General features: G+C 73.9%; 52 protein-coding genes, 1 tRNA gene and 2 pseudogenes (1 of these 55 running past the window's edge). 34 read left to right on the plus strand and 21 right to left on the minus strand.

What is annotated here, in order from left to right; genetic code table 11:
• From ACH5A8_RS22685 to ACH5A8_RS22705, 5 genes are all read left to right on the plus strand, one after another.
• Window positions 1-309 (plus strand): flavodoxin-dependent (E)-4-hydroxy-3-methylbut-2-enyl-diphosphate synthase (locus ACH5A8_RS22685; RefSeq protein ID WP_399004652.1); only part of this gene is annotated, 309 nt, incomplete at its 5' end.
• A gap of 30 nt (window positions 310-339) precedes the next feature.
• Entirely contained in the window at window positions 340-2286 is a 1947-nt protein-coding gene (dxs, locus tag ACH5A8_RS22690) for a 1-deoxy-D-xylulose-5-phosphate synthase (RefSeq protein ID WP_399004654.1), read from the plus strand.
• Entirely contained in the window at window positions 2283-3665 is a 1383-nt protein-coding gene (locus ACH5A8_RS22695) for an aspartate aminotransferase family protein (RefSeq protein ID WP_399004656.1), read from the plus strand. The genes dxs and ACH5A8_RS22695 overlap by 4 nt, the downstream gene beginning before the upstream one ends.
• A 116-nt stretch (window positions 3666-3781) precedes the next feature.
• Entirely contained in the window at window positions 3782-4405 is a 624-nt protein-coding gene (locus ACH5A8_RS22700) for a helix-turn-helix domain-containing protein (protein ID WP_399004658.1), read from the plus strand.
• Window positions 4402-4521, plus strand: a complete 120-nt coding sequence (locus tag ACH5A8_RS22705) for a DUF6126 family protein (RefSeq protein WP_037755618.1) — start codon at window positions 4402-4404, stop codon at window positions 4519-4521. The genes ACH5A8_RS22700 and ACH5A8_RS22705 overlap by 4 nt, the downstream gene beginning before the upstream one ends.
• Window positions 4522-4567: 46 nt before the next feature.
• Here the strand turns inward: ACH5A8_RS22705 and ACH5A8_RS22710 are convergent, their stop codons facing one another.
• Window positions 4568-5365 (minus strand): tyrosine-protein phosphatase, encoded by a 798-nt coding sequence (locus ACH5A8_RS22710; protein WP_399004661.1) that lies wholly within the window; start codon window positions 5363-5365, stop codon window positions 4568-4570.
• A 270-nt stretch (window positions 5366-5635) separates the two neighbouring features.
• Here ACH5A8_RS22710 and ACH5A8_RS22715 point away from each other — a divergent pair, with 270 nt between their 5' ends.
• Window positions 5636-6421, plus strand: a complete 786-nt coding sequence (locus tag ACH5A8_RS22715; protein ID WP_399005291.1) for an SGNH/GDSL hydrolase family protein — start codon at window positions 5636-5638, stop codon at window positions 6419-6421.
• Between the two features lie 293 nt (window positions 6422-6714).
• On the opposite strand, the gene ACH5A8_RS22720 is transcribed toward ACH5A8_RS22715, so the two are convergent.
• Window positions 6715-7332 (minus strand): TetR family transcriptional regulator C-terminal domain-containing protein, encoded by a 618-nt coding sequence (locus tag ACH5A8_RS22720; protein WP_399004663.1) that lies wholly within the window; start codon window positions 7330-7332, stop codon window positions 6715-6717.
• Window positions 7333-7504: 172 nt separating this feature from the next.
• Here ACH5A8_RS22720 and ACH5A8_RS22725 point away from each other — a divergent pair, with 172 nt between their 5' ends.
• Entirely contained in the window at window positions 7505-8740 is a 1236-nt protein-coding gene (locus tag ACH5A8_RS22725) for an MBL fold metallo-hydrolase (protein WP_399004665.1), read from the plus strand.
• A 313-nt stretch (window positions 8741-9053) separates the two neighbouring features.
• On the opposite strand, the gene ACH5A8_RS22730 is transcribed toward ACH5A8_RS22725, so the two are convergent.
• The 3 genes from ACH5A8_RS22730 to ACH5A8_RS22740 form a co-directional block, all read right to left on the minus strand.
• Window positions 9054-9800 (minus strand): D-Ala-D-Ala carboxypeptidase family metallohydrolase, encoded by a 747-nt coding sequence (locus ACH5A8_RS22730; protein ID WP_399004667.1) that lies wholly within the window; start codon window positions 9798-9800, stop codon window positions 9054-9056.
• 154 nt (window positions 9801-9954) lie between these two features.
• Window positions 9955-10623 carry an NAD(P)-dependent oxidoreductase gene (locus ACH5A8_RS22735; RefSeq protein WP_399005293.1) on the minus strand — a complete coding sequence of 223 codons (669 nt, stop codon included), beginning with the start codon at window positions 10621-10623 and terminating at the stop codon, window positions 9955-9957.
• 5 nt (window positions 10624-10628) lie between these two features.
• Window positions 10629-11705: an EamA family transporter gene (locus ACH5A8_RS22740; RefSeq protein ID WP_399004669.1), complete on the minus strand. Its 1077-nt coding sequence runs from the start codon at window positions 11703-11705 to the stop codon at window positions 10629-10631.
• 78 nt (window positions 11706-11783) lie between these two features.
• Here ACH5A8_RS22740 and ACH5A8_RS22745 point away from each other — a divergent pair, with 78 nt between their 5' ends.
• Window positions 11784-12674 (plus strand): LysR family transcriptional regulator, encoded by an 891-nt coding sequence (locus ACH5A8_RS22745; RefSeq protein ID WP_399005295.1) that lies wholly within the window; start codon window positions 11784-11786, stop codon window positions 12672-12674.
• Window positions 12675-12779: 105 nt separating this feature from the next.
• Here ACH5A8_RS22745 and ACH5A8_RS22750 read toward each other — a convergent pair whose 3' ends face one another.
• The 3 genes from ACH5A8_RS22750 to ACH5A8_RS22760 form a co-directional block, all read right to left on the minus strand.
• Complete coding sequence (locus ACH5A8_RS22750) at window positions 12780-14306, minus strand: glycosyl hydrolase family 18 protein (RefSeq protein ID WP_399004671.1); 1527 nt, start codon at window positions 14304-14306, stop codon at window positions 12780-12782.
• A 223-nt stretch (window positions 14307-14529) separates the two neighbouring features.
• Entirely contained in the window at window positions 14530-15552 is a 1023-nt protein-coding gene (locus ACH5A8_RS22755; protein ID WP_399004672.1) for an acetamidase/formamidase family protein, read from the minus strand.
• Between the two features lie 147 nt (window positions 15553-15699).
• The gene (locus ACH5A8_RS22760) at window positions 15700-17253 is read right to left on the minus strand and encodes an APC family permease (RefSeq protein WP_399004674.1); all 1554 of its coding nucleotides are present in this window, start codon (window positions 17251-17253) and stop codon (window positions 15700-15702) included.
• A 317-nt stretch (window positions 17254-17570) separates the two neighbouring features.
• Between ACH5A8_RS22760 and ACH5A8_RS22765 the strand changes: the two genes are divergently transcribed.
• The 10 genes from ACH5A8_RS22765 to ACH5A8_RS22810 all read left to right on the plus strand — a co-directional run bounded on the left by ACH5A8_RS22765 (window position 17571) and on the right by ACH5A8_RS22810 (window position 27889).
• The gene (locus ACH5A8_RS22765) at window positions 17571-19871 is read left to right on the plus strand and encodes an ATP-binding protein (protein ID WP_399004676.1); all 2301 of its coding nucleotides are present in this window, start codon (window positions 17571-17573) and stop codon (window positions 19869-19871) included.
• Between the two features lie 86 nt (window positions 19872-19957).
• Window positions 19958-20392, plus strand: coding sequence for a roadblock/LC7 domain-containing protein (locus ACH5A8_RS22770; protein WP_399004678.1), 435 nt, complete (start codon window positions 19958-19960; stop codon window positions 20390-20392).
• Window positions 20389-20766, plus strand: a complete 378-nt coding sequence (locus tag ACH5A8_RS22775) for a DUF742 domain-containing protein (protein ID WP_399004680.1) — start codon at window positions 20389-20391, stop codon at window positions 20764-20766. Before ACH5A8_RS22770 ends, ACH5A8_RS22775 begins: the two co-directional genes overlap by 4 nt.
• Window positions 20744-21379, plus strand: coding sequence for a GTP-binding protein (locus ACH5A8_RS22780; protein WP_399004682.1), 636 nt, complete (start codon window positions 20744-20746; stop codon window positions 21377-21379). Before ACH5A8_RS22775 ends, ACH5A8_RS22780 begins: the two co-directional genes overlap by 23 nt.
• 115 nt (window positions 21380-21494) lie before the next feature.
• On the plus strand, window positions 21495-22109 hold the full coding sequence (locus tag ACH5A8_RS22785) for a GAF domain-containing protein (protein WP_399004684.1): 615 nt from the start codon (window positions 21495-21497) through the stop codon (window positions 22107-22109).
• A 238-nt stretch (window positions 22110-22347) separates the two neighbouring features.
• The gene (gene tdh, locus ACH5A8_RS22790) at window positions 22348-23376 is read left to right on the plus strand and encodes an L-threonine 3-dehydrogenase (RefSeq protein ID WP_399004686.1); all 1029 of its coding nucleotides are present in this window, start codon (window positions 22348-22350) and stop codon (window positions 23374-23376) included.
• Between the two features lie 37 nt (window positions 23377-23413).
• A complete protein-coding gene (locus tag ACH5A8_RS22795) occupies window positions 23414-24613 on the plus strand; it encodes a glycine C-acetyltransferase (RefSeq protein ID WP_399004688.1) in 1200 nt (399 codons plus the stop codon).
• A gap of 43 nt (window positions 24614-24656) precedes the next feature.
• Window positions 24657-25568: a LysR family transcriptional regulator gene (locus ACH5A8_RS22800; protein ID WP_399004690.1), complete on the plus strand. Its 912-nt coding sequence runs from the start codon at window positions 24657-24659 to the stop codon at window positions 25566-25568.
• Between the two features lie 128 nt (window positions 25569-25696).
• Window positions 25697-26056 carry an MmcQ/YjbR family DNA-binding protein gene (locus tag ACH5A8_RS22805; RefSeq protein ID WP_399004692.1) on the plus strand — a complete coding sequence of 120 codons (360 nt, stop codon included), beginning with the start codon at window positions 25697-25699 and terminating at the stop codon, window positions 26054-26056.
• A gap of 489 nt (window positions 26057-26545) precedes the next feature.
• Window positions 26546-27889 (plus strand): MFS transporter, encoded by a 1344-nt coding sequence (locus ACH5A8_RS22810; RefSeq protein ID WP_399004694.1) that lies wholly within the window; start codon window positions 26546-26548, stop codon window positions 27887-27889.
• Window positions 27890-28078: 189 nt separating this feature from the next.
• Here the strand turns inward: ACH5A8_RS22810 and ACH5A8_RS22815 are convergent, their stop codons facing one another.
• Together ACH5A8_RS22815 and ACH5A8_RS22820 are read right to left on the minus strand one after the other, a co-directional pair.
• Complete coding sequence (locus ACH5A8_RS22815; RefSeq protein WP_399004696.1) at window positions 28079-28990, minus strand: transketolase family protein; 912 nt, start codon at window positions 28988-28990, stop codon at window positions 28079-28081.
• Window positions 28991-29038: 48 nt separating this feature from the next.
• Window positions 29039-29746 carry a transketolase gene (locus ACH5A8_RS22820; protein WP_399004698.1) on the minus strand — a complete coding sequence of 236 codons (708 nt, stop codon included), beginning with the start codon at window positions 29744-29746 and terminating at the stop codon, window positions 29039-29041.
• A gap of 147 nt (window positions 29747-29893) precedes the next feature.
• On the opposite strand from ACH5A8_RS22820, the gene ACH5A8_RS22825 reads away from it, so the two are divergent.
• A tRNA-Pro gene (locus ACH5A8_RS22825) sits at window positions 29894-29967 on the plus strand.
• A 348-nt stretch (window positions 29968-30315) separates the two neighbouring features.
• Window positions 30316-30880: pseudogene (locus tag ACH5A8_RS22830) on the plus strand (response regulator); the annotation flags it as partial.
• A gap of 88 nt (window positions 30881-30968) precedes the next feature.
• Here the strand turns inward: ACH5A8_RS22830 and ACH5A8_RS22835 are convergent.
• Window positions 30969-32411 (minus strand): purine-cytosine permease family protein, encoded by a 1443-nt coding sequence (locus ACH5A8_RS22835; protein ID WP_399004700.1) that lies wholly within the window; start codon window positions 32409-32411, stop codon window positions 30969-30971.
• Window positions 32412-32472: 61 nt separating this feature from the next.
• Here ACH5A8_RS22835 and ACH5A8_RS22840 point away from each other — a divergent pair, with 61 nt between their 5' ends.
• The 7 genes and pseudogenes from ACH5A8_RS22840 to ACH5A8_RS22870 all read left to right on the plus strand — a co-directional run bounded on the left by ACH5A8_RS22840 (window position 32473) and on the right by ACH5A8_RS22870 (window position 40620).
• Complete coding sequence (locus ACH5A8_RS22840) at window positions 32473-33114, plus strand: TetR/AcrR family transcriptional regulator (RefSeq protein ID WP_399004702.1); 642 nt, start codon at window positions 32473-32475, stop codon at window positions 33112-33114.
• 384 nt (window positions 33115-33498) lie between these two features.
• Window positions 33499-35118, plus strand: a complete 1620-nt coding sequence (locus ACH5A8_RS22845) for an amidohydrolase (RefSeq protein WP_399004704.1) — start codon at window positions 33499-33501, stop codon at window positions 35116-35118.
• A gap of 75 nt (window positions 35119-35193) precedes the next feature.
• Complete coding sequence (locus tag ACH5A8_RS22850; RefSeq protein ID WP_399004706.1) at window positions 35194-36015, plus strand: FadR/GntR family transcriptional regulator; 822 nt, start codon at window positions 35194-35196, stop codon at window positions 36013-36015.
• A gap of 275 nt (window positions 36016-36290) precedes the next feature.
• Window positions 36291-37250 carry a dihydrodipicolinate synthase family protein gene (locus ACH5A8_RS22855; RefSeq protein WP_399004708.1) on the plus strand — a complete coding sequence of 320 codons (960 nt, stop codon included), beginning with the start codon at window positions 36291-36293 and terminating at the stop codon, window positions 37248-37250.
• A pseudogene (locus ACH5A8_RS22860) lies at window positions 37247-38158 on the plus strand (ROK family protein); the annotation flags it as partial. The gene ACH5A8_RS22855 and the pseudogene ACH5A8_RS22860, both read left to right, overlap by 4 nt.
• Before the next feature lie 257 nt (window positions 38159-38415).
• On the plus strand, window positions 38416-39093 hold the full coding sequence (locus tag ACH5A8_RS22865) for an N-acetylmannosamine-6-phosphate 2-epimerase (RefSeq protein ID WP_399004710.1): 678 nt from the start codon (window positions 38416-38418) through the stop codon (window positions 39091-39093).
• A gap of 60 nt (window positions 39094-39153) precedes the next feature.
• Complete coding sequence (locus tag ACH5A8_RS22870) at window positions 39154-40620, plus strand: sialate:H+ symport family MFS transporter (RefSeq protein ID WP_399004712.1); 1467 nt, start codon at window positions 39154-39156, stop codon at window positions 40618-40620.
• 49 nt (window positions 40621-40669) lie between these two features.
• Here the strand turns inward: ACH5A8_RS22870 and ACH5A8_RS22875 are convergent, their stop codons facing one another.
• From ACH5A8_RS22875 to ACH5A8_RS22885, 3 genes are read right to left on the minus strand one after another with little or no spacing between them, the layout of a single operon-like run.
• Window positions 40670-41197 (minus strand): NUDIX hydrolase family protein, encoded by a 528-nt coding sequence (locus tag ACH5A8_RS22875; protein ID WP_399005297.1) that lies wholly within the window; start codon window positions 41195-41197, stop codon window positions 40670-40672.
• Between the two features lie 24 nt (window positions 41198-41221).
• Entirely contained in the window at window positions 41222-42421 is a 1200-nt protein-coding gene (locus ACH5A8_RS22880; protein WP_399004714.1) for an amidohydrolase family protein, read from the minus strand.
• Window positions 42421-43824: a glutamine synthetase gene (locus ACH5A8_RS22885; RefSeq protein WP_399004716.1), complete on the minus strand. Its 1404-nt coding sequence runs from the start codon at window positions 43822-43824 to the stop codon at window positions 42421-42423. Before ACH5A8_RS22885 ends, ACH5A8_RS22880 begins: the two co-directional genes overlap by 1 nt.
• A gap of 300 nt (window positions 43825-44124) precedes the next feature.
• Between ACH5A8_RS22885 and ACH5A8_RS22890 the strand changes: the two genes are divergently transcribed.
• Window positions 44125-45072, plus strand: a complete 948-nt coding sequence (locus ACH5A8_RS22890; protein WP_399004718.1) for a Cof-type HAD-IIB family hydrolase — start codon at window positions 44125-44127, stop codon at window positions 45070-45072.
• A 35-nt stretch (window positions 45073-45107) separates the two neighbouring features.
• Here ACH5A8_RS22890 and ACH5A8_RS22895 read toward each other — a convergent pair whose 3' ends face one another.
• The 5 genes from ACH5A8_RS22895 to ACH5A8_RS22915 all read right to left on the minus strand — a co-directional run bounded on the left by ACH5A8_RS22895 (window position 45108) and on the right by ACH5A8_RS22915 (window position 47807).
• On the minus strand, window positions 45108-45794 hold the full coding sequence (locus ACH5A8_RS22895; RefSeq protein WP_399004720.1) for an endonuclease: 687 nt from the start codon (window positions 45792-45794) through the stop codon (window positions 45108-45110).
• Entirely contained in the window at window positions 45791-46138 is a 348-nt protein-coding gene (locus ACH5A8_RS22900) for a DUF3140 domain-containing protein (protein WP_399004722.1), read from the minus strand. Before ACH5A8_RS22900 ends, ACH5A8_RS22895 begins: the two co-directional genes overlap by 4 nt.
• 58 nt (window positions 46139-46196) lie before the next feature.
• Window positions 46197-46679 (minus strand): Dps family protein, encoded by a 483-nt coding sequence (locus ACH5A8_RS22905; RefSeq protein WP_399004724.1) that lies wholly within the window; start codon window positions 46677-46679, stop codon window positions 46197-46199.
• A complete protein-coding gene (locus ACH5A8_RS22910; protein WP_399004726.1) occupies window positions 46676-46933 on the minus strand; it encodes a WhiB family transcriptional regulator in 258 nt (85 codons plus the stop codon). The genes ACH5A8_RS22905 and ACH5A8_RS22910 overlap by 4 nt, the downstream gene beginning before the upstream one ends.
• A gap of 61 nt (window positions 46934-46994) precedes the next feature.
• The gene (locus tag ACH5A8_RS22915) at window positions 46995-47807 is read right to left on the minus strand and encodes a lysophospholipase (RefSeq protein ID WP_399004728.1); all 813 of its coding nucleotides are present in this window, start codon (window positions 47805-47807) and stop codon (window positions 46995-46997) included.
• A 135-nt stretch (window positions 47808-47942) separates the two neighbouring features.
• On the opposite strand from ACH5A8_RS22915, the gene ACH5A8_RS22920 reads away from it, so the two are divergent.
• The 3 genes from ACH5A8_RS22920 (at window position 47943) to ACH5A8_RS22930 (ending at window position 51689) form a co-directional block, all read left to right on the plus strand.
• A complete protein-coding gene (locus tag ACH5A8_RS22920; RefSeq protein ID WP_399004730.1) occupies window positions 47943-49130 on the plus strand; it encodes a thiolase family protein in 1188 nt (395 codons plus the stop codon).
• Between the two features lie 91 nt (window positions 49131-49221).
• Window positions 49222-50730, plus strand: coding sequence for a long-chain fatty acid--CoA ligase (locus tag ACH5A8_RS22925; protein ID WP_399004732.1), 1509 nt, complete (start codon window positions 49222-49224; stop codon window positions 50728-50730).
• A 185-nt stretch (window positions 50731-50915) separates the two neighbouring features.
• Complete coding sequence (locus tag ACH5A8_RS22930) at window positions 50916-51689, plus strand: sulfite exporter TauE/SafE family protein (protein WP_399004734.1); 774 nt, start codon at window positions 50916-50918, stop codon at window positions 51687-51689.
• An 84-nt stretch (window positions 51690-51773) separates the two neighbouring features.
• On the opposite strand, the gene ACH5A8_RS22935 is transcribed toward ACH5A8_RS22930, so the two are convergent.
• Window positions 51774-51998: a hypothetical protein gene (locus ACH5A8_RS22935; RefSeq protein WP_399004736.1), complete on the minus strand. Its 225-nt coding sequence runs from the start codon at window positions 51996-51998 to the stop codon at window positions 51774-51776.
• A 305-nt stretch (window positions 51999-52303) separates the two neighbouring features.
• Here ACH5A8_RS22935 and ACH5A8_RS22940 point away from each other — a divergent pair, with 305 nt between their 5' ends.
• Together ACH5A8_RS22940 and ACH5A8_RS22945 are read left to right on the plus strand one after the other, a co-directional pair.
• Entirely contained in the window at window positions 52304-53446 is a 1143-nt protein-coding gene (locus ACH5A8_RS22940; protein WP_399004738.1) for a protein kinase, read from the plus strand.
• 66 nt (window positions 53447-53512) lie between these two features.
• On the plus strand, window positions 53513-53971 hold the full coding sequence (locus tag ACH5A8_RS22945; RefSeq protein WP_399004740.1) for an RpiB/LacA/LacB family sugar-phosphate isomerase: 459 nt from the start codon (window positions 53513-53515) through the stop codon (window positions 53969-53971).
• 150 nt (window positions 53972-54121) lie between these two features.
• Here the strand turns inward: ACH5A8_RS22945 and ACH5A8_RS22950 are convergent, their stop codons facing one another.
• Window positions 54122-55189 (minus strand): galactosyldiacylglycerol synthase, encoded by a 1068-nt coding sequence (locus tag ACH5A8_RS22950; protein WP_399005299.1) that lies wholly within the window; start codon window positions 55187-55189, stop codon window positions 54122-54124.
• Between the two features lie 290 nt (window positions 55190-55479).
• Between ACH5A8_RS22950 and ACH5A8_RS22955 the strand changes: the two genes are divergently transcribed.
• Window positions 55480-55604 carry the 5' end (the start) of an SDR family NAD(P)-dependent oxidoreductase gene (locus ACH5A8_RS22955; RefSeq protein WP_399004742.1) on the plus strand. Its footprint extends 724 nt past the window's final position, so the window shows 125 of its 849 coding nt (coding positions 1-125); its start codon is at window positions 55480-55482; its stop codon lies beyond the right edge, outside the window.

A 55604-nucleotide genomic window follows, 5' to 3' on the forward strand; every position in this document is an offset into this window, starting at 1 on the left:
GATGTGTACAAGCTGGCGGAGGAGGTCACGGCGGGTCTGACGGGCATGGAGGTGCCGTTGCGGGTCGCGGTGATGGGCTGTGTGGTGAACGGTCCGGGTGAGGCCCGTGAGGCGGACCTGGGTGTGGCGTCGGGCAACGGCAAGGGGCAGATCTTCGTGAAGGGCGAGGTCATCAAGACCGTGCCGGAGTCGAAGATCGTTCAGACCCTGATCGAGGAGGCCATGAAGCTCGCCGAGCAGATGGAGGAGGACAGCGGCGTCACGGCAGACGCCTCCGCCACCGGAACACCGACGGTGACGGTGAGTTGACGTACGGAACGGACCGAGAGGGGGACCGGCGTGAGCATTCTGGAGAGGATCCGGGGACCACGCGACCTGAAGGCGCTGTCCGAGGCGGAACTCGGCGAACTGAGCGACGAGATACGTGACTTCCTGATCCATGCGGTCGCCAGGACCGGTGGTCACCTCGGTCCCAACCTGGGGGTGGTGGAACTCACCGTCGCCCTGCACCGGGTCTTCGACTCGCCCACCGACCGGATCCTGTGGGACACCGGTCACCAGAGCTATGTGCACAAACTGCTGACCGGGCGCCAGGACTTCTCCAAGCTGCGCGGCAAGGGCGGGCTGTCCGGCTACCCCTCGCGCGAGGAGTCCGAGCACGACGTCATCGAGAACAGCCACGCCTCCACCGCGCTCGGCTGGGCCGACGGCCTCGCCAAGGCGCGCGACGTACGCGGGGAGAGCGGACACGTCGTCGCCGTCATCGGCGACGGCGCGCTGACCGGCGGCATGGCCTGGGAGGCCCTGAACAACATCGCGGCCGCCCGCGACCGGCCCCTGATCATCGTCGTCAACGACAACGAGCGCTCCTACGCGCCCACCATCGGCGGCCTCGCCAACCACCTGGCCACCCTGCGCACCACCGACGGCTACGAGAAGTTCCTCGCCTGGGGCAAGGAGGTGCTCCAGCGCACCCCCGTCGTCGGCGGCACCCTCTACGAGTCGCTGCACGGCGCGAAGAAGGGCTTCAAGGACGCCTTCGCACCCCAGGGCATGTTCGAGGACCTGGGACTGAAGTACCTCGGCCCGATCGACGGGCACGACCCGCGCGCCCTGGAGTCCGCGCTGCGCCGCGCCAAACGCTTCCACGGCCCCGTCCTCGTCCACTGCCTCACCGAGAAGGGCCGCGGCTACGAACCGGCTCTCGCGAACGAGGAGGACCACTTCCACACCGTCGGCGCGATGGACCCGCTCACCTGCGCCCCGCTCACCCCCTCCGGGGGACCGTCCTGGACCTCCGTGTTCGGCGACGAGATCGTGCGCATCGGCGAGGAGCGCGAGGACGTCGTGGCGATCACGGCCGCCATGCTGCACCCGGTGGGCCTGGCGAAGTTCGCCGAGCGCTTCCCGGACCGGGTGTGGGACGTCGGCATCGCCGAGCAGCACGCGGCCGTCTCCGCGGCGGGCCTCGCCACCGGCGGCCTGCACCCGGTCGTCGCCGTCTACGCCACCTTCCTCAACCGCGCCTTCGACCAGCTGCTCATGGACGTCGCCCTGCACAGGTGCGGCGTCACCTTCGTCCTGGACCGGGCCGGCGTCACCGGCGTCGACGGCGCCTCCCACAACGGCATGTGGGACATGTCCGTCCTCCAGGTCGTCCCCGGCCTCCGGATCGCCGCGCCGCGCGACGCCGCCCAACTGCGCGCCCAGCTGCGCGAGGCGGTCGCCGTGGACGACGCGCCCACCCTCGTGCGCTTCCCCAAGGAGTCCGTCGGACCGGAGATCCCGGCCGTCGGCCGGGTGGGCGGCATGGACGTCCTGCACCGGGCGGAGCGGCCCGAGGTGCTGCTCGTCGCCGTCGGCGTGATGGCGCCGGTGTGCCTCCAGGCCGCCGAACTGCTCGGGGCGCGCGGCATCGGCTGCACGGTCGTCGACCCGCGCTGGGTCAAACCCGTCGACCCGGCGCTGCCCGGCCTCGCCGCCGAACACCGGCTGGTGGCCGTCGTGGAGGACAACAGCCGGGCGGCCGGTGTGGGCGCAGCGGTCTCCGTGGCCCTCGGCGACGCCGACGTGGACGTGCCCGTGAGGCACTTCGGCATCCCGGAACAGTTCCTCGCCCATGCCAAGCGCGGCGAGGTGCTCGCCGACATCGGCCTCACGCCGGTCGAGATCGCCGGCCGGATCGGCGCGAGCCCGGCCGTGCGGAAGCGGACCGGGGACGTACCGGCCCAGCGACCCGCCGGCGCCGCCGGGACCCCCATGCCAGTCAAGGAGACAACTGAATGACCACGGAGTTCGACCTCGGCGCTCTGCTGGCCGAGCGTGGAGCCGAGCGCTACGAGCTGCACACCAGGCACCTCAACCACCAGCTGCCGCGCATGCTGCACACCATCGGCTTCGACAAGGTGTACGAGCGGGCCGAGGGCGCGTACTTCTGGGACGCGGACGGCAACGACTACCTGGACATGCTCGCCGGGTTCGGGGTGATGGGCCTGGGCCGCCACCACCCGGTCGTCCGCAAGGCCCTGCACGACGTGCTGGACGCCCGGCTCGCCGACCTGACCCGCTTCGACTGCCAGCCGCTGCCCGGCCTGCTGGCGGAGCGGCTGCTCGCCCACAGCCCGCACCTGGACCGGGTCTTCTTCGGCAACAGCGGCACCGAGGCGGTGGAGACCGCGCTGAAGTTCGCCCGCCGCGCCACCGGGAAGCCGCGGATCCTCTACTGCGAGCACTCCTTCCACGGCCTGACCACCGGCTCGCTGTCCGTCAACGGCGAGGACGGCTTCCGCGAGGGCTTCGCCCCCCTGCTGCCCGACACCGCCGTCCCGCTCGGCGACCTCGACGCGCTCGCCCGCGAGCTGAAGAAGGGCGACGTGGCCGCCCTGATCGTCGAGCCGATCCAGGGCAAGGGCGTGCACGAGACCCCGCCCGGCTATCTGCGCGCCGCCCAGGAGCTGCTGCACCGGCACAAGGCGCTGCTCATCGCCGACGAGGTGCAGACCGGCCTCGGCCGCACCGGCGACTTCTACGCCTACCAGCACGAGGACGGCGTCGAACCGGACCTGGTGTGCGTCGCCAAGGCCCTCTCCGGCGGCTATGTGCCGGTCAGCGCCACCCTCGGCAAGGACTGGATCTTCAAGAAGGTCTACTCCTCGATCGACCGGGTCCTCGTCCACTCGGCGAGTTTCGGGTCAAACGCCCAGGCGATGGCCGCCGGCCTGGCCGTGCTGGCGGTCATGGAGAACGAGCAGATCGTCGCGAACGCCCGGGCCACCGGCGAGCTGCTGAAGTCCCGGCTGGCGGCGCTGAAGGACAAGTACGAGCTGCTCGCGGACGTGCGCGGCCGGGGCCTGATGATCGGCATCGAGTTCGGCCGGCCCAGGTCGCTGAAGCTGCGCGGCCGGTGGACCATGCTCCAGGCCGCCCGCAAGGGCCTGTTCGCGCAGATGGTGGTCGTCCCGCTGCTGCAGCGGCACAGGATCCTCACCCAGGTCTCCGGCGACCACCTGGAAGTGATCAAGCTGATCCCGCCGCTGGTCGTCGGAGAGAAGGAGGTGGACCGCTTCGTGGACGCCTTCACCGCCGTGATGGACGACGCACACGGCGGCGGACTGATGTGGGACTTCGGCAAGACGCTGGTCAAACAGGCCGTCGCCAACCGGTGAGCGCAGGCTGCCGCGGCCGGTGAGAGACTCTCGCCCGGTCGTGAGCGGGGTCCTCGGGCTTTTGCCTCTGAGGCAACAAATTTGCCGCAGAGGCAAGGCTGCGGCTGAATGGAGGCATGAGCTCCCCCGAGTCCGAGCCCTCGGCGAGGCCGGCCGAAAGCCTGCCCGCCGTCGCGCCCCAGCTGCGCTCGCTGCGCCGCCGCGCCTCCCTCACCCTGGAGACCGCGGCCCGCGCGGCGGGGCTGTCGCCCGCCCATCTCTCCCGTCTGGAGACCGGGCAGCGCCAGCCCTCGCTGCCGATGCTGCTCGCACTGGCACGCGTCTACGGTACGACGGTCTCCGAGCTGCTCGGCGAGACGGTCGCCGACCGGGACGCGATCGTCCGCGCCCCGGACATGGAACCCACCCGGGCCGGCGGCTGGACGTACTGGCAGGCCGGCGCGTCCGGCCGCGGGATGCAGGCCCTGCGGGTCCGCGTCCCGCACGGCTCCCAGGGTGACATCGTGCGCGTCCACCCCGGCGAGGAGTGGCTGTACGTCCTCAAGGGGCGGCTGCGGTTGCGCCTCGGGGACACCGCGCACCTGCTCGCACCGGGCGACAGCGCGCACTTCGACTCGCTGACCCCGCACCGCATCAGCGCCGAGGACCCGGACGGGCTCGAACTCCTTTTCGTCCACACCCTGCTGCAGAGTCCCACGGCCGCGATGTGCCTGGGCCCCCTCACCGGAGACATGCCATGAGCGACATGGAAGAGAAGTTCCCCCGCGCCCTGTGGGTCCGGCTGATCATCTACATCGCCGTCGGGCACCTCTTCGCCGCCTTCATCTGGCTGCTGTTCGAGGTCGGCGCCAAGTAGCCGACGGCGCACTCCGCCCGGTCCGGCCCCGCGTCGGTCCGCCCGGTCAGTCCAGCAGGCGCTCGCGCAGCCGCTCCCGGGTCTCGGGAGCCAGCCGCAGACCCCGCTCCAGATAGGCGTCGACGCCGCCCCAGGTCTCCTCGATGGTCTCCAGCGCCGCCGTCAGGTACTCGGCGCGCGCGTCGAACAGGGGGCTCAGCAGCTCCATGACCTCGGGGGAGTAGGCCGAGGCGGAGGTGCCGCTGCGGTGCACCTTGTAGCGGCGGTGCCTGGCGTTCGACTCCAGGTAGTCCGCGACGATCGCGTCCCGCTCCACGCCGAGCGCGAGGAGGGTCACGGCGATCGACAGTCCGGCGCGGTCCTTGCCCGCGGCACAGTGCATCAGCGCCGGGACGCTGTCCCGCGCCACGGCGTGCAGCACCCGCGAGTGCTCATCGGTGCGCTCCGTGACGATCGCGCGGTAGGAGGCGATCATCCGGGCCGCGCCCTTGCCGTCGTCCAGGATCGCCCGCAGCTGGTCGAGGTCGCCGTCGCGGACCATCTTCCAGAACTCCGCGCCGTCCGCCGGGTCGCTCAGCGGCAGGTTGACGTTGCGCACGCCGGGCAGCTCGACGTCCGGGCCCTCCAGCCTGCGGTCGGCCGCGTTGCGGAAGTCGAAGATCGTGTGCAGTCCCAGGGAGGCCAGGAACACCGCGTCCTCGGCGGTCGCGTGCGCGAGGTGGCCGCTGCGGAACAGCACCCCCTGCCGCACCCGCCGTCCGTCCACCGTGGGCAGTCCGCCCACATCGCGGAAATTGCGCACTCCGGCCAGCTCGGGCTCGGTCGACGGGACCTGCTGCGTCACGGGAACTCCTCCCTGTCGGCCCCGCTCCACGGCTCGTCGGCGGGCGCGCTACGACGATACGACATGGGTTCCCGGGGCAACGATGTGTCCTCGGGCACCCGCCCCACCTGCCGTACCGTCGCCTCGTGCCACGCGTATTCCCGGGTGATCGACAAACTTGGAGTGGCTTTTCTCACCGACCGTCAACCCCTGCCTACGGTCGCGTAAGTCACATTCGAAGGTGAATCATGGCCCGACGTGGCAGACGATTCGAAGAGTGACAGCAGAGCAGTGATCGGGTCGTACGTGGCGGTGGGGGACAGCTTCACCGAGGGCGTCGGCGACCCCGGCCCCGACGGAGCCTTCGTCGGCTGGGCCGACCGGTTCGCCGTACTGCTCGCCGACCGGCGCCCCGAGGGCGACTTCCAGTACACGAACCTCGCCGTGCGGGGGAAGCTCCTCGACCAGATCGTGGCGAACCAGGTGCCGCGGGCCGTGGAACTCGCCCCGGACCTGGTCTCGTTCTGTGCGGGCGGCAACGACATCATCCGTCCCGGCACCGACCCCGACGACGTGGCCGAGCGGTTCGAGAAGGCGGTGGCCCAGCTCGCCGCGGTGGCCGGCACCGTCATGGTGACCACCGGCTTCGACACCCGCGGCGTGCCCCTGCTCAAGCACCTGCGGGGCAAGATCGCCACGTACAACGGACATGTACGGGCCGTCGCCGACCGCTACGGCTGCCCGGTGCTGGACCTGTGGTCCCTGCGGGCCGTCCAGGACCGCCGGGCCTGGGACCACGACCGCCTGCACCTGTCTCCCGAGGGACACACCCGAGTGGCGCTGCGCGCCGGGCAGGCGCTCGGCCTGGAGATCCCGGCCGACCCGGAGCAGCCCTGGCCGCCGCTGCCGCCCCGCGGCACCCTGGAGGTCCGCCGGGACGACGTCCACTGGGCGAGGGAGTACCTGGTCCCGTGGATCGGCCGCCGCCTGCGGGGCGAGTCCTCGGGCGACCACGTGACGGCCAAGGGGACGCTCTCCCCGGACGACATCAAGTCCCGGATCGCCGCGGTCGCCTGACGGCTCGTCAGGCCGGTGGGGAGGGGTACGTAGGGCTGGGCGGATCGCCGTACGGGGGATGCGGCGGATCACGACGGGCCCGGCGTGGCAAGCGGCAGGGCCCGCGCACACGTGTGGCAGGGCCGGACCGTGCGGGCGGTGCGGTGGGCTCGGCGGCGCCCCGCGCGGGCGGTGCGGCGGGGGCGCTCCACCGCCTCGGTTCGGTGCGGTCCCGCCGGCCGCCCTTGACGCGGTCCCGCCGCCCCGGTCGTGCGGCCGCGCCCCGGTGGCGCGGTACCGCCCCGGGGCGGAAGTCACCGCGCGGCGGTCAACGCCTCCCGCTCCAGGCCCAGTTCCCGGACGAGGGCCTCGTCGACCCACTCCTGGGCCCGGGCGCGCGAGACCGTGCCGCCGTACGAGGTGAGCTGCACGGCGAGCCCGTCCAGGAGGGCGGTCAGCCGCAGGGCGGTGCCGGCGGGGTCCGGGCACCGGAACTCGCCCGCCGCCACACCCTCAGCCAGGACCTCGATGAGGGCCGCCTTCCACTCCCGGTCCAGGTCTCGCGCGACCTCGCGGAGAGCGGGCTCGCGCAGCGCCGCCGCCCATCCCTCGATCCACAGCCGCCAGCCCTTGGCCGTGCCGGTGGGCGCGTACCAGCGCACGGCCGCCCGCAGCCGGCGCAGCGCGGTCGTGCGCCGGCCGAGCAGCTTGCGCAGGTGCGTGAGGTCGTCCTCCGCCGCATGGGCGAACGCGGCGGCGACCAGCTTCTCCTTCGTGGAGAAGTGGTAGAGGACCAACGCGTTGCTCACCCCGAGCACCGAGGCCACATCGGCGATCCGCAGCGCCGCCACGCCCCGCGCCTCGATCTGCCCGATGGCGGCCCGCAGCAACTCCTCGCGCCGCTCCGCCACGCTCAACCGCAATCTCGCCACGCCGTCACCCTAACGGGTGTTGCCCAGGAGGCAATCGGGTTTGCCGCCCGGACGCGGGGACCGCGAACCCCAGTCGGCGGCGGGCGGAGGTCGGCCGTAAACGGAGGGGCCGCCCGGTTCCCGGAAGCCGCCCTCATAATGGAAAACCTGACCGACTCCTACTGGAGGTACCGTGGCCGGCTTCCGTCCTTCCAGCACCGGGCTGCGCGCACTGCGGCCCGAGGCCTTCGGCGCGGACCCCGACGGAGAGCGCATGGCGCGCATCCGCCGTTCACCCCACTTCAAGGACGGCGTCTTCCAGAACCCCGGGGGCGAGGCACGCATCCGGCCCTCCGGTTCGATGCTCGACTTCGCCAAGCTCTACTTCGACAAGGAGCAGCGCCCCCGCCGCTCCCCCCAGGGCAATGTGCCGGTGCACTCCACGACCTTCGCCGACCTCTCCCGGCCCGCGGCCACCGGCCTGCGGCTGACCTGGCTCGGGCACTCCAGCGTGCTCGTGGAGATCGACGGCCGGCGGGTGCTGTTCGACCCGGTGTGGGGCGAGCGCTGCTCACCCTTCCCGTTCGCAGGTCCCGCCCGCCTCCACCCGGTGCCGCTGCCGCTGGCCGCGCTGGGGCCGGTCGACGTGGTCGTCATCTCGCACGACCACTACGACCACCTGGACATGCCCACGATCAAGGCACTGGCGGGCACGGACACCCTCTTCGCCGTCCCGCTCGGGGTCGGCGCCCACCTCGAACGCTGGGGGGTGTCCGCCGACCGCCTGCGCGAACTGGACTGGCACGAGACCACCCGGGTCGGCGGCCTCACCCTGACCGCCACCCCGGCCCGGCACTTCTGCGGCCGCGGCCTGCGCAACACGCAGCACACGCTGTGGGCCTCCTGGGTCGTCGCGGGCGAGCGGCACCGCGTCTACCACAGCGGCGACACCGGCTACTTCGAGGGCTTCGAGGAGATCGGCGCCGACCATGGCCCGTTCGACGCCACGATGATCCAGATCGGCGCGTACTCCGAGTTCTGGCCCAAGGGCCACACGGACCACAGGCCGCTGCCCGGAGCCTGGCCGGACATCCACATGTCCCCGGCCCAGGGGGTGCGGGCCCATCTCGACCTGCAGGGAGGCAGCCCGGGCGGGGTGCTGCTGCCGATCCACTGGGGGACGTTCAACCTGGCGCTGCACGCGTGGGCGGAGCCGGGGGAGTGGACGAAGGACGCGGCCGAGGAGGCCGGGCAGGCGGCGGCGTTCCCGCGGCCGGGCGAGCCGTTCGAGCCGGCGGGGACGCTGCCGGCCGAGCCGTGGTGGCGGGCGGTCTCCGGTCCCATCGCCCGCCCCTGGCGGCGTCCCCGGAGTGCCGAGGACGCGGCGGAGTCGAGCAAGGGGGATTTCGACCTCGCCGGTGAGCGGTGACGTCGGTGCCCACAGGCGCCGAGGCCCGCGGTGGGGGCGTCCCCACAGACCGTCGATCGATGGGATCACGTCCGGCGGAGGCGGGAGCCGGGTGACGTCGGCCGGCTGGCGGACAGCGGGGGCCTCACGCGTGTGACGCGTCGGCGGGAACGTCCTCAGGCGCCGAACGGCGACGACCCGTCGCCCGGCGTCCACACGGCGCCCGGGGCGGGCATGCGGCCCGCCTCGGCTCGCGTCCCTCGTGCGAGCGGCCGCGGCGCCGGCGATCGGTGCCGCGGCCGCTCGCACGAGGCCGGAGCCGGGCGCGGGGGCGTCAGACCGTCCCGTCCTGCCACCACCAGGCCCGGCCGAGGTCGGCCCGGCTGTCGACGTGCTGGTGATCGGCGGTGTACGTCTCCAGCCCGGAGAAGCCGCAGGTCTCGGCTTTCTGGTAGACGGTCCGGTTGGACACGCCGGGGACGTCGAGGTCGGCCGCGGTGCCGTAGAGATGCATGCTGTCGGAGGCGCCGCCGACCTCGGCGTTGTGCGCGATGCTGCGGAAACCGGAGTTGACCGTGATGGGGACGTCGCCGAGCTTCTTGCGCAGGGCTTCGAGTTTGTACATCGCGCGCCGGGCGTTCTCCTTGGTGGCGGCGGCGCTCAGCTTGCCGCCGGCGAAGGTGCCGCTGACCCGGTCGGTGAACTCGCTGAAGTCGAAGTGCGCGGTCGACCCGTCCGCCTGTTCGAGGGAGTTGAGCTTCGCTTGCGTGGCAGGGCCCGCCACGCCGTCGGCGCCCAGACCGTAGGCCGCCTGGAACCGGCGCACCGCGGCGGCGGTGGCGGGACCGAAGTCGCCGTCGATGCCGACGATGCTGTGGCTCGGGCTGTCCGCGGCCCAGCCCGCGACCCTGATCTGCAGTTCGGTCACGTCCGCGCCGGTGGCCCCCTGGCTGAGCGTGCGCGACCAGCCGTACGCCTGGGCGTCGCCCGACAGCACCGTCGGGACGAGCACGGCGCCGGCGCCGGCGGCCAGCGCGCCGCGGATGAGGGTACGGCGGTCGAAGGGGCGGGAAGAGTTCATCTTCGTCCTCTCACGAGCAGGGCCATCGGGTCATCGAGGGATCACGGTTCGCTGGAACGTGACCTTGGACAGTGTCATGGACACGCAGCCCGTACGGAAGGGAGTGGTCGGGGCCCGGCGGGCAGCCGCGGCGAACGCACCGCCCGGCCCTCGCTCACGCGCACGGCCGCGCCGCCTCGTGAACGACCGTCATGACCCGTTCACCGCGCGGGTGTTCGAGTTCGTCCAGGACGGCGACCGCCAGGTCCTCGACGCTGATCCACGACCGGCCGTCGGCGGCGGTGAGCAAGGTGTCGGTGCCGCGCCGGTAACGGCCGGTCCGTTCACCGGGTTCCAGCAGGGCCGGCGGGCACAGGAAGACCCAGTCGGTGTGGGCGTGCCCCCGGCAGGTGTCCAACTGGGCGACTCCGGCCAGGGCGACGGGCCGCACCTCGGCGGGCACGTACGACGGGTCATCGGCGACGAGGAGTCCGCCGTCACCGGGACTGCGCAACGCCCCGGCCCCGCCGACCACGAGCACACGGATCCCGAGCCGTGCCGCCGCGTCCAGCACCGTACGGGTGGCGCCGACCAGGAAGTCCCGGTCGGCCGGAGTGGTCCGCACGGTCAGGACGACGGCGTCGGCGGCACCGTGCGGGGCGGAGCCCGTGAGCGCCGTGTGCACGGCGTGCGGGTCGCGCGCGTCGACCGCGAGGGGCGTCACGCCCGGATCCCCGCTCGCCGGCTTGCGGGACAGGGCGAGCGCCCGGTGACCCCGCGCACGGGCCTCGGTGATCACCCGGCTGCCGACCATGCCGGTGGCGCCGAGCACGGCGATCGTCATGCGCTTCATCGCATCCGTCCTTCTCGCATCGTGTCTTCTCGCGTCGCGTCTCTCCGCGTCGCGTCTTCTCGTGCCGCTCGTACCGCGTCTTCTAGCGGGGCGTTCTGCCGTACCGCGTCTTCGCCCGCGCCGTCCGTTCGCGGGCGGGTGGCCGGGGCGCGGCCGGGCGGGACGCGGGTGAACACGGCCGGGGGCGCCAGCTGCGCGGCGAGCATCGCGGCCAGCGCCAGGGCGAAACCGAGGGTCTGCGGCAGACTCGGGGACTCGCCCAGCGCGACGCCGACGACGGCCGCGACCAGCGGCGACAGCAGCACCAGCGGTGCGGACGCCCCGACCGGCAGCCTTCCGATCCCGCGGAACCACACCGTGTACGCGATCAGCCCACCCATGCTGCCGAGCCACAGATAGCCGCCGACCGCACCGCCGTCGATCCGCTGCGGCACCCCTTCGATCACCAGGGTGAGCGGCAGCAACAGCAGTCCGCCCGCGGTCAGTTGCCAGCCGGCCAGGGTCAGCGGGCCGACGCCCGCGGGCCGGCCCCAGCGCTTGGTGAGGACGACCCCCGCGGCCATGGTGGCCGTCCCCCCCAGCCCGGCCAGCACGCCGGTGACGTCCAGCCGGGCCCCCGGCCCGAGCACCACGAGCCCGACGCCCGCCACACCGGCCACGCTCCACGACAGGCGCCAGAGGGTGGGCCGCTCGCCGAGCACCGCGACGGCCAGGGCGGCGACCAGCAGCGGCTGGGCCGCGCCGAGGGTGGCCGCCACGCCGCCCGGAAGCCGTTCGGCCGCGAGGAACAGCAGCGGGAAGAAGACGCCGATGTTGAGAGCGCCGAGGACGGCGGCCTTCCACCACCAGTCGCCGCGCGGGAGGACGCGGGCGGCCGCCAGCCCGGCCAGCCCGGCGGGCAGCGCGCGCATCAGTGAGGCGAACAGCGGATGCCCCGGCGGCAGCAGCTCCGTGGTCACCGCGTACGTGGTGCCCCAGGAGGCCGGGGCGAGTGCGGTCAGTGCGACGGTCGCCGCCCGCGGTGCGGAGGAGGTCCGCGACGGACCGGGCGACCGTTCGGTCGAGGTGTGCATGACGGGAGTCTCGGCCCGCGCAGGCCATGAATCCAAAGCATGCTTTTCATGGCAGCGATGAACCGCCACGATGGATCGATGGACCTCCAGCAGATGCGGTACGTCGTCGCCGTCGCCGAGACCCGCAACTTCACGCGCGCCGCGGAGCGCTGCTCCGTGGTGCAGTCCTCGCTCAGTCACCGGATCGCCGGACTGGAACGGGAGCTGGGCGTGCGGCTGTTCGCCCGCTCCAGCCGCCGGGTCGAGCTGACCGGTGCGGGAGCGGCGTTCCTCGCCGGGGCGCGGGAGTGCCTGGCGGCCGCCGACCGGGCCGCCGCCGACGCCGCCGCGGCGGCGGGCGTGGTGCGCGGCCGGCTCGCCGTCGGGGTGATCGTGACGACGGCCGCCGTCGACGTCCCCGAACTGCTGCAGCGGTACCGCGCCCGGCATCCCGACGTCCGGGTCGTGCTGCGCTCCGGGCGCAGCGACGAGCTGGCGGCGGCGATCCGCGAAGGCGACCTGGACATCGCCTTCCTCGGCCTGCCGCAGGACCAGCCCCCGTCCGGTGTGGAGACACTCGTGCTCGATCACGACGAGCACGTGCTGGTGGTGCCGGCCGGGCACCGGCTCGCGGGCGCCGCCCGGGTCACGCTGCGCCAGATCGCCGGCGAGACGTTCGTGGACTTCGCCGGGGGGACGCCTGCCCGCGCCCAGTCCGATCAGGCGTTCGCCGCCGCGGGCCTGACCCGGGACGTCGCGTACGAGGCCGCCATCATCGAATTGATGACCGGGCTGATCTCGCGCGGGCTGGGCGTCGGGCTGCTGCCGTCGGCGTTCGTCCGGCCGCTCGCCTCCCACAGTCCCGGGCTGGCGCTGGTCCCGGTGGTCGACGGGCCGCGCCGCATCGAGTACCTGGCCTGGAGCCGCTTCAACCCGAGCCCGGCCACCCGGGCGCTCCTCGACGTCCTCGGGGTCAGGGGGAGGGCGTAGCACCCCCCCCGACACGGCGGAGCGGCCCGGGGCCCGCGCCGGGTGGCGCGGTCCGGACCGCTCGCGGGCCGTGTGGGGGTCAGGGCCCGGGGAGAGGGCCGTGGGTCAGCAGGCGCCGAGGTCCTGCCAGACGCCCCACTCGCCGGTGGTGCCGGGCTCCTCGCCCGTCGTCCACCACTTGGCCTTCCAGTTGTGGCCCTTGTAGGAGACCTGCTGGCCGCCGGTGTAGACCGCGCTCTTGTTCCACGGGGCGGCGGTGCACTGGTGGCCGCTGCCGCCGGTGATCGTCAGGGCGTACGTCGCCGAGTGGCTGCCGGAGGCGTTCGAGCCGGTGACCGTGATGGTGTAGGTGCCCGAAGCGGCCGCCGAGGTGGTGGCGAGGGTGAGCGTCGAGGAGCCGCCCGCCGTGACCGAGGTGGGGCTGAGGGAGGCGGTGACGCCGGCCGGGGCGCCGCTGACGCTCAGGTTCACCGTCTGCGCCTGACCGGCCGTCACGGCGGTCTTCACCGTCGTGGTCGCGGACTGGCCCGCCGTCACCGAGCCGGAGGAGGAACCGAGCGCGACGGAGAAGTCGTTGCTCGGCTGGGTGCTGCCGCCGCCGGTGAAGGGCGCGAAGATGTGGGTGAAGTCCCAGGTGTTCTGCTGGATGCCCGAGCAGTTGTCCGCGGCGGCGCCGCCCGCACAACCGCCGTTGTCCCGCTGCAGCGCCCAGAAGGACAGGGTGTTGATGCCCTTGGAGACCGCCCAGTTGTAGACCGTGGTGGCGTTGGCCAGGCTGAAGGTCTCGGCCGGGCCGAAGTCGTCGACGCCGGGCATCTCGGTGACGCCGACCATGTTCCACAGCTGCGCGGAGGTCTTGGTCGGGTACAGCTGGGTGAGGGTGTCGACCAGGCCCTGGGCGGCGGTCTGGGTGTCCTTCGCCATGTCGTGGGACTGGTTGTCGTAGTAGTCGAACGTCATCAGGTTCACGACGTCGATCCGGGTGCCGTTGCTCACGGCGTTGCGCAGCAGCGCCACGCCGTTGTCCGCGAGGCCGTGCGTGGTGGTCGGCAGGGTGTAGGAGATCTCCACCTTGCGCCCGTTGGCCGCCGCCCAGTCCTCGACCAGCTTGATCGCCTTGTTGCGGCGGTCGATGCCCGCGGAGTTGTCCAGCGAGTCGACCTCGATGTCCATGTCGAGCCGCGAGATGTCGTAGGTCGTGATGACCTTCTCGTACGCGGCGGCGATCTGCTGGACGTCGGTGCAGCTGTCGGCGATCTCGGTGCCGGTGGTGTCGGCCGTGTACCCGCCGAACGAGGGGATGACGTCGCCGCCGTTCGCCTGGATGGTCTTGATGTCGCTGCCGAAGGTCGACGCGGCGATCGGCATTCCGGTGTCGCCGTTCCAGTACGGGGTGCAGGACCCCTTGGAGGCGGTCTGGAGGAACGCCATCGTCAGGTGCTTCGCGCCGGACTGGGCGGCCAGCGCGGCGGGGCTCTCGCCCGTCCAGGCCTCGAAGTAGGGGGCGAAGACGTGCGCCGGCAGCGGTGTCGCCGCCTGGGCGTCGCCGGTGGCCGAGAGGGCGAGGCCCACCGAGGCCGCCGTGGTGACGGCCGCGGTGAGTGCCGCGCGGAAGGAACGCATGAGTCTCATGTCAGTCCCGGTGTGAGGAGTCGGGGGTTCTTCATTTCCCGTACGCAGGGAGGGTGTTGATGCGTATGGGATAGTGCGCTCGCTCACCGGGCGGGTCAATGGTCTGGACCAAAAAGGGACTAGACCAATTTTGTGGCCACACGGCTCATCCCCCTGCGCAGCACCCCCGGAGTTGGACTAGACCATGCGGCAGGAATTTCGGGACCGGCGGACGGGAGGGCGTTCAGCGCCGCGCGGTGTGGGCGGCGCCGAGGGCCTTGAGCCGGTCGTGGACGCCGTCGTAGGCGCGGGCGGCTCCGAGCAGTCGCTTGGGGAGCTTGGCGACCATCGTGTACAGCGTGTCGCACACGTTGGCCGCGGGCGCCAGCCCGGTCTGGCTCACCAGTTGGTACGCGTCCAGCCGGTCGAGCCCCAGCAGGTCCGCCGTCCAGCCCACCAGGTCGTGCTGGCTGACGCGGAAGGCGTCCTCCAGCGGGCGCGCGTGGCCCGTGCTCAGCAGGAAGTCGTCGCTCTCCAGCCGGGGCACCGCGGGTGCCCCGCCCTTGACGACGTCCACGGCCACCACCGTGTTCATGGCGGTCTCCACCGCCGTCCCGCACACCTCGCCCTCGCCCTGACGGGCATGGCCGTCCCCGATCGCGAGCATCGCGCCCGCCACGTTGACCGGGAGGTAGACCGTGGTACCGGCCCGCAGTTCGGGAGTGTCCATGTTGCCCCCGTGCACACCGGGGGAGATGGACATCAGCCGCTCGCCCGCGGCCGGGGCCACCCCCACCGTGCCGTGCATCGGATCGAGCGGCAGGTCCACCGCGAAGTCGCCGCGGGCGGCCTCGAACCGGCAGGTGCCGGCCTTGGCGTCGATGGCGTACACCCAGACCCGCTCCTCCAGCGGGGGGTGCAGCATGGCCGTGGCGTGCGTGGCCGTCAGCGCGCCGAAGTGCGGGAAGGTGCTGGACACGCCCCAGTCGCGGGCCGGCGCGATCTCCACGAAGTGCACAGCGAGCGCGTCACCGGGTTCCGCGCCGGCCACGGCGATGGGGCCGGTGACCGGGTTCAGATACGGGAAGGCGCACACCTGGCTGGGCAGATCGGCCGGCCCGCGCACCCGCCCGCCGAAGCAGTCCTCCGTGAACAACTCCACGACGCTGCCCGGCTGGACCGTCACCACCGGCGACCCGCCGCCGAAGGAGTAGGCGTACCGGTCGGGGTCGGCCGGGACGGTGATCACCTGGACGGGCTCGGGCATGGGGACACTCCTTGGGGCGACGGGTGACGGGTGACGGGTGACGGGTGACCGGCGACGAGTGGCGGGTGGCGGGTGACGGACCAACGCGGGGAGGAAGACCAGGAGGAGCGGGCGCGGCGCCGCTGCCGTGCGCGCGGCGCGCGAGGGTCATCCGTCCTGCCGCGGACCGGCCGGCGGGTCGCCGTGCGGCGGCGCGGCCGGCCGTCCGGCCGAGGGGCCGTCCGTCCGGCCGTTCGTCGGGCTGTCCGCCGGCTCGTCCGTGGACCCCACCGCGGCCAGTCGCGGGCGGCGGCCGCTCAGCAGCAGCCCGGCGAGCACCACCACGCCGACACCGAGCCAGACGAACCCGAGCCGCTGTGCGGCGATGTCGGCGTTGACCACGACGTACGCCAGGACGGCGAAGCCGATGGCCGGAGCGATCAGGTGCCGCCAGTAGTCCCTGCTGCGCCCCCGGATCAGGTAGTGCACGACCACCGACACGTGCAGGACCAGGAACGTGGTCAGGGCGCCGAAGTTGACGAGGCTGCTCAGCAACGTCACGCCGTCGTCACGGGAGTTCATGTAGAGGCCCAGCCCCAGGGACACGGCCGCCGTGAGCAGCGTGGCGTTGACCGGGACCCGGTGACGCGGGTGAACCCGGGCCAGGAAGGAGGGCAGTCGGCGGTCCCGGGCCATCGCGTAGAGCAGTCGTGAGGTGGCGGCCTGCGCCACCAGCGAGTTGGCGAACCCCCACGCGACCGCCGTCGCCGCGGCGGTCAGGGTGGCCAGCCACTCGCCCGAGGCCACCCGGGCGGCGTCGTAGAAGGCCGTGCCACCGGGGTCGCCCTCGCCGACGAGCCCGTCCGGGTCGGGCACCAGCAGCGAGGCCAGCCACGTCTGGACGATGAACAGCGCGCCGGCCAGCAGCAGCGCCGCCACCATCGAACGGCCGATGGCGCGCGCGGAGTCCTTGTTCTCCTCGGCCAGCGTCGAGATGCCGTCGAACCCGAGGAAGCTCAGCACCGCGACCGAGACCGCGCCGAAGACCAGCGACCAGGAGAAGGTGGCGCCGTTGTAGACCGGCGTGAAATCGAAGCCGCGGCCCCTGCCCTGGGCCAGCGCGACGACGCCGATCACCACGAAGACGGCCAGCACGGCGAGTTCGGCGAGCAGCATCACCTTGTTGACCCGGGCGGTCATCCGGATCCCGGTGTAGTTGACCGCGGTGTTGAGCACCACGAAGCCCGCCAGCCACACCCACACCGGGACGGCCGGCACCAGCGAGTGCATGGCGATCCCGGCGATCAGGTACAACAGGCCCGGCACCAGCACGTAGTCGAGCAGGATCATCCAGCCGGCCAGGAAGCCGACCGGAGGGGCGATGCCCCGCCCCGCGTAGGCGTAGACCGAGCCGGACATCGGGAACGCGCGCGCCATCTGCGCGTACGACAGCGCCGTGAACATCATGGCCACCATGCCCACCGCGTAGGTCAGCGCGACCATGCCGCCGGAGCTCTGGAAGACGCTCCCGAAGATCCCGAAGGGCGCGATCGGCACCATGAAGACCAGGCCGTAGACCAGCAGGTCGCGAAAGCTCAGCGAACGGCGGAGCTCCTGGCGGTAGCCGTAGTCGCGCAGCGGGTCGGAAGCCGGCCGTTCGGTCATCACGTTCTCCTCGCTGGAGTCGCCCCGCCGCGCCCGGACGTCCCCGGCGACGCCCACGCCGCGAGTATGCCGCCCGGGACGGGGCGGGGAGAAGTGAGCGCGACGCGGCACCGGACACCCGAACGGCCGTGACCCCCGCCGGATCCGACACGTTATAGGTCTGTCGTACGACGCCTCATACCAGAGCGGGACGCTTCCCGTGGGATTTCGTCAACTGCCTGCCGCACATGACGGGCCGGTGACTACTGTGAGTGTCCGTCGGACGACGTAGCGCCGCATTGCCCGCGGCCCGCTCGGCCCGGCACAGCGATGGCGCACGCCCGCTCGCGCCCCCGCACGAGCACACAGGCCCGACGGACCAGTACGAGGAACAGATGTCTCACCTCCGCCCACCGGCCGCCCGCGCGGACCGCCGTGAGGGCGGGCGGCACGGGCGGCCGGTGGCCCGCACCGCCCCCTCGCTGCCCGAAACCCACATCCGGCCCCAGCTGCTGCGCCTCGCGGTGCTGCCGCCCACCGCGGTCGCCCTCGGCGGCGTCGCCGCCGTCCTCTTCACCGTGCGGTCCACCGGGGCACGCACCGGAACCGCCCTGTGGGCGGTGCTCGCCGGAGCGTCGTCGGTGGCGCTCGCGGGCATCGTGATCGCCGCGGTCGCCGCTGGCCGTGCCGCCCGGTCCGTACGCGAACGACTCGACGCCCTGCGCGACGCCACCACTCGCCGGGAGGCCGAGCTGCACGCCCTCGTTGAGGCGCTGCGCCACGGCGACGACCCGCCCCGGCGCAAGGCGCGGGGCGGCCCGCCGGACGACGCCGACGAGTTCGAACTGCTCGCCGCCGACCTCGCCCGCGCCCACGACGGCGCCACCGCCGCCGTCGTCCAGGCCAGCCGCCTCTCCAGCCAGGCGGGCAGCGAACAGAAGCTCGAGGTCTTCCTGAACCTCGCCCGACGGCTGCAGTCCCTGGTGCACCGCGAGATCTCCATCCTGGACGAGCTGGAGAACGAGATCGAGGACCCCGACCTGCTCAAGGGCCTCTTCCACGTCGACCACCTCGCCACCCGGATCCGCCGCCACGCGGAGAACCTCGCCGTCCTCGGGGGCGCCGTCTCCCGCCGCCAGTGGAGCAACCCCGTCTCCATGACCGAGGTGCTGCGCTCGGCCATCGCCGAGGTCGAGCAGTACTCGCGGGTCAAACTCGTCCCGCCGATCGACGGCCGGCTGCGCGGCCACGCCGTCGCCGACGTCATCCATCTGCTGGCCGAACTCGTCGAGAACGCCACGGTGTTCTCCGCACCGCACACCCAGGTCCTGATGCGCGCGGGGCTCGTCACCTCCGGGCTGGCCGTCGAGGTCGAGGACCGGGGGCTGGGGATGCCGGTCGGCGAGCAGGTCAGGATGAACGCCCTGCTCGCCGACCCGGACCAGGTGAACGTCGCCGGCCTGCTCGCCGACGGCCGCATCGGCCTGTTCGTGGTCTCCCAGCTCGCCCGGCGGCACGGCATCACCGTCCGCCTGCAGACGAACATCTACGGCGGCGTCCAGGCCGTCCTCGTGGTGCCGCAGTCCCTGCTCGGCACCGAGACGGCGACGCCGCCGGGAGGCGTCGAGACGGGGCCACGGGAGCGGAAGCCCGCGCACCTGCCCGCGCAGACATCCACGCCGACGTCCGGACAGCCGTACGCCCGAGTGCTGCCGGCTCCGGCCGGCGGCCCGGCGGACCGGGTCGCCGCGGGACGGTCGCCCCACCCGAGCGACCCCTCGGACGCGCTCCGCCCCTCCGGCGGGCCGGGCCCGGCCGACCCGATGGAGCCGTCCGACGCGTCGGGTCCGGCCGAGCCCTCCGGTTCGTCGGGCCCCCTCGTGCCGTCGGGCCCGGCAGAGCCGCTCGCGCCGTCCGGCTCCTTCCGCGCGGCCGGCCCGGCTGACCGGTCGGGTGCCGCGTCCGGTCCGGCTGATCCCGCCGGTACCTTTGGTCGGTCCGTCGACGGGCCCGGTCGCTCCACCGCCGGTACGTCCGCTCCTCCGACCGGCCACACGGCTCCCGCCGGGCTCTTCGGGCCGGCGGACCCCGCCGATGCCGGCGGTCTTGGTCCCGCGCCCGGTTCGGCGGTTGCGGACGGGAGCGGCGGGGGAGCGGATCCCGTACGTCCCGGGCTCCCGGCGGACGGTGCGGCGGGCGGCGGCGCGGGCCCCCAGGACGGCACGCGGGCCGGCGATGCGCCCGCGCCGCTGCCCCGGCGCGGTGACCGGGAGGAGCGGGCGAACCCGGCGGAGGCGGTTCCCGGGATCCGGCCCGGGGACCGGGCCGCCGTGGCCGCGCACGAGGGCGTCCCGCCCGCCCCGCGCGGCGTCGTGCGCGGCACCATGGACCGGCCCCGGCTGCCCCGGCGCCGTGCCCAGGAGCACATCGTCCCCCAACTGCGCGGCGGCCCCGCGCCCCGCCAGGACGGCGAGCCCGCCGTCGATCACGACCCCGGCCTGATGGCCGCCTTCCAGCGCGGGATCGGACTGGCCGAGGCCCAGCAGCGGCGGAGCCCGGAGTCGCCGGATCCGTACCACCCCGGTCACCCCTCCCCGTCGGGCCTCTCGGGCGCCACCGCCGACGCCGACGCCGCCCACGACATGCCGGCGCCCGGCTCCACCGTCCGGCACGACGGGAGCGCGTCCGCCGGATGACCAGCCCGCAGCCCGCCCGAACCCACCCGCCCCTCCCCACCCCCAGCGCTCCCGCAGACCTTCGTACCCCAAGGAGTCGATCCACCATGGCGAGCGATGCGCCGACCGGCCATGTTTCCGACCTCGACTGGCTGATGAGCGGCCTCGTGCAGCGTGTCCCGCACACCACCAGCGCGGTCCTGCTGTCCTGCGACGGGCTGGTGAAGTCCGTGCACGGCCTCGACCCCGACAGCGCCGACCACATGGCGGCGCTGGCGTCCGGCCTGTACTCCCTGGGCCGCAGCGCCGGGGTCCGCTTCGGCGACGGCGGCGACGTACGCCAGGTCGTCGTCGAGCTCGACTCGACCCTGCTGTTCGTCACCACCGCGGGCTCCGGCACCTGCCTCGCCGTGCTCGCCGGCCGCGAGGCCGACGCGGCGGTGCTCGGCTACGAGATGGCGATGCTGGTCAAGAGCGTCCGCCCCTACCTCGTGACCGCCCCCCGCCGGCACACCGCCGACCACCCGGCGTTGCGGCCTTGAGCGCGGCGACGGCCGGCGACGGGCCCTGGCTCGACGACGCGGCCGGACGGCTGGTGCGCCCCTTCACGGTCAGCAACGGCCGCACCCGGCCGAGCATCGCGCTCGACCTCATGTCGCAGGTACGGGCGACCGGTGTTACACCGCTCGGCTATCTCGGTCCCGAACACGGCCAGGCACTCGACCTGTGCCTCGGTCCGGTCTCGGTGGCCGAGGTCGCCGCCCAGCTCAGGCTGCCGGCGGCAGTGGCCAAGGTGCTGCTGTCCGACCTCGTCGACTGCGGCGCGCTGACCACCAAGCCCCCCGAGTTCCACCACCACCCCACCGACCGGGCTCTTCTGGAGGCAGTGCTCGATGGACTACGACGACAGCTCTGACTACACGGGCGGCCCCGACCACCAGAGCCGCTCCGACCCCTTCCCCACCGCCCTGAAGATCCTCGTGGCGGGCGGGTTCGGCGTGGGCAAGACCACCCTGGTCGGCGCCGTGAGCGAGATCGCGCCGCTCAGCACGGAGGAACTGCTCACCACGGTCGGCGCGGACACGGACAACCTCGACGGCATCGAGAACAAGGTCGAGACGACCGTCGCGATGGACTTCGGCCGCATCACCCTCGACCCCCGACACGTGCTCTACCTGTTCGGCACCCCCGGGCAGGAGCGGTTCTGGTTCATGTGGGACGAACTGTCCGAGGGCGCCCTCGGCGCGGTCATCCTCGCCGACACCCGCCGCCTGGAGGAGTGCTTCGCCGCCGTCGACTTCTTCGAGCAGCGCGGGCTCTCCTTCGTCGTCGCCGTCAACGAGTTCGACGGCGCCCACCGCTACGACCCCGAGGAGGTCCGCGCCGCCCTCGATCTCGCCCCGGACATCCCCGTCGTGCGCTGCGACGCCCGTATCTCCAGCTCGGGCGTCCAGACCCTGCTCACCCTCGTACGGCACCTCCTGGCCCAGGCCCCCGCCCCCGCGCCCACCCACGGCGCCCACATGTGACCGCCCCCCGCATGCTCCCCGCCTTCGCATGACCTCGTCCCCCGCCCGCACGTGATGCCCGCACACCGCCACGGAGCCCGTACATGACGCACCCGCACAGCGCCGGAGCCCGGCCATGAGCTACGACCCGCCGCGCCCGGCCGGTCGCCTGCTGCTCACCCCCGAGGACAAGGAAGCCCCCGCCCGCACCCTCCGGCTGCGCCGGCTGGGCCTCGGGGAACGTCCCGAGCCGGCGCTCGACGCCTTCGCGGACCACCTCGCCGAACTCACCGGCGCCCCCTACGCGATGGTCAACTTCCTCGACGAGCACCGGCAGTTCTTCGCCGGCCTGCACCGGCCCGAACGCGACGTCCTCGACGTCGACACCGCCTCGGCACCCGCACCGGCCGGCGCCGGGGACGCCCGGGGCACCCGGCGCGAACTGGGCCGCCGCCTCGCCCGCGACCACGGCTTCTGCCCGCACGTCGTGGCCCGCCGCAAGGCTCTCGTACTGGAGGACGTCCGCGACTACCCCCGCTTCGCCGGCAACCCGGTCGTCGACGAGTTCGGCATCCGCTCCTACCTCGGCGCCCCGCTCATCGACAGCACGCAGACGGTGCTGGGCACGGTGTGCGTCGTCGACCTGGAGCCCCGGCCGTGGGGCCGCGAGGGCCTCGGCACCATCAAGTCGGCCGCCGCGGAACTCGCCCCGCGCCTGGAACGGCGGGGGCCGGAGGGCCTGCGGTTCTGAGCCCGCCATGACTCCGGACGGGTGGCGTGAAGCAAAGCTGTGGCCGCGCTTAAGAAAGTCTCGATGGACCGGGCCGCCGCCGTACGGCAGATTGCTGGGCGAATCCACCCCTCACCCCGGACGCGGTTCCCCAGGGCCTCTCGTTCGGATCACGCCGGGCTCACGGGGGCCGGCCCGATCCGGTCGAACGCCCCTCGGCACACCTGGTCCCGGGGCCCGAAGCACAGGAGCCGTAGCGTTGAAGGCGCTGGTCAAGGAGAAGGCGGAACCCGGGCTGTGGCTCGCGGACGTACCCGAGCCCGCCATCGGACCCGGTGACGTACTGATCAAGGTCCTGCGGACCGGTATCTGCGGCACCGACCTGCACATCCGGGCCTGGGACGGCTGGGCGCGGCAGGCGATCGACACCCCGCTCGTGATCGGCCACGAGTTCGTCGGCGAGGTCGTCGAGACCGGCCGCGACGTCGTCGACATCAAGGCGGGCGACCGGGTCAGCGGCGAGGGCCACCTGGTGTGCGGCAAGTGCCGCAACTGCCTGGCCGGCCGCCGCCACCTGTGCCGGTCCACCGTCGGCCTCGGCGTGGGCCGCGACGGCGCCTTCGCCGAGTACGTCGCCCTGCCCGCCGGCAACGTGTGGGTGCACCGCGTCCCCGTCGACCTCGACATCGCCGCGATCTTCGACCCGTTCGGCAACGCCGTGCACACCGCGCTGTCCTTCCCGCTGGTCGGCGAGGACGTCCTGATCACCGGCGCCGGCCCGATCGGCCTGATGGCCGCGGCGGTGGCCCGGCACGCGGGCGCCCGCAACGTCGTCATCACCGACGTGAGCGAGGAGCGGCTGGAACTCGCCCGCAAGATCGGCGTGAGCCTCGCGCTGAACGTCGCCGCCACCACCATCGCCGAGGGCCAGCGCACCCTGGGGCTGCGCGAGGGCTTCGACGTCGGCCTGGAGATGTCCGGCCGCCCCGAGGCGATGCGCGACATGATCGCCAACATGACGCACGGCGGCCGGATCGCCATGCTCGGCCTGCCCGCCGAGGAGTTCCCCGTCGACTGGGCCCGCGTCGTCACCTCGATGATCACCCTCAAGGGCATCTACGGCCGCGAGATGTTCGAGACCTGGTACGCCATGTCGGTGCTGCTGGAGGGCGGCCTCGACCTCGCCCCGGTGATCACCGGCCGCTACGGCTACGCCGATTTCGAGGCGGCTTTCACGGATGCCGCCAGCGGCAAGGGCGGCAAAGTCATCCTTGACTGGACCGCGTGACTCCCCCCTCGGGGCAAGCATCTTCAGGAGCTCTCACATGTTCGACTCCGTGCGCGACGACCTGCGCGCCACCCTCGACGAGATCCGCGCCGCCGGCCTGCACAAGCCCGAGCGCGTCATCGGCACCCCGCAGTCCGCGACCGTCGCCGTCACCGCCGGCGGCCGCCCCGGCGAGGTCCTCAACTTCTGCGCCAACAACTACCTGGGCCTCGCCGACCACCCCGAGGTGATCGCCGCCGCCCACGAAGCGCTCGACCGCTGGGGCTACGGCATGGCCTCCGTGCGCTTCATCTGCGGCACCCAGGAGGTGCACAAGGAGCTGGAGGCCCGTCTGTCGGCCTTCCTCGGCCAGGAGGACACGATCCTCTACTCCTCCTGCTTCGACGCCAACGGCGGAGTCTTCGAGACCCTGCTCGGCCCCGAGGACGCGGTGATCTCCGACGCCCTCAACCACGCCTCCATCATCGACGGCATCCGCCTGTCCAAGGCCCGCCGCCTCCGCTACGCCAACCGCGACATGGCCGACCTGGAGCGCCAGCTGAAGGAGGCGGACGAGGGCGGCGCGCGCCGCAAGCTCGTCGTCACCGACGGCGTCTTCTCCATGGACGGCTACGTCGCCCCGCTGGACGAGATCTGCGACCTCGCCGACCGCTACGACGCCATGGTCATGGTCGACGACTCGCACGCCGTGGGCTTCGTCGGCCCCGGCGGCCGTGGCACGCCCGAGCTGCACGGCGTCATGGACCGCGTCGACATCATCACCGGCACCCTCGGCAAGGCCCTCGGCGGCGCCTCCGGCGGCTACGTCGCCGCCCGCGCCGAGATCGTCGCCCTGCTGCGCCAGCGCTCGCGGCCGTACCTGTTCTCCAACACCCTCGCCCCGGTGATCGCGGCGGCCTCCCTCAAGGTCATCGACCTGCTGGAGTCGGCCGACGAGCTGCGGGTGCGGCTGGCCGAGAACACCGCGCTGTTCCGCTCCCGGATGACCGCCGAGGGCTTCGACATCCTCCCCGGCGACCACGCCATCGCGCCGGTGATGATCGGCGACGCCGCCAAGGCCGGCCGGATGGCGGAACTGCTGCTGGAGCGCGGCGTGTACGTGATCGGCTTCTCGTACCCGGTGGTCCCGCAGGGGCAGGCCCGCATCCGGGTCCAGCTGTCCGCGGCGCACTCCACGGACGACGTGAACCGCGCGGTGGACGCGTTCGTCGCGGCCCGCGCCGAGCTGGAGGGCTGACCGCGGCCCCGACCAGGGCCGATGTCTTGCGATAATCGCTGACATGATCGAAGCGCGGCGGCTGCACATCCTCCGGGCGGTGGCCGACCACCGTACGGTGACCGCGGCTGCCGCCGCGCTGTACCTGACGCCCTCGGCGGTCTCGCAGCAGCTGACCGCCCTGGAGCAGGAGACCGGGCACCGGCTGGTGGAGCGGAGCGCCAAGGGCGTACGGCTCACCCCGGCCGGCGAGATCCTGCTCAGCCACACCAACGCGGTCCTCGCGCAGCTGGAGCGGGCCGAGGCGGAACTCGCGGCCTACGGGTCGGGGGAGGCCGGCACGGTCACCGTCGCCGCCTTCGCGACCGGCATCGCCGAGGTCGTCGCGCCCTCGGTGGCCCGGCTGGCCCGGACGGCGCCCGGCATCCGCATCCGCGTCCAGGACGCCGAGGGCGACGCGAGCCTGCCGATGGTGCTGGACCGGCAGGTCGACGTCGCGGTCGCCGTCGAGTACCGGGGCGCGCCGCCCGCCGACGACCCGCGCCTGACCCACGTCCCCCTCTACGCCGAGCCCTTCGACGCCGTCGTCCCGGTGGACCACCGCATGGCCGGCGCCGCCGAGGTCCCGCTCGCCGAGCTGGCCAAGGACCCGTGGATCGGCCCCTACCCCGGCAACCCCTGCCACGACGTGGTCGTCCTGGCCTGCGAGAGCGCCGGCTTCCAGCCCCGCCTGGAACACTCCTCCGACGACTTCCGCGCGGTGGTGGCGCTGGCCTCCGCCGACGTGGGCGTGGCCCTCGTCCCGCGTTCCGCGCTGCGCGGGATGGACCTCACGGGCGTGGTCGTGCGCCCCGTCGACGGTGTCGCGCCCACGCGCCGGGTGTTCGCCGCGGTGCGCCGGGGCGCGGAGGAGCACCCGCTGATCCGTCCGGTGCTGGACGCGCTGGGCGAGGTGGCGCGGGGCGGGCCGGAGTGAAGCGCGCGGGCGCGCTCCCGGCGCGGGCGCCGCGTGTCGCGCGCCGGGGCGAGCATCCCGTCGAGCGCGTGTGCGACCGAGCCCGGCCGCGAGGGTGATTGTCAGTGGGACGGGTTAGCGTGCGTGCCATGCCGGACGCAGAAGACGTACGCCGTGTCGCCCTGTCCCTGCCGGACACGGGCGAGAAGACCGCCTGGAGCATGCCCACCTTCCGGGTCGCGGGGAAGATGTTCGCCACGCTGCCGGAGGACGAGACCTCCATCGCCGTGCGCTGCCCCAAGGAGGAGCGCGACGAACTGGTCCTGGCCGAGCCGGACAAGTTCTGGATCGCCGGACACGAGGCGCAGTTCGCCTGGGTCCGGGTCCGGCTCGCCGCGCTGGAGGACGAGGACGAGCTGCGCGACATCCTCGCCGATTCCTGGCGCCAGGCGGCCCCGGACCGGTTGCTGGAGACCTATCCGGAGCTGGGGCTGCCCACCGCGCGCTGAAAATGCCCCGGGCGGTGCCGTCGGGCCGTGGCATGATCCGGGGGCGTGGGCGCGGCAGGCGCGCGAAGGCCGCCGGGTGCGGCCGCGGGACGGGCACGGCGGGCTCCAGGGCCGGCCGCCCCGCCCGGGAGGGGATCGGTGGGGAGGGGAGCTTCGAGGATGACCGGGACGTCATCGCAGTCGTCACCCGGGGAGCCGGACGCGACGCGGAAGCCCGCGGGCACGCCGGCACGGACGGCGGGAGGGCGGAGCGACACCGCCGCGTTCGCGAGCGGACCCACGGAGGGGAGCGGGACCGCGGACAGCCGGGGGCCCGCGGACGGCAGCGGGCGCACGGACGGGAGCGCGGCGGGTGCCGCGGCCGGCAACGGGGCGGCCGTCGGGACCCGGGCCGGGACCGGGACGGAAGCCGCGGCCGGCCCCGGGACCGATCCGGGCGGGTCGGCGGGCGGGGCGGTGGCGGCGGCGGTGGTGAAGGATCCGGGCCCCGTGGCACCGCGGCCGGTCTGGTCACGGGACTTCGGGCTGTTCTTCGTCGCGCGGGCCGTCGCCCGGCTCGGCGACACCATGCTGCCCGTCGCGCTCGCCGCGGGCCTGTTGCAGCACGGCTACGGCGCGGGCGCGGTCGGCCTCGCCATGGCCTCCACGGCCGCCGCGTTCGCCGGTCTCGTGGTCTTCGGCGGGGTCATCGCCGACCGTTTCAGCACCCGCAAGCTGATGATCGGCGCCGACCTGGTGCGCCTGGGCACCCAGTCGCTGGCCGCCGTGCTCTTCTACTCCGGGCACGTGGTCCTCTGGGAGATCTGCGCCATCGGATTCGTCAACGGCGTGGCCGGCGCGGTCTTCCAGCCCGGCGTGGCCAGCACGGTGCCCCGGCTCGCCACCGACATCCAGGGCGCCAACGGGGCCGTACGGATCGCCGAGTCGGCCGCCCAGCTCGCGGGTCCCGCCGTCGCCGGCCTCCTCGTCGGCTTCGCCTCGCCCGGCGGGGTCTTCGCGGCCCACGCCGCCACCTACGCGGTGAGCGCCCTGTGCCTGCTGCTGCTCAGACTGCCCCCGGCGGTCACGGGCGGCGCCCCCGCCGGCCACGGCTCGGGCACCTTCCGGGTCGATCTGGTCGAGGGCTGGCGGGAGTTCCGGTCGAGGACGTGGCTGTGGGGCGTCATAGCCGTCTGGTGCGTCTACATGATCGCCGTGTGGGGCCCGGCCGTCCCGCTGGTGGCCACGGAGGTGGTCCAGCAGCACGGCCCGCGCGCCTACGGCCTGGTCAACTCCGCCCTCGGCGCGGGCACCGTCGTCGGCGGGTTCCTCGCCCTGCGGCTGCGGCCCCACCGGATGCTGCGCGCCGGAGCGTTCGCCCTGTTCGCCTTCGTCTGCTTCCCGGCGGCCGTCGGAGCCAGTCTCGGTGTGGGGGCGATGGCCGCGGGGGCCGCGGTGGCCGGGGCCGGGATGTCGTTCTGGGGCGTGATGTGGGCGACCAGCGTCCAGACGCAGGTCCCGACCGACGTGCTCAACCGGCTCCACGCCTACGACGTCGCCGGCTCCCTCGCCATGATGCCCGTCGGCCAGGCCCTCGCCGGACCGGCCGCCTCGGCCCTGGGCGCCGAGCACGTGCTCCTGGTGTCCGCCGGGATCAGCCTCCTGATACCGGTCGCGCTCCTCTCGGTCCCCGCGATACGGGGCCTCGTCCGCGCCGACGCGCCGAGCGCCGTAGGCCCGCCGGGCCCGGTGTCCGGCCCGCACGGAACCACCGGCCCGGCCGGTCCGGAGGCCTCCGGCCGGGGCGGCCCGGCCGCGACCGGCGGACGGGCCCGGCGCGCGCACCGGCACTGACGAGAGCGAGGTGCGCTCACCGGGGCGAACGCGGCGACAGCGAACACGACGAGAGCGAACGCGCTGACGACGCCGGTGTTCTGACGGGGCGGCGGCGCCTCCTACGGCGGTCCGTCACGCCCGGTCGGGCCCCGGTCCCGTCAGGCCCACGCTTCGGATCCTGAGGCCGGAGCCCTTGGGCCGAAGCCTTCAGGCCCCCGCCCCGCTCCCGAGGAAGCCGGTGATCCGCTCCCGCAGCGACCGGGCGTCCAGGCCATGGGCGGCGGCGTGCTCCTCCACGTTCCCGTAACGCCGCAGCTCGGCTCGGCCCACACCGAGGCCCAGCACCCGGTGCGGCACATCGGAGAGGGCGTCGTTCGCCGCCGCCGTCGACGTTCCCGCCAGATACGGCTCGACCAGGACGACGTCCGCCCGTGCCGCCGTCGTGGCCCGGCGCAGCGCGGCCGCGTCGAAGGGCCGTACGGTCGTCGCGTAGAGCACGGTGACGTCCAGGCCCTCCGTCGCGGTGAGCACCGTGTCGAGCAGCGGGCCGACGGCCACCACCACTCCCGAACGGCCCTCGCGCAGCGGCAGGAAGCGCTCGCCGTCCACCGGGCGCCCCTGCGCGTTCGACTGCACGGACAGCCGTACGTAGACCTTGTCGTCGCCCGCGGCGACGGCGTGCCGCAGCAGGGTTTCGGCCTCGTCCGGATGCCCCGGCACATGGACGGTCCAGCCGTCCAGGGTGTCCAGGAGAGCGACATCGCCGGGCGCCATGTGGGTGTAGCCGCCGGCGGGCCAGTCGAAGGAGGCGGCGGCGCTCACCAGCACCGCGCCCGCGTCCTGGTGCCCCAGATCGAGCTTGACCTGCTCGAAGGGCCGCTCGACGAGGAAGCTCGCGAAGGTGTGCAGCACCGGACGCATCCCGGTCAGGGCGAGCCCCGCCCCGGCCCCGACGAGCAGCTGCTCGCGGATGCCGACGTTGATCACCCGGTCGGGGTGGCGGCGCCGGGCCTCGGCGAAGCCGTCCTTGCCGATCTCGGCGAGGACGACCGCGACCCGCGGATCCTCGTCGAGCAGCTGTGAGACGACGGGTGCGAAACGGTCGCGCATGGTGTCCATGAGGATGGACCCTTTCCGGTGGAAGGACGAAGGGGAGGGCGGGACAGGTCAGGAGTTCTTCGGCTCCACCCGGGCCACCACCACGTGCGGCCGGCCCGGATGCGGTGCGGTGAACGCGGCGTACAGCGCCTCGTGGTCGCGGCCGTCGACGGTCACCGCCGACCAGCCGGCCGCCTCGAAGCGGGCAGCGATCCCGCCGGGGCGGGCGTGGCTGGCGGAGGAGTTGTCGACGACGACGGTGTGCAGGTTCTCCAGCCCCGTCGGCCCGGCGAAGGCGACGGCTTCGTGGTTGCTGCCCTCGTCCAGTTCGGCGTCCCCGGTCAGCACCCACACCCGGGGCCGGTGCAGCCCCTGCGCGCGCAGTCCCAGGGCGGTGCCGACCGCGATCGGCAGCCCGTGCCCGAGCGACCCGCTGCCGATCTCGACGCCCGGCACCAGCGTGCGGTCGGGGTGGTGGCCGAGCGGCGAGTCGTAGGCGCCGAAGTCCGCCAGCCAGTCCACCGGCACGAAGCCCTTCGCGGCGAGGACCGCGTAGTACGCCATCGGCCCGTGGCCCTTCGACAGCAGGAACCGGTCCCGCAGCGGATCGTCCCGCTGCTCCGGGCGCACCCTGAGCACCCGGTCGTAGAGCACCCACAGGACGTCCAGCGTGGACGTGGCCGCCGGCCCGTGCTTCTCGTCGCCCGTCATGAGCCCCATCAGACGGGGCAGGTCCGCGTATCCGTGGACGCGTCCGGATTCCTCGGTGATCGTCATGCGACGATCGTGCAACCTCAATCAAGCTTGAGGTCAAGAGCGTTCCGTGCGCCGGCCGGGACGGAAAGGGGTGCGCGACCACCGACCGGAGTGCGGTATTGTTTCCCTGCACGTTGAGCCGGGGGAAACCCCAGGTCAGACGGGCAACGGGACGTGGCGCAGCTTGGTAGCGCACTTGACTGGGGGTCAAGGGGTCGCAGGTTCAAATCCTGTCGTCCCGACTCGTGAGAGTCGTGGCCGAAGGCCGTTTCAGAGCAGATCTGAAACGGCCTTCGGTCGTTTTCGCAGACCGCAGACCGCAGACCGCAGACCGCAGACCGCAGACCGCAGACCGCAGACCGCAGACCGGATACTGCCCTTTCTCGCGCACCCGGGCCCCGCCGCTGAGCGCCTCGCGGCCATCGGCCCCGGCCGGTCCGTCCTCGCCGCGCGGCTGTGGCTCGTCGCGCTCGTCGCGGTCCGGGCCGCGCTGGTCGCCTTGGCGCCCAGTTTCGCCTGGTGCGCCGTACCCCTCTGCTACACACCGCCCTGCGCACCCCGCCGGCGCGTGCCGCCTTACACGCTGGTGGCTCGGCAGTGCCCCGGGGGTGGAGGTGGTGGGGGAGGCGGACAGCGGCGCGGAGGCCGTGGCGCTCGCCGCGAAGCTCGCCCCCGACGTGGTCCTGATGGACCCGCAACTGGGTGAGGGGGTGGACGGTGCCGAGGCCACCCGCCGGATCACCGCCGCTTCCGGCGGCTCGGTCCACGTCCTGGTCCTGACCACGTACGACACCGACGCCGACATCACCCGCGCCATCGAGGCGGGCGCCACCGGCTACCTGCTCAAGGCCGAACGGTCCGACGAACTGTTCACGGCGGTTCACAGCGCCGCCGCCGGCCGCACCGCCCTGTCCGCGCCCGTCGCCCACCGGGTCATGGCCCGGATGCGCAGCCCGCGCCCCGGGGCTCACCGACCGTGAGCGCGACGTCCTCGGGCAGCTGTCCCGCGGACCGACCGACCGGGACATCGCCAAGGCCCTCCTCCTGAGCGAGGCGACCGTCAAGACGCACCTGGGCCGCCTCTACGAAAAGCTCGGCGTCGACACCCGTGCGGGCGCCGTGGCCGTGGCCAAGGAGCAGCGCCTGCTCCCCTGAAGGCGAACACCGAGCCGGTGTCGGTGTCGGGCCGGGGGCCGGACCCGGTCCTCGGGTCCGACACCGGCCTGGCCTCGTGCCGGAGTCGTCACGCCCGCGCGGGAACCCCCTTGCGCATCAGGACGGCGTACAGCGTCGCCGCGACGACGAGGCCCACCGGGAGGGCGATGTCCACGCCGCCCAGGGCGGTGGCGACCGGTCCCGTGTAGTAGAGGGTGTCGACGCACAGGGCGGCCGCCGCGGTGCCGGTCAGCAGTGCCACGGCGCCCGCCCGGTTGACGCCCCCGGAGTACCAGAAGGGGCCGGCGGGGCTCTCGTCCATCAGTGCGAGCCCGTCGTAGCGGTTGCGGCGCAGCAGGATGTCGGTGGCGTAGACGGCCATGCTCGGGCCGAGCAGCGCGACGGTCAACTGGAGGACGTTGTTCACCGTGTCCAGGAAGTTCGACACGAGCAGCGCGTACAGGGTCAGCGAGACGGAGACGGTCCCGTCGACGAGGACGCTGAGGGAACGGCGGATGCGGACGCCGACGGCCTGGAGCGCCAGCCCCGCGCTGTAGGCGGTCAGGGCGTTGATGGCGATCGTGCCGAGGATCAGGGCGAGCAGGAAGACGGGGGCGAACCAGCCCGGGAGGATCTTCTCCAGCGCGCTCTGCGGATCGGTCATGTCCACCGCGGTCGCGGCGAACGCGCCCAGGGAGCACACCACGGTGCCCGGCAGGAAGCCGCCCAGGGCGGTCCACCCCACGATCGCCTTCGCGGACGTCGTACGGGGCAGGTAGCGGGAGAAGTCCGCGCTGGTGGTGTACGACAGCGGGCCCGACGCGACGAGGGCGGTCCCGGCGAGGACGACCGCCCACAGATCGGTCCCGGTCAGGGTCTGGTCGGGTACGTAGGTGAGGTCGGCGTGCCCGAAGACGGCGACCGCGACACCGATGAAGACGGCGGTGAGGGCCAGGGTGATCGGGAGGTACAGCTTCATGATCAGGGCGTGGCCGTAGACGCTGATGGTCAGCGTCAGCGCCGCGATGACGACCACGACGACGATCTTGACGCCGGTGTTCACGGGGAGGCCGGCCTTGCCGACGAGGGAGAACGCGGCGCTCGCGGCGGCGGCGAGGTTGAGGGCGAAGTAGCAGACGGAGATCAGCCAGCCGACGATCGCGTTGTTCACCCGGTTGCCGCGGACTCCGTACATCGCCCGCGTGATCACCTCGCTCGGCGTGCCGGACGACGGGCCCGAGACGGCCAGTACCCCGGTCAGCAGCCAGAACGCGTTGCCCACGACGATCACCGCGAGCGCCTGCCACAGGTTCAGGCCCATCAGGACCAGTGCGCCGCCGACCACCAGGCTGAGGTAGTTCACGTTCGCCGCCGCCCACACGGAGAACAGCTCCCGGGGGCGGCCCCGGCGTTCGGAGTCGGGGATGTGGTCGATGCCGTGGGCTTCGACCCGGGCCGTCCGCTCCTGGGACGGCGGCGTTCCCGGACAGTCGTCGACGTCCGGGGTCGGATCGGGGGTCGTGGACACCATGGTCCCTCCGCGTGCTGGCAGCCGCTTGCTTATTGGTCGCACACTCAATAGCATCCGGCACATGTCGTCAAGCGTCAGTCGCAAGAGAGTTCGCAAGGATCCGGCCACCCGACGCGCGGAAATCGTCGACGCGGCAGCGGCGATCGCCCTGGCCGAGGGCCTGGAGTGCATCACCCTGCGCCGGATCGGCGAAGAACTCGACGTCCGCCCGGGACTGATCAGCCACTATTTCCCCGCGGTGGACGATCTGGTGGCGGAGGCCTTCGGCAGCGCGGCGTCCGGAGAACTGGACACCCTGCTCCCGCTCGACCGGGCCGGCGACACGCCCCTGCGGCACATGGCCCGCTTCCTGGCCCGCACGGTGGGGGACGACTACGACGCGATCAGCCGGCTGTGGATCAATGCCCGGCACCTGAGCCGCTACCGGCCGGTGCTGCGCGACCGGGTCGCCGGCCAGGAGGCCGCGTGGCGCGGCCGTCTGGAGGGCCTGATCAAGGAGGGAGTGGCGGCGGGGGAGTTCCGTACGGACGACCCGCTCGTGGCGGCGATCCAGATCCTGGTCGTCCTCGACGGCCTCGGAGCCCACGCCAACTCCGCCGGCACCCCCGACCGACCCCCGGCGGTGATCCGCCTGGCCGCCACCACAGCGGAACGCGAACTGGGCCTGCCCCCCGACACCCTCGCCTCCCACCCGCGCCCCTGAACTTCCGACAGGCTCCGGTGCGGGGGCCGAAGGCACCCGCCCCGGGGCGCGGGGAACCGCGCGCCCGGTCCCCACACATCCGCGCCCGACCTGAGCGGAGCAAGCCGGAAAGGCCGTGGGCCCGGCGGCCGGGGTCCGGGGACCGGGGGTCCGGGGGCAGAGCCCCCGGGGACGGGAAGGGAAGGGGCGGCGGGGGCGGAAACCATCACCAGCCCCACCACCAGCCCCCAACCACCCCCGTGACCAGCCATCCCCACCACCCGCAGCACGCCCCTTTGCCGGCACCCCACCCCCAGCACAGAACCGAGCAGCACACCCCACCCCCAGCCGCGGAAGCACCCGAAACCCTCACCCCCACCAACCCCGTCCCGAAGGAGCACAGCCGTGTCCCCCGATCTCGTCCTCCTCTCCGCCCGACTGCTGGACCCGGACACGGGCGCCCTGCTCCCGCACACCGCACTGGCCGCGCGCTCCGGCCGCATCACCCACCTCGGCGACGACCGCGAACTGCGGGCCCTCGCCGGACCCGCCACCACCGTGATCGACCTGAAGAACGCGGTCGTCACCCCCGGCTTCACCGACGGCCACCTGCACCCCGTGTCCGGCGCCGAGCGCACCATGGGAGTCGACCTCTCCGGCTGCCGCGACCTCGCCGCCGTACGCGCGGCGCTCGCCGGGCAGGCCGCGCGGCTCGCCCCCGGCACCTGGTTGCGTGGCTGGGGCCTCGACCCGAACGTCTTCGGCGGCGAGCCGGTCGGCGCCGCCGCCCTCGGCCCGGTCCTCGACGGCGTCCCCGCCCTCCTCGACCTCTTCGACGGCCACTCCGCACTGGCCAGCGCCCGCGCCCTGGAACTGGCCGGCGTCGACGGCCCCCGCTCCTTCGAGCAGGCCGCCGAGATCGTCTGCGACAGCGAGGGCCGACCCACCGGGCTGCTGCTGGAGGACGCCGCCTGCGAACTCGTCGAGGCCGCCGCCCCCAAGCCCACCGAGGCGGAGGTGAGGGCGCGCACCGCCGAAGTGCTGCGCGCCATGGCCGCGACGGGTCTGACCGGCGGCCACGCCATGGACGCCAACGGCGCGAGCCTCGCCGTCTACGCCGCGCTGGAGGCGGACGGCACGCTGCCGCTCCGCTTCCGGGTGGCCCCCTGGTGCCAGCCGGGGGCCGACGCCGACGCGGTGGCCGAGCTGATCCGGCTCCAGGGCACCGGCGGCAGGCTGTGGCGGGTCGCCGGAGTGAAGATGTTCATGGACGGCACCATCGACAACGGCACCGCCTGGCTCGAACGCCCCGACTGCCACGGCGAGTCCACCCACGCCTTCTGGCCCGACCCCGAGCGGTACGGCCAGGTGGTCGCCGAACTCCACCGGGCCCAGGTCCCCACGGCCACCCACGCCATCGGGGACGCCGCGGTCCGCCACGTGCTGGACTCGGTCGAGAAGGCCCAGGCCGAGGGCGGCGCGCCGGTACGCCACCGGGTGGAGCACATCGAGACCGTCCCCGACGACACGGTGCCCAGGTTCGCCCGGCTGGGCGTCACGGCCTCGATGCAGCCCACCCACTGCTGCGAGTACACCCGTGCCGACCACACGGACAACTGGTCCCGCCGGCTCGGCGAGGAACGCGCCTCGCGCGCCTTCCGCTGCCGCGATCTGTGGGAGGCCGGCGCCCGGGTCGTACTCGGCTCCGACTGGCCCATCGCCCCCTTCCCGCCGCTCGGTGTCATGGCCGGCGCCCGGCACCGCCGCCCCGGCGACCTCTCCCTGCCGCCACACGGCCCCGACCAGGCCCTGACGCCGCTCCAGGCGCTGCGCGGCATCACCCTCAACCCGGCGTGGGCGGCGGGGGAGGAGCACGAGGCCGGCCGGCTCGCGGTCGGACACCGCGCGGACCTCACCGTCCTCGCCGACAACCCCCTCGACGTGGCCGACGAGGACCTGGCCGCGCTCCCGGTCCTGCTCACGGTGGTCGAGGGCCGCCCGACCCACCGAGCCGCCGCCCTCTGAGCATCAGACGTCTGATGTCTCCCGCTCGCCTTGATAGCCTAGGGAGATGGCTTTGCCAGCAGAGGGAGGCACCAGGTGAACCCGTCGCGTCCGCAGGAGTTCCGGACGGCGGTCCGGCCGTCGCTGCGACAGGAGGTCGCGGAGGCGATCAAGAGCTACATCCTCGACAACCGCCTGAAGCCGGGGGACCCGCTGCCGTCCGAGGCCGAGCTGTGCACCGCCCTGGGCGCCAGCCGGTCCAGCATCCGCGAGGCGGTGAAGACGCTGGCCGTGCTGGACATCGTGGAGGTGCGGCGCGGCCACGGCACCTATGTGGGCCGGCTCGGACTCTCCGCGCTGGTCGAGGGCCTGGCCTTCCGGGGGCTGCTCAGCCCCAAGGACGACTTCCGGGTCCTCGCCGAGCTGATCGAGGTCCGCGAGCTGATCGAATGCGGCCTGGCCGAGCGCATCCTGGCCACGCTGGCGCCGGAGGACCTCGACGCCCTCGACGGCCTGGTCGACGAGATGGATCTGCGCGGCGCCCACGACGGCGAGGGCTTCGCCGCCTGTGACCGCGCCTTCCACGAGCGGCTGATGGAGCCGCTGGGCAACAGGCTCGTCAGTCAGTTGTCGCTCGCCTTCTGGGACGTCTACGCCATCGTCGCGCCGCACCTGCAGGGACTCACGGCGGAGGACGAGGCGGGGACGATCGCCGACCACCGTGCGATCGTGCGCGCGGCCAGGGAGGGTGACGCGCAGGGCTTCGTCCGCGCCCTGGCCGGCCACTACGCGCCGGTGCGCAGGCGGCTGGCCGATGCCCGGACCGCCACGGGCGCCGCGGACGCGACGGACTCGGGCACGGCGGACACGGACCCGGCGGGCGCGGAAGTGCCGGAGAAGGCCGCGTCGATCGCCTGATCGACCGGCCTCCCCGGCGCTCCCAGGCGGCCTCCCCGGCGCTGTCGGGCGACCCCCCGGCGCTCCCCGGCGGCCTTCCCGGCGCATCCGGCGCCACGCTTTCCGCGCCGTCGGCGTGCCGCCGGGCTCGCGCACTCTGCTCCGTCTCTATTGTCATGCTCATGACTGATCGGTTCCCGTCGTGTGACCCACCCCACTCTTGACCTTCCCCGGCGGGCAATGCCTAAGGTTCAGACGTCAGACGTCATACGTCTCAGCTTCACGGAGTAGCCCCCATGCCCTTGACCACACCCCTGCGCGGGGTCGTACCGCCCGTCTGCACCCCCCTCGACGACGCCGGGGAGGTCGACACCGCCTCCCTGTCCCGTCTGGTCGAGCACCTGATCGGCGGCGGCGTCCACGGGCTCTTCGCCCTCGGCTCCACCAGCGAGGTCGCCTACCTCACCGACGAGCAGCGGAGCATCGCCCTGGAGACGGTGGTCAACACGGTCGACGGCCGGGTGCCGGTGCTCGCCGGCGTCATCGACACGACCACCGCCCGCGTCCTCGACCACGCCCGCGACGCGGCCCAGCTCGGTGCGGACGGCCTGGTGGCCACCGCGCCCTTCTACACCCGCACCCACCCCCGGGAGATCGCCGGACACTTCCGCCGGATCCGCGAGCGGGCGGACCTGCCGCTGTTCGCCTACGACCTGCCGGTGTCCGTGCACAGCAAGCTGTCGCCCGCCCTGGTGCTCGACCTGGCCGCCGACGGCACCCTGGCCGGCATCAAGGACAGCAGCGGTGACGAGGGTTCCCTGCGCCGTCTGCTCCTCGCACTCGGCGGGCGCGAGGGCCGCGGCACGGGACCGGTCCCCGGTTTCTCCGTCCTCACCGGGTCCGAACTGACGGTGGACGCCGCCCTGCTCGCCGGCGTCGACGGCGTCGTCCCCGGCCTCGGCAACGTCGACCCCGCCGGATACGTCCGCCTCTACGACGCCGCCCGGTCCGGCGACTGGTCGCTGGCCGCCGAGGAGCAGGAACGGCTGGCCGCCCTGTTCGCCATGGTGGACGTGGGCCCCGAGGCCGACATGGGCCGCAGTTCCTCCGCGCTCGGCGCGTTCAAGACGGCCCTGCGCCTGCTGGGCGTCGTCGCCTGCGGCGACACCGCGTTCCCGCAGATCCAGCTGGGCGCCGCCGCCGTCGCCGAGGTCGACGCCCGGCTGCGCGCGGCCGGACTCGCCCCGGTCCGATGACCCCTCCCACGCAGCGGGGCGCCGGGCCGGTCATCGGTCTCGACCTCGGCGGCACCAAGATCGCGGCCGCCCTGGTCGGGCCGGACGGCGCCGTACTGCGCCGGCACACCCGGCCCACCCCGGCGCGGGCGGGTGCGCGAGCGGTGCTCGACGCACTGGCCGGCGCGGCCCGGGAGGTGGACGACGGCGCCGAGGCGATCGGTGTCGCCGCCGCGGGCGTCGTGGACCCGCGCGGCGGTGTCGTCACCAGCGCCACCGACTCCATCTCCGGCTGGGCCGGCACCGCCCTGGCCGCGGGCCTCCACGACCGCACCGGGCTGCCGGTGGCCTGCGACAACGACGTGCGGGCCACCGCCGTCACCGAACTCGCCGCCCTGACCGGGCCGGACGCCTCCCTCCTCTACGTCGCCGTGGGCACCGGGGTGGGCGGGGCGGTGGCCGTGGACGGTCGGATGCTGCACGGCAGCGCCGGCATCGCGGGCCACCTCGGGCACGTGCCCAGCCCGGAGGCCGGGGACCTGCCCTGCACCTGCGGCGGGAGCGGCCACCTGGAGGCGGTCGCCTCGGGCCCCGCGATCACCGCCCTCTACGAACGCCTGAGCGGGCAGGCGGCCGGGCGTCTGCAGGAGGTGGCCGGGCGCGCCGCGGCGGGCGACGCCGTGGCGCGGCTGGCGATCACCACCGGAGCGCGCGCCACGGGGCGTGTCGTCGGCGGACTGGCCAACACCCTCGGACCGGGCCGCGTCGTCGTGGGCGGCGGTGTGCCGCACATCGGCGACCTGTACTGGTCGGCGCTGACGGACGCCTTCACCGCCGAGCTGATGGCCCCGTTGCGGCACTTGCGCCCCGCGCCCCCACGCCTGGGCGCCGACGCCGCCGTACTGGGCGCCGCCCTCCTCACCCGTACGGCTTTCCCGCACGGCTCGGCGACGCCGAGCCCGCACGCCCCACCCGCACCCGGGCACACCCCACGGGCCCCGGCCCGGACCGTGCACGACGCACCGGCCCCGGCCCGTGCCGCGCGCGACGCACCGTCCCCCGCCTCCGCCCCCGCCCCGCGCGGCGCCCCCGCGCAGAGCCCGCACGAGGACGCCCCCGCCCCGTACCGGGTGTGACCGCGTCCCTCCCGACCCTCCGTCCCCGCACACCTCAGGAGGACACCCGTATGACCTCGTCCGTAGTCGCCGCCGTCCAGGGCCGGCTGATCGTCTCCTGCCAGGCCCCGCCCGGCGACCCCATGCGGGACACCGCGACGCTGGTCCGGCTCGCGCGTTCCGCCGAGGCGGGCGGCGCGGCCGCCGTCCGCGTCAACGAACCCGAGGTGGTGGCCGCCGTCGCCGCCGCCGTCGACCTGCCCGTGATCGGGCTGTGGAAGGACGGCGACACCGGCGTCTACATCACCCCGACGGTGCGCCACGCCCTCGCCGTGGCCGAGGCCGGCGCCCATGTGGTCGCCGCGGACGCGACGGCGCGCCCGCGCCCTGACGGCAGCTCCTTCGCGGACCTCGTCGAGGCCGTGCACGGCGCCGGAGCCCTGGTCATGGCCGACGTCGCCACCCTGGAGGAAGGCGTGGTGGCCGCCCGGCAGGGCGCCGACTTCGTCTCCTCCACCCTGTCGGGATACGTGCCCGGCTCCCCGCGCCGGTCCGGCCCCGACCTGGAACTGGTCGCCGCCCTCGCCCGCGCGACCGACACCCCGGTCGTCGCGGAGGGGCGCGTAGGCACCCCCGAGGAAGCCGCCGCCGCGCTCGCCCGGGGCGCCCACAGCGTCGTCGTGGGCACCGCCATCACCGCCCCGACCGCCCTCACCCACCGCTTCGTGACACACCTCACCCGCCCGTAGGGCGGATCCGCACATCCGACGGCGCTCGACGGCGAGCCCGTCCGGCATCCTGGAGTCACCGTGCACCACACCACCGCGCCACCGCGGTCGCCCTGGTACCGCCAAGTGGGCCGCAGTCAGTGGAAGTCGTTCTTCGCCGCCTGGATCGGTTACCTGCTCGACGGCTTCGACTTCGTGCTGATCACCCTCGTGCTCACCGAGATCAGCGACGACTTCCACCTCGACACGGTGCAGGCGGCGAGCCTCGTCTCCGCCGCCTTCATCACCCGCTGGCTCGGCGGCGCGGTGCTCGGCGCCCTCGGGGACCGCTTCGGCCGCAAACTGTCCATGGTGGTCAGCATCCTGCTGTACTCCGTCGGCAGCTTCGCCTGCGGTTTCGCCTGGGACTACACCAGCCTGTTCGTCGCCCGGCTCGCCATCGGCATGGGCATGGCCGGGGAGTACTCGGCCAGTGCCACCTACGTCATGGAGAGCTGGCCGGTGCACATGCGCAACCGGGCCAGCGGGTTCCTGATCTCCGGCTACTCGGTGGGCACCGTCCTGGCCGCCGAGGTCTACAAGTGGGTCGTCCCGGCCCTCGGCTGGCGCTGGATGTTCTACCTGGGACTGATCCCGGTGGTGATCGCGCTGTGGATGCGCCGCGCGCTGCCCGAGGCCGGCGACTGGCAGGCCTCCGTCGCCGAACGCGACCAGCGGCCCAACCCGTTCCGCCCGCTGTTCTCCACCCCGGCCAGGGCCACCGTCAACCTGACGCTGGCCGCGGCGGCCACCGTCTGCCTCTTCGCGGTCTTCACCCCGCTCGGCGACGGCGCGGTCCCCGTCCTGTCCGTGATCGCCGGCGCCTGCCTGATCGCCTTCGCCGTGCAGCTGGGCGGCCGGCGCGGCTGGCTGCTGTACGTGTCGATGATCGTCACGATCTTCTTCGCGTTCCTGTACTCCTGGCCCATCCAGGCGCTGCTGCCCACCTATCTGAAGACCGACCTCGGCTACGACCCCGGTCAGGTCACCGACGCCCTGTTCTACGCGGGCTTCGGCACCATGGCGGGCTGCTGGCTCGCCGGGTTCGTCGGCGACTGGATCGGCACCAGGAAGGCGTACGCCTTCACGCTGCTGGCCTCGCTGGTCTTCGTCTTCCCGGTCTTCGCGGTACGCGACAGCCTGCCGCTGCTCGGTGTGCTGCTGTTCGTGCTGCAGGCCACCAGCTTCGGCATCTCCGGTCTGCTGCCCCGCTACATCGGCGGCCACTTCCCGACCCACACCCGCGGCGCGGCCCTCGGCTTCACCTACAACGTGGGCGCCCTGGGCGGTGCGGTGGCACCGGTCCTCGGCGCCCACCTGGCCTCCGGCATGGACCTGGGCCGGGCCCTGGCCGTGCTGACGTTCGCCGGGACGATGATCGTGGTGCTCCTCGTCGGCTTCGACGTGCCGGCCAGACTGGGCCGGCTGCTCGACCCGGACGCGCCCGCCGACCACCTCATGACGGAGGCGGACCGCGGGGCCGTCCGCGCGCGGGAGACCGCCGCGTAGGCCGGCGACGGTGGGCGCCCGCCGGGAGCCGAACGGGCCCCGGCGGGCGTCAGCCGACGTGGCCCACGTGGGCGAGGGCCTGCTTGAGCAGCACCCCGTGTCCGCCCGGCATCTCGCCCTGCACCGCCTCCGAGGCCGCCTCCTGCGGGCTGAACCAGACCAGGTCCAGCGCGTCCTGCCGGGGGCGGCAGTCGCCGGTCACCGGCACGATGTAGGCAAGCGACACCGCGTGCTGGCGCGGATCGTGGTACGGCGTGACGCCCGCCGTCGGGAAGTACTCGGCGACGGTGAAGGGCTGCAGGGAGGCGGGCACGCGGGGCAGCGCCACCGGGCCGAGGTCCTTCTCCAGATGGCGCAGCAGCGCGTCGCGCACCCGCTCGTGGTGCAGCACCCGGCCGGAGACCAGGGTGCGGCTGACCGTGCCGTCCGGCCCGATGCGCAGCAGCAGGCCGATACTGGTCACTTCACCGCTGTCGTCGACGCGCACGGGAACCGCCTCGACGTACAGGATCGGCATCCGGGCACGCGCCGCCTCCAGCTCGTCCGTGGTCAGCCAACCGGGCGTGGTCTCGGTCATGTCAGACATTGCTTGATCATACTTTCAGTCGTTCTCGATGGGTGGGACCGGTGCGGCCGGTCCGGTCCCGGCCGCCGGGGCCGGCCCGGCGGGAGGGGCGAGCCCGTACACCCGCCGTGCGTTGTCCCGCCCCGTCCACCGGGCGATCCTGAGCGCGTCGGCCCGGCTCATCTCGTCGGCGGACACCCGCTCCCGCAGCAGGCCGGCGAGGCCCCGCCGGAACGCCACCGCGCCCAGGTGGTGGAACTCGGCCAGCCCGTACGCGTCGGAGCTGTAGAGCAGCTTGCGGAACGGTGTGATCTCCAGCGCCTCCGCCAGGACCGCGCCGGCCCGGGCGGGGCCGACGTGGTGCAGGGCGAGGCCGACGTCCAGGTAGACCTGCTCGAACACGGCGGCCAGATAGGCGGCCTGCCGCTGGTAGGGCCAGCAGTGCAGCAGCATGACCGGGACCGTGCCCGCGACCAGGCGCAGCCAGTCGGTCAGCAGAGCCGGATCCGCCCGGTGCAGCCGCAGGTCACCGTCGCCGAACCCGGTGTGCAGCTGGAGCGGCACGCCCAGGCCGACGGCCGTCCACAGCAGGTGGCGTACGAGGACCGGGTCGTCCAGGCGGGCGCCGGGGCGGGCGAGCCAACCGGCCGCCGCCCGCGCCACCTCCGTGTCGCGGGGGCGGGCCGGGTCCAGGGCGAAGCCGGTGCGGTAGGCGGCCACCGACTTCACCGCCACCACGCCGGGCCGCCGCACGGCCTCCTCGGCGGCGGCCCGCACCGCGGCCCCGTACCCGCCGGCCGTCACCCCGTTCGCCGCCACGGCCTCCGCGAGGCTCTCCAGCCGTACGACCTCGTAGGCAGCCGCCCCGGAGGGCTCCGCCAGCTCGGCCGGGTTGGTGAGGCGCTCGGGCGCGAAGCCGGTGTCGACGCAGAGGGCGGCCGTGCCCGCGGCGGCGAGGAACCGCCGGTTCACCTCGCGCGCGCCCAGCTCCGTCCGGCGCGCCAGGTACGCGTCGGCCGGGGCGTGCCGCGGCAGGTCCAGCACCGGTGCGCAGTGCCGGCGCACGGCCACGCCGACCGGCGTGTCGAACGGTGAGATCCCGCTGCCCGGCCACACCTCGCCCTCGGTGAGCAGCGACTCGAACCCGGTCCGGTCGAGGTCGGCGGTGACCACGCCGTGGCAGTGGTGGTCCACCAGCGGCAGCGCTGCGAGCTCCTCGTCCACCGGTCCGGACATCAGTACTTCCAGCGGTAGGCCGCTGCGACCCGCTCGTCGTCCAGCCCGGCCACGGCCGCGACCTCGCCCTCCCGGACGGCGGCCACCGCGTCGGCCAGCACCGGCCCGAGCGCGTCGCGCAGCACCGCGTCCTTCCGGAACTCCGCGACCGCCTCCGCCAGCCCGGCCGGAAGCCGCCGTACGCCCCGCGCCGCGGCCCGCTCGGCGTCGAGGCGCGCCGGATCGCCGGTGATCTCCTCGGGCAGTGCCGCTGAGGACGCCATGCCGTCCAGCCCGGCGGCGATCAGACAGCCGAGCGCCAGGTAGGGGTTGGCGGCCAGGTCGACCGGCTTGACCTCCAGGTTGGCGGCCCGGTCGCGCAGACCCCGGGTGCCGGTGACGACGCGCAGCGCCGCCTCGCGGGTCTCCAGCCCCCAGGCGGTGAACACCCCCGCCCACTGGGACGGCCGCAGCCTGAGGTAGCTGGCCGGGCTCGGCGCGGTCACGGCGGTGAGCGCGGGCAGATGGGCCAGCACCCCGGCGGTGAACGCCTCGGCGCCGGCCGTCATCCCGTGCCGGCCCTCGCCGCCGGCGTGCAGGTTGGCGCCGTCGCGCCAGGCGGAGAGGTGGACATGGCCGCCGTTGCCGACGCCCTCGGCTCCGACGGCCGGGGCGAAGGAGACCCGCAGCGCGTGCCGCTGGGCCACGGCCCTGACGGTCTGGCGCACCAGCACGCTGCGGTCGGCCGCCGCCACCGGGTCCAGCGCGCCGACCGAGATCTCGAACTGCCCGGCGGCGTACTCGGGATGGACCTGGTCGACGTCCACCCCCTGGGCCGCGCAGGCGGCGAGCAGCTCCGCCAGGAAGTCGCTCAGCTCCACCTGGCGCGCCGCCCCGTACGCCGGTCCCGTCGCCGCGGGCTCGAAGCGGTCCGTGGGCGTCGTGTCCGTGCCGACGGACCACTCGATCTCGATGGACGCCTTGAAGACGAGGCCGTGGCGCCGCTCGGCGTCCGCGGCGATCCGGCGCAGGAAGGTCCGGGCGCAGCCGGGGTGCGGCTCGCCGTCCTGGGTGATCCGGTCCACCGGCGCCCACGCCCAGCCGGGCTGCCCGGCGAGGGCCACCAGCCGGTCGAGGTCGGGGTAGAGGCGCAGATCGCCGTCCGGGGAGCCGAGGACGTCGGTGGTGACGATCGAGTCGTTCGCCAGGAAGGTGTCGAACACCGGCGACATGCCCACGCCCCAGGCCGCCGCCGAGGCCAGCTTCGCCACCGGGACCGTCTTGACCCGGGTGATGCCCGCGGTGTCGACGTAGGCCAGCACGACACCGTGCACGCCCCGCCCGGCCAGTTCGCCGGCGAGCGCGGTCGCCCGCTCGACGTCGCCGGGGCGTCCGCCGGGGACGGGGTCGGCGAGGGTGGTCATACGTCCTCCCCGCCCGGCGGAGGATGGCTCTCGGTCACGTCTGCGCTCCAGATTGCTCTCGTGTCCGTCGTTGCTCTCGTGTCCGTCGTGCCGACGCCGCCCATTGTGCCGCCCGATGATCAGCGTGTCCCGGGAATCGGCGGACTCGACCCCACCGGGCCTGTGCTTCTCCGGTGGACGCGTTTGCCCCGGGGCGGCCGGACGTGTTTGCCTCGAAGGCCGGCGAGGACGGTGCCGCGGCACCGCGACCGCCGCCTTCGGACCCCGGCGCGCCGCCGCGCCCCGCACAGAGACCAGGACATGCCCAGCACCCCACCGCCCCTGCTCACCGGCCCCGCCCCCGCCCTCGCCACCGTCCCCGGCCCGCAGACCGTCCCCGGCCCGCAGACCGTTCCCGGCCCGCAGACCGTTCCCGGGCCGTCCGCCGGCCCCGGTGGGCCGGTCGACATACGGCTGATCGTCACCGACATGGACGGCACGCTCCTCGACGACGCCAAGCGCTTCCCAGAGGGCCTGTGGCCCGTCCTGGCCGAGCTGCGCCGCCGTGGCGTGCTGTTCAGTCCGGCCAGCGGGTGCCAGTACGCGACGCTCGCCGAGCAGTTCGCCGGCGCGGACGAGGGCATGGTGTTCATCGCGGAGAACGGCACGTACGTCGTCCGCGACGGTGTCGAGCTCACCTCGGACCCGATGGACCCGGCGGTCGCGGGGCGACTGGTGCGGGCCGTGCGCGAGCTGGTCGCCGGCGGCGCCGACGTGGGCGCGGTCGTCTGCGGCAAGCGGTCCGCCTACGTCGAGCGGACCGACGAGGCCTTCCTTGCCGAGGTCCGCAAGTACTACGTGGAGCGCCGGGTGGTGGCGGACGCGACCGACGTCGACGACGAGGTCATCAAGGTCGCCCTCTTCGACTTCGGGTCGGCGGAGCGGACCACGGCCCCCGCCCTGGCCGAGTTCGCCGAGACCCATCAGGTCGTGGTCTCCGGCGAGCACTGGGTCGACGTGATGAACCGCACGGCGAACAAGGGCGCGGCCCTGCGCCGGCTCCAGCGGGCCACGGGCATCACCCCCGCGCAGACGCTGGTTTTCGGCGACTACCTCAACGACCTGGAGATGCTGGACGCCGCCGAGTGGTCCTTCGCCATGGCCAACGCCCACCCCGAGGTGATCCGCCGCGCCCGCCACCTGGCTCCCTCCAACAACGACGACGGCGTCCTGCGCACCGTCGCCCGTCTGCTGGGGCTGCCGCGCTGACCGGCGTCGCCGCCCGTGCGTGAAGGCTTGAAGGCTCACCCGGAGGCGACGGAGTCGGCGATCTTCTTGTCCAGGGCCGCGCGCACCAGTGCCGCCGCGAGATGGGCGGGCGGGGTGTCGCCGGCCAGGTCGACGAGCCGGCCGGGATCCTTGGGCAGCCCCAGCCGCTCGGCGCCGGACAGCGCCTTGGCGTCCAGGTAGGGGGCCGGCTCGGGCCACACGTCCTGGACCTCGCGCAGGAAGATGTCCGCGCCGGCCGGTCCCAGGCCGGGCACCTCCTGGAGCAGGTCGCGCAGCGCGCTCACGTCGCCGTCCGCCTCCTGGTGCATCCGGCGCAGATCGCCGCCCCACCGGTCGAGCACCAGCTCGGCGCCCTCGCCGAGCTGGGTGGCGGTGCGCTCGTCGTAGCGCCGGTAGCCGCCGCGGCCGAGCGCGTCCACGCGCTCCTGCCAGTCGGCGTCGGCCATGCGGCGCGGATCGCGCAGTCCCGCCTCGGCCAGCTCGCGGGCGGCGGCGACGCCGACCGAGCCGCGGATGCGGGCGCTGAGGAGGACGGCGAGGACCAGCAGCCGGTACAGCGGCTGGGGGGTGTCCTTCAGCGTGATGCCGGCCTCCTCGGCGAACGTCTCGCCGTGCGCCTCGACCAGCTCGTGCAGCACCCGGCCGCCGTCCCGGTCCCCGTGCCCGTCCCGGTCCGCGCGGCCGTCGCGCCGCTCGGTCACCGGCCCGCCTTGAGCGGGTCGTGACCGAGGGTCATCAGTCGGTGCCGGCGGCCGGTGTCCCCGGCGTCCTCCGGCTCGGGCTCGTTCTCCAGGTCCACCTGGGACGTGACGGTGTCGATGACCTTGCGCATCACCCGCAGGTCGTCGTCGGTCAGGTCGGTGCGCCGTTTCTGGAGGATCGCCAGCACATGCTGCCCGGTGGGGCTGCCCGCGTCGTCGGGCAGCGGCTCGGTGTCCTCGCCGGCGTCCCGGACCCGCAGCCAGGCGGCCAGCTCCTGCGAGGTCATGTTGACCACGCGGTGGAAGTCCTCCCACAGCGCGTCGAGTTCGAGGGCGTCGGACATGGGTGCCCCTTTCGTTCGTGGTGCGGACGCGGCGGACGCGGCGGAGGCCGCGCGCCGGTCAGCTCTCGCGGGCGACGTTCTCGGCCGCGAACATCCAGCGCTGCTTCTCCAGTTCGGCGGTGATGGAGATCAGCAGGTCCTGGGTGACCGGGTCGGGCTTGTCGGTCGCCTCGATGCGCTCGCGCAGTCGTACGATGGCCGCCTCCAGGGACTCGACCATCACTTCGACGACGTCCGAGTCGCGCACCCAGCCGTCCTTCGGGCCGGGCAGCGTGAACGCCGAGGCGATCGTCTCCGGCCGGCCGTCGGGGGAGACGCCGAGCGCCGCGGCCCGCTCGGCGACGGTGTCGGCGAACTCGCGGGCCGCCGCCACCACTTCGTCGAGCTGCAGGTGGATGGAGCGGAACCGGGGTCCCACGATGTTCCAGTGCGCCTGCTTGCCGATCAGCGAGAGCCCGAGAAGATCCACGAGGGTGCTCTGCAACGCGTCCCCGGTGACCTGGAGGGCGGAGTCGGGAATCGTGCTCTTCACGACAGTCATACGGTGGTTCTCCTTGTGGCGTCGTCCTGGGCTGTACGGAGCAGTGCGACGCGCTCCTCCTCGCACATCCCGCCCCACACACCCGCGGTCTGTCCGTTGCCGAGCGCGAAGGACAGGCACTGGGTGATCACGGGACAGCGGGCACACACGCGCTTGGCCGCGGCGATGTCCCTCCGCGACGGTCCGACGGTGCCCACGGGGAAGAACAGCTCGGGGTCCTCGCCCACGCAGGCGGCACTGCGCAACCACTCCATGGACGCGCGGGTGCCCGGTGCCGACCGGCGCAAACAACGGCGGAGCCGGGCCCGGGGCGGCTCAGCGCGCCAGGACCCGGTCCAGGAAGCGCGTCACGTCCGCGAACACCTCGGCCCGGTTCGTCTCGCAGAACACCTCGTGCCGGGCGCCGGGGTAGATCCGCTCGGTCAGGCCGCCGTCCCCGGCGAGGCGCTCGACCCCGACCCGGCTCCCGGCGAGCGGGACCAGCCGGTCGTCCGCGCCGTGCAGCCACAGCAGGGGCAGCGGCCCGACGCCGCCGCCCTCCGCCACGGCCGCGAGGGTGTGCGCGAACGCCTGGAGCGTCGGCCGTCTCATCGGCCCGTGCCACACCAGCGGGTCGGCCGCGTAGGCCGCGCCGACCGCCGGGTCCCGGGAGAGCGCGGCCGGGCTGACGGGCGTGTCGGGGATCTCGTCGAGGGCGAGCAGCCGGCCGGGCAGTTCCCAGGCCCCGATGACGGGGCCGGACAGCACCAGCGCGGCGAGCTCGGCGCCGCGTCGCTGGGCGTAGCGGGCGGAGACCAGCCCGCCCATGGAGTGGCCGACCAGCACCAGCGGGAGCCCCGGGTGCGCGGCCCGGGCGAGGCCGGCCACCGCGTGCACGTCGTCCACCACGTCCTCGAAGTCCTCCACGAGCACCCGCTCGCCCGCCGACCTGCCGTGGCCCATGTGGTCGGGCGCGTACACGGCCGCGCCGTGCTCCCCGAGGACGCCGGCCACCTCTTCGTAGCGCCCGGCGTGCTCGCCGTAGCCGTGCGCCAGGAGAGCGGCGTACCGGGGCCGGGGGTGCGGCCACTCGTGGACGTGGAGCGCGCCCCGGCTTCCGGCCGCCGAGTGCGGACGGGCGTCGACCATGTCTCCTCCAGGTTGCTCGGGGCGGGTGCCCGGGGAGGGATCTTCCCAGGGGGGCGGTCCGAGGTCTATAGTCCAAAACTAGCAGTGCTAATTAATGGTCCGTGCGAGGCCGTGAGCCGTCTGAGGAGTCCTGTCGTGCGCCCCGTCCACTTCGCGGCCGCCCGCCGCACCCCCATCGGCAAGCTGCGCGGAGCCCTGTCCGGCATCCGGCCCGACGACCTGGCCGCACGGGTGGTCCGCGCCCTGGTCGCCGACGTGCCCGCGCTCGACCCGGCGCGCATCGACGACGTCTACTGGGGCGCCGCCAACCAGGCCGGCGAGGACAACCGCAACGTCGCCCGGATGGCCGTCCTGCTCGCCGGACTGCCCGAGTCGGTGCCGGGCGCCACGGTCAACCGGCTGTGCGCCTCCGGCCTGGAGGCCGTCACCGCCGCGGCCCGCACCATCGCCGCCGGCGAGGCCGACGTGGTGCTCGCGGGCGGCTCGGAGTCGATGAGCCGCGCCCCCTTCGTGCTGCCCCGCCCCGACGAGGCCCTGCCGCACCGGATCGAGACGTACGACACCCGGCTCGGCTGGCGCCTGGTCAACCCGGCCATGAAGGACCTGCACGGCCTGCTGGCCATGGGCGAGACCGCGGAGGAGGTGGCCGCGCGCCACGGCATCGCCCGCGAACGCCAGGACGAGTTCGCGCTGCGCAGCCACCGGCTGGCCGCGCAGGCCCGCAAGGACGGCCACTTCGACGACGAACTGCTGCCCGTGGAGCGCCCCGACGGCACCGTCGTCGAGAGCGACGAGTGCGTCCGCGAGGACACCTCCTACGACAAGCTGGCCCGCCTCAGACCCGTCTTCCGCGAGGGCGGCACGGTCACCGCCGGCAACGCCTCCCCGATGAACGACGGCGCCGCCGGGCTCCTCCTGGTCAGCGAGGAGGCCCTGAACGACCTCGGTCTCGAATCCCTCGGCCGCTACGTCGCCGGCGCCTCCGCCGGCGTCCACCCCGACGTCATGGGCCTCGGTCCGGTCCCCGCCACCCGCAAGGCGCTCGGCCGCGTGGGCTGGAGCGTCGGCGACATCGAGGAGGCCGAGTTCAACGAGGCGTTCGCCGCTCAGGCGCTGGCCTGCGTCGACCAGCTCGGCATCGCCGAGGACCTCGTCAACCCGAGCGGCGGCGCCATCGCCCTCGGCCACCCGCTCGGCTGCTCCGGCGCCCGCATCCTCACCACCCTGCTGCACCGCATGCGCCGCACCGGCGCCGCCCGCGGCCTGGCCACGATGTGCGTCGGGGTCGGCCAGGGCACCGCCGTACTGGTCGAACGGCACTAGCCGCGGCCGTACGACCGCCGACGGGGGAGTCCCACAAGGACCAGCACGACCAGAGCCGCAACGAAGCCGCACCAAAAGGAAGTACCCCTCCATGGCAACCCTCTCCGTCGCCGCGATCCTCGCCGAGAACGCCAAGCGCCGCCCCGACCGCACCGCCCTCGTCGAAGGCGACCTGCGGCTCAGCTTCGCCCAGGTGTGGCAGCGGGCCCGCGAGCAGGCCGGCGCCCTCGCCGGGCTCGGCGTACGGCCTGGGGACCGGATCGCGCTGATGGCGCCCAACATCGCCGAGTTCCCCCTCGCGTACTACGCGATCGCCGCCGCCGGCGCGGTCGTCGTCCCGGTGCACCTGCTGCTGTCGGCGGCCGAGGTCGAGCACGTCCTCGAGGACAGCGGCGCCACCCTGCTCCTGTGCCACCCGGCGCAGGCGGCGACCGGCGCCGCCGCCGCGGACGCCGTCGGAGTCCGGGCCGTCACCCTCGGCGCGGAGCTGGACGCGCTCGCCGCCGCCGCCGAACCGCTGCCCTCCTACGTCACCCGCTCCGCCGACGACCCGGCCGTGGTCTTCTACACCAGCGGCACCACCGGCGTCCCCAAGGGCGCCGTCCTCAGCCACTTCAACCTGGTGATGAACGCGACCGTCAACGCCTTCGACGCCAACGACATCCGCCCCGACGACATCGCGCTCGGCGCGCTGCCCCTCTTCCACGCCTTCGGCCAGACGGTCTCCATGAACTCCACCTGGCGGGCCGGGGCGACGCTCGTGCTGTTGCCGCGCTTCGACGCGGCGCGGGCGATCGAGCTGATGGTGAAGGAAGGGGTCAACACCTTCCACGGGGTGCCCACCATGTTCGTCTCGCTCGCCGCCGCCGCGGCCGACGCCGACGCGCTGCCCGACCTGCGCGTGTGCGTCTCCGGCGGCGCCTCCCTGCCGGTCGCGGTGCTGGAGCGGTTCGAGGCGGCGTTCGGGGCGAAGATCTACGAGGGGTACGGGCTGTCGGAGACCTCCCCGGCGGCGGCCGTGAACCAGCCGGTGTTCGGTGCGAGGCCCGGCACCATCGGCCACCCGCTGTGGGGCGTGGACGTGGAGATCGCCCGCGCGGAGACCGAGGACCGCGTCGAGCTGCTGCCGCCCGGCGAGCTGGGCGAGGTCGTCGTCCGCGGCCACAACGTCTTCTCCGGCTACCTGGGCCGGCCCGAGGCCACCGCCGAGGCGCTCGTCGACGGCTGGTTCCGCACCGGCGACCTCGGCACCAAGGACGACGAGGGCTTCCTCAGCATCGTCGACCGCAAGAAGGACGTCATCATCCGCGGCGGCTACAACGTCTACCCGCGCGAGGTCGAGGAGGTGCTGCTGCGCCACCCCGGCGTCGGCCAGGTCGCCGTCATCGGGCTGCCGGACGAGCTGCACGGCGAGGAGGTGTGCGCCGTCGTGGTCCCCGCGCCGGGCGCGCCGGCCGACGCGCAGGAGGTGACCGCGTGGTCCAAGGAGCGGCTGGGGCGGCACAAGTACCCGCGCCGGGTGGAGTTCACCGAGGCGCTGCCGCTCGGACCGAGCATGAAGGTCCTGAAGCGGGAGCTCCGGGCGCGCTACGGGAGCTGAGCCCGCCGGGCGGGACCCTCGCCCGTAGGGAGCGCTCACGGTCCCGTCCGGGCGGCCGCCCGGACGGGCGGGGCGCCTGAGGAGGAGGGCGGGGAACGGCGCGCTCCTCCTCAGGCCCCGCGCCCGACGCCGAGCCCGCCCCGGCTCAACCGGTGACAGCCGCCGGCCCTAGCATCGGTGTCCGCATGGACACGATGACTTACTGGCACATCTCCGGATGGAGCTTCGCGGCGCTCGCGCTCGCGGCCCTCCTCGTCGGTTTCTCCAAGACCGCCGTCAGCGGCGCCAACACGGTCAGCCTCGCCGTCTTCGCGGCGGTCCTGCCCGCCCGCGCCTCGACCGGGGTGCTGCTGCCCCTGCTGATCGCCGGCGACGTGCTCGCCGTCCTCACCTACCGTCGGCACGCCCACTGGCCCACCCTGTGGCGGCTGTTCCCGGCCGTCGCGGCCGGTGTCGTCGTCGGCACGCTGTTCCTTCAGTGGGCCGGCGACTCCGTCGTGCGGACCTCCATCGGCGCGATCCTGCTGCTGATGGCGGCGGTGACGGTGTGGCGCCGCCGGGCGGGCGGCGAGGACGAGCGGCCGGACGCGGTCGCCACCCGCTCCGGCCGCCTCAAGGCCCGCTCCTACGGCGTCCTCGGCGGCTTCACCACCATGGTCGCCAACGCGGGCGGCCCGGTGATGTCGCTCTACCTGCTGTCCGCGGGATTCCGCAAGCTCGGGTTCCTCGGGACGTCGGCGTTCTTCTTCCTGATCGTCAACGTCTCCAAGGTCCCCTTCAGCGCCGGCCTCGGCCTGATCGACGGCCACTCCCTGCTCCTCGACGCGGCGCTCGTCGTGTTCGTGGTGCCGGGCGCCCTGATCGGCAAGTGGGCCGTGCACCGGATCGACCAGCGCCTGTTCGAGCGGCTGGTGATCGCGGCGACGGTCGTGGGCGGCGTACAACTGCTGGTGGGCTAGGGACCGTCCGCCGGACAGGCCCCGAGGCGTCGTCCCCGGGCGGTGCCAGGGCGCGCGAGCCCGGCACGAACCGAACGAGGGGCCCTAGACCCGCACGACGCGGCCCAGGGGGCGGGGACTCTCGGCCGCGGGGGGCTCGGGAGCCGGGACGTCGGAGGTCGCGGCGCGTTCCAGGGCCGCCCGCACACGGTCGAAGCGCTGGACGTCCGTCCAGACGTCGGTGCGCCGCGACCGCCCGGCGCAGCAACTCCACACGCTTGCCATGAACACGGTCGCCAACGGGATGAGCAGCCACGTCAAAGGGTCCAAGGTCGTCCTCCCTCTCCCGAGCGGATCAGTGGGTACGGCGACGATGACATACATGATCAGTTCTACATATTTGTACGAGAAGCGACTTCCTGCTTTTCACTCATAAGGGGTCAGTGGGGCACACCCGTCGCGATCCGGTCACCGGGTCCGCGGGCAAGGCGTCGGTCGGCGGCACGCCAAGTGATCGTTAAGATGGGCCGGTTGCCGCGACCCGGAGGCGGTGTGCGGCTGCCGCCGTGCCCGTCACCGGGGGCGCGGTCGTGAGGGCGGGATTTTTTCGGGGATTGAGGCGGTCTACGGTGCGGGTGGCGGATCGGTACCGGCTGCACACGGTCATCGGGCGCGGCGGAATGGGCGAGGTCTGGCAGGCCCAGGACGAGGTGCTCGACCGGTCGGTCGCGGTCAAGGTGCTGTTGAACGACGTGGCCGACGCCTCGGCCGAGGCACGGTTCCGGCTGGAGGCCCAGACCTCCGCCCGGCTGAACCACCCCAACGTGGTCGGGACGCTCGACTTCGGTACCTGGGAGGGCCGTTGCTTCCTCGTCATGGAACTGGTCGACGGCGGCAGCCTCGCCGGTGAGCTGACCGGCGGAGGCCCGCTCTCCTGCGAGCGGCTGGCCCAGGTCGCGCAGGAGGCGGCCGAGGGCCTCGCCGCGGCGCACGAGCAGGGCATCGTCCACCGGGACATCAAGCCCGGCAACCTGCTGAGCGACCGGCACGGAACCGTCCGCATCGGCGACTTCGGCATAGCGCGCTTCGTCGACGACCCGTCGGCCGGCCTCACCACGACCGGTCAGATCGTCGGCACCGGCCTGTACCTGTCGCCCGAGCGCGCCATCGGCACCCCCGCCTCCCCCGCCTCGGACATGTACTCGCTGGGCTGCGTCCTCTACCAGCTGGCCGTCGGCCACCCGCCCTTCGAGGCCGACACCCCGACCGCGCTGCTGTACCAGCACGTCGACGCCCCGCCCGTACCACCGCACCAGCGGGGCGCCGCGCTGCCGCCCGCCTTCGAGGCGTATCTGCTGAGCATGCTGGCCAAGCGGCCCGAGGACCGCCCCACGGCCCGCCAGACCGCGGACTGGTTCCGCAGCGGCGCCTGGCGCGGCACTCCCGAACCGCTGCCGCCGGAACGGCCGGGCGCCGGAGCCGAGCCGCAGGGACGGCCGGGCCAATGGGAGGCGGGCCAGTGGGACGCGGGCCCCGGACGCCACCGGGGCACGCAGCCCGCCGCCCCGGCGCGCCGCCGGGGCACGGCCGACCAGGGCCCCGCCACGCCGGCGCCGCACTCCGCCCAGGACACCGGCTGGAGCACCAGCGTGCACCGGGTGGCCCCCCGCCGCCCGGGCCTGCGCACCTCGCTGCGCCGCCACTTCCGGCTGGTCGCCGTCCTCGGCGCGGCGGTCCTGTTCGCCGCCGCGCTCCTGCTCGGCATGAACATGTTCTAGGCATGAACATGTTCTAGGTGCGTGCTGTCCGGACAGCACACCCGGCCCCCGGCGTACCCTCCAGGCATGCGGATCTCCGTCTCCTCCGACATGGACGAACCCGTGGCCCGCGCCCTGGTCGACCGGCTGCGCGCGCTCGGGCACGAGGTGATCGCCCACGGCGCGCTGCGCCCCGGCGACGACGCCCAGTGGGCCGCGTGCTCCCAGGCCGCGGCCCGGGACGTCGCCGAGGGACGGGCCGACCAGGCCGTCGTGTGCTGCTGGACCGGCACGGGCGCGTCCATCGCCGCCAACAAGGTGCCCGGGGTCCGCGCCGCCCTGTGCACCGACGCCTACACGGCCGACGGGGCGCGCCGCTGGAACGACGCCAATGTGCTCGCCCTCGGACTGCGGCTGACCTCCCAGCCGCTGCTGACCGAGATCCTCGACGCCTGGTTCGCCGCCGAGCCCAGCCGGGAGGACGAGGACAGGGAGAACGTCGCCCGGATCGTCCGCCTGGACTCCGGCCGGGCACAGCGGTCGTGAGGCAGGCGGTCGTGAGGCAGGCGGTCATGAGGCAGGCGGTCATGACGCGGCGGTCGTAGGGCGGGCCACGGGAGCCGAGGGAACGGCCGCGGGGGAGCGCCGAGGGAACGGCCGCTGGAGGAAGTGCCGGGGGAACCGCTGGGGGTATTGCTACGGTGCGCCGCCGGCCGCCGAGGCCCGTACCACTCGTGACAGCGCGTCCTCGCGAAACAGCGCGCGCCCGGCCGCGGTCCGCCGCTCGCGTTCGGCGCCGACCGCCGTGAGGCTCCTTAGGGACCGCAGCAGCCCGGCCTCGTCCGGGGCGTGCTCCGACACCCCGAGAGCGGCCATCCGGCGTACGCCCTCCGCCCCGTGCCCGGGCAGCGGCCGGTACCCGACCACCGGCAGGGACGCGGCGAGGGCCTGGACGGCGGTCTGCCCGGCCGCGTTGTCCACCAGCGCGGCGCACGCGTGCAGCAGGTCCGGCATGTCCGTGACCCAGCCGGGGGTGAGGACGCCGGGAACGGCGGCCAGGGCGCGGCGCAGCCGCTCGTTGCGCCCGCACAGCACGACCGGCAGGAAGCCGTGGCCGGCCAGCAGCCGCGCGGTGCCCTCCAGGTCCGCGCCCGCGCCCCAGGCGCCCGCCGACAGCAGCACGGCGGGCCGCCCGCCCCCGCACCGCTCGAACCGGCGCAGCCACCGGTCCACCCCCGGCCCGGCGCGGAAGAAGCCCGGGGCCACCACGGGCCCGGTCGCCTCCGCCGGCCGGCCCAGGGCGCGGCGCACCTCCCCGGCCGCCTCGTCCGTCAGGCACAGGTGCAGGTCGTTGCCCGGATGGAGCCACTGCCGGTGCACCGCGAAGTCCACCAGGACGACCGCGCTGGGCGCCCGCAGCACCCCGCGGGCCCGCAGGTGCCCGGTGAGCTGGGCCGCCAGATGGAAGACCGGCACCACGACGTCCGCCCGCGTCTCGCGGACCAGACGGGTCAGCCGCCCGCCCGCCAGCCGGGCCAGCGGAGTGCCGCCGGGCCGGGCACCGGGACCCGGCCTGAGGAAGAGGTCGTAGATGCCGGCGTAGACCCATGGACAGTGCCGGACGACGGTCTGGTAGAAGCCCCTCAGACCGTCCCCGAGGCCGTACGGCAGCATGGCCAGCACGTCGACGACGTACGCCTCCTTGCCTGCGGCCCGCGCCCGTCGCGCCAGCTCCGCGGCCACCGTGTCGTGACCCGAACCCATGCTGGCGCTGACGATCAGCAGCCGCTCGGCCTCGGGCTCCCCCGGCCGGCCGGACACGTGTGCGGCCTGGGGCCCCCGAGCGGCGGGCAGGGGTGGCGGCGCGGGCGTTTGAGACGACACTGGAAGTGAGTAACCCTCACCCAGCGGAGTCAAACGACCGGCCCCGCACCCCAGCCCGTCCCACGTTTCGGGCCCGGTCCCCGGGATACTTCCCCTCCGGCAGGCCGTCCCCGGACCACCGAGGCCGCAGCGGCGGCCCTCGGTCACCGTCGACCCAGAGGTGCGCCCCGATGTCCCAAGCCCCTTCCCGCGTCCGGTCAGGCTCCGGGACCCCGGCCGAGGCACCGGAGACGCCGAGCGCCCCGCGCCGCCACGCCGCCGACGGCACGCCGCTCGGCGGGGGCGCCCTGGTGAC

It is taken from the genome of Streptomyces sp. NPDC018610, from assembly GCF_044391765.1.
In the GTDB taxonomy this organism is placed as follows: domain Bacteria; phylum Actinomycetota; class Actinomycetes; order Streptomycetales; family Streptomycetaceae; genus Streptomyces.

Excerpts from the sequence above, each read along its gene's own strand:
- ACH5A8_RS22915 (WP_399004728.1), bottom strand. The coding sequence starts at position 47,807 with ATGGTCGACGCCCGTCCGCACTCGGCGGCCGGAAGCCGGGGCGCGCTC.
- ACH5A8_RS22910 (WP_399004726.1), bottom strand. The coding sequence starts at position 46,933 with ATGGAGTGGTTGCGCAGTGCCGCCTGCGTGGGCGAGGACCCCGAGCTG.
- ACH5A8_RS22770 (WP_399004678.1), top strand. The coding sequence starts at position 19,958 with ATGGCGAGCGATGCGCCGACCGGCCATGTTTCCGACCTCGACTGGCTG.
- ACH5A8_RS22950 (WP_399005299.1), bottom strand. The coding sequence starts at position 55,189 with ATGGGTTCGGGTCACGACACGGTGGCCGCGGAGCTGGCGCGACGGGCG.
- ACH5A8_RS22800 (WP_399004690.1), top strand. The coding sequence starts at position 24,657 with ATGATCGAAGCGCGGCGGCTGCACATCCTCCGGGCGGTGGCCGACCAC.
- ACH5A8_RS22750 (WP_399004671.1), bottom strand. The coding sequence starts at position 14,306 with ATGAGACTCATGCGTTCCTTCCGCGCGGCACTCACCGCGGCCGTCACC.
- ACH5A8_RS22890 (WP_399004718.1), top strand. The coding sequence starts at position 44,125 with ATGCCCAGCACCCCACCGCCCCTGCTCACCGGCCCCGCCCCCGCCCTC.
- ACH5A8_RS22740 (WP_399004669.1), bottom strand. The coding sequence starts at position 11,705 with ATGCACACCTCGACCGAACGGTCGCCCGGTCCGTCGCGGACCTCCTCC.
- ACH5A8_RS22855 (WP_399004708.1), top strand. The coding sequence starts at position 36,291 with ATGCCCTTGACCACACCCCTGCGCGGGGTCGTACCGCCCGTCTGCACC.
- ACH5A8_RS22815 (WP_399004696.1), bottom strand. The coding sequence starts at position 28,990 with ATGGACACCATGCGCGACCGTTTCGCACCCGTCGTCTCACAGCTGCTC.
- ACH5A8_RS22925 (WP_399004732.1), top strand. The coding sequence starts at position 49,222 with ATGGCAACCCTCTCCGTCGCCGCGATCCTCGCCGAGAACGCCAAGCGC.
- ACH5A8_RS22900 (WP_399004722.1), bottom strand. The coding sequence starts at position 46,138 with ATGTCCGACGCCCTCGAACTCGACGCGCTGTGGGAGGACTTCCACCGC.
- ACH5A8_RS22695 (WP_399004656.1), top strand. The coding sequence starts at position 2,283 with ATGACCACGGAGTTCGACCTCGGCGCTCTGCTGGCCGAGCGTGGAGCC.
- ACH5A8_RS22730 (WP_399004667.1), bottom strand. The coding sequence starts at position 9,800 with ATGAACTCTTCCCGCCCCTTCGACCGCCGTACCCTCATCCGCGGCGCG.
- ACH5A8_RS22885 (WP_399004716.1), bottom strand. The coding sequence starts at position 43,824 with ATGACCACCCTCGCCGACCCCGTCCCCGGCGGACGCCCCGGCGACGTC.
- ACH5A8_RS22945 (WP_399004740.1), top strand. The coding sequence starts at position 53,513 with ATGCGGATCTCCGTCTCCTCCGACATGGACGAACCCGTGGCCCGCGCC.
- ACH5A8_RS22785 (WP_399004684.1), top strand. The coding sequence starts at position 21,495 with ATGAGCTACGACCCGCCGCGCCCGGCCGGTCGCCTGCTGCTCACCCCC.
- ACH5A8_RS22865 (WP_399004710.1), top strand. The coding sequence starts at position 38,416 with ATGACCTCGTCCGTAGTCGCCGCCGTCCAGGGCCGGCTGATCGTCTCC.
- ACH5A8_RS22835 (WP_399004700.1), bottom strand. The coding sequence starts at position 32,411 with ATGGTGTCCACGACCCCCGATCCGACCCCGGACGTCGACGACTGTCCG.
- ACH5A8_RS22840 (WP_399004702.1), top strand. The coding sequence starts at position 32,473 with ATGTCGTCAAGCGTCAGTCGCAAGAGAGTTCGCAAGGATCCGGCCACC.
- ACH5A8_RS22755 (WP_399004672.1), bottom strand. The coding sequence starts at position 15,552 with ATGCCCGAGCCCGTCCAGGTGATCACCGTCCCGGCCGACCCCGACCGG.
- ACH5A8_RS22875 (WP_399005297.1), bottom strand. The coding sequence starts at position 41,197 with ATGACCGAGACCACGCCCGGTTGGCTGACCACGGACGAGCTGGAGGCG.
- ACH5A8_RS22795 (WP_399004688.1), top strand. The coding sequence starts at position 23,414 with ATGTTCGACTCCGTGCGCGACGACCTGCGCGCCACCCTCGACGAGATC.
- ACH5A8_RS22780 (WP_399004682.1), top strand. The coding sequence starts at position 20,744 with ATGGACTACGACGACAGCTCTGACTACACGGGCGGCCCCGACCACCAG.
- ACH5A8_RS22805 (WP_399004692.1), top strand. The coding sequence starts at position 25,697 with ATGCCGGACGCAGAAGACGTACGCCGTGTCGCCCTGTCCCTGCCGGAC.
- ACH5A8_RS22735 (WP_399005293.1), bottom strand. The coding sequence starts at position 10,623 with ATGACGATCGCCGTGCTCGGCGCCACCGGCATGGTCGGCAGCCGGGTG.
- ACH5A8_RS22930 (WP_399004734.1), top strand. The coding sequence starts at position 50,916 with ATGGACACGATGACTTACTGGCACATCTCCGGATGGAGCTTCGCGGCG.
- ACH5A8_RS22700 (WP_399004658.1), top strand. The coding sequence starts at position 3,782 with ATGAGCTCCCCCGAGTCCGAGCCCTCGGCGAGGCCGGCCGAAAGCCTG.
- ACH5A8_RS22820 (WP_399004698.1), bottom strand. The coding sequence starts at position 29,746 with ATGACGATCACCGAGGAATCCGGACGCGTCCACGGATACGCGGACCTG.
- ACH5A8_RS22705 (WP_037755618.1), top strand. The coding sequence starts at position 4,402 with ATGAGCGACATGGAAGAGAAGTTCCCCCGCGCCCTGTGGGTCCGGCTG.
- ACH5A8_RS22880 (WP_399004714.1), bottom strand. The coding sequence starts at position 42,421 with ATGTCCGGACCGGTGGACGAGGAGCTCGCAGCGCTGCCGCTGGTGGAC.
- ACH5A8_RS22765 (WP_399004676.1), top strand. The coding sequence starts at position 17,571 with ATGTCTCACCTCCGCCCACCGGCCGCCCGCGCGGACCGCCGTGAGGGC.
- ACH5A8_RS22745 (WP_399005295.1), top strand. The coding sequence starts at position 11,784 with ATGGACCTCCAGCAGATGCGGTACGTCGTCGCCGTCGCCGAGACCCGC.
- ACH5A8_RS22905 (WP_399004724.1), bottom strand. The coding sequence starts at position 46,679 with ATGACTGTCGTGAAGAGCACGATTCCCGACTCCGCCCTCCAGGTCACC.